Annotated in this window: 60 protein-coding genes, 1 pseudogene and 1 riboswitch (1 of these 62 only partly in view); of the genes and pseudogenes, 16 read left to right on the plus strand and 45 right to left on the minus strand. The window is 38.6% G+C overall.

Translation table 11 applies throughout. The features are described 5' to 3' along the window. Both GD002_RS06285 and GD002_RS06290 read right to left on the minus strand, forming a co-directional pair. On the minus strand, positions 1-191 hold the beginning of the coding sequence (locus tag GD002_RS06285) for a VWA domain-containing protein (RefSeq protein WP_228548311.1). It extends 1,240 nt beyond the left edge of the window; only the first 191 of its 1,431 coding nucleotides appear in the window; its start codon is at positions 189-191; its stop codon lies beyond the left edge, outside the window. Between the two features lie 14 nt (positions 192-205). After that, positions 206-1,393 carry an AAA family ATPase gene (locus GD002_RS06290; RefSeq protein WP_153731497.1) on the minus strand — a complete coding sequence of 396 codons (1,188 nt, stop codon included), beginning with the start codon at positions 1,391-1,393 and terminating at the stop codon, positions 206-208. A 479-nt stretch (positions 1,394-1,872) separates the two neighbouring features. Here GD002_RS06290 and GD002_RS06295 point away from each other — a divergent pair, with 479 nt between their 5' ends. Further along, positions 1,873-2,601, plus strand: a complete 729-nt coding sequence (locus GD002_RS06295; RefSeq protein ID WP_153731498.1) for a Bax inhibitor-1/YccA family protein — start codon at positions 1,873-1,875, stop codon at positions 2,599-2,601. A gap of 185 nt (positions 2,602-2,786) precedes the next feature. On the opposite strand, the gene nadX is transcribed toward GD002_RS06295, so the two are convergent. After that, positions 2,787-3,572, minus strand: coding sequence for an aspartate dehydrogenase (gene nadX / locus GD002_RS06300; RefSeq protein WP_153731499.1), 786 nt, complete (start codon positions 3,570-3,572; stop codon positions 2,787-2,789). 186 nt (positions 3,573-3,758) lie between these two features. Between nadX and GD002_RS06305 the strand changes: the two genes are divergently transcribed. The 3 genes from GD002_RS06305 (at position 3,759) to GD002_RS06315 (ending at position 5,521) form a co-directional block, all read left to right on the plus strand. After that, on the plus strand, positions 3,759-4,274 hold the full coding sequence (locus tag GD002_RS06305) for a sigma-70 family RNA polymerase sigma factor (protein WP_153731500.1): 516 nt from the start codon (positions 3,759-3,761) through the stop codon (positions 4,272-4,274). Position 4,275: 1 nt separating this feature from the next. Then, a complete protein-coding gene (locus GD002_RS06310) occupies positions 4,276-5,202 on the plus strand; it encodes a DUF3221 domain-containing protein (protein ID WP_228548318.1) in 927 nt (308 codons plus the stop codon). Positions 5,203-5,266: 64 nt separating this feature from the next. Continuing rightward, positions 5,267-5,521: a hypothetical protein gene (locus GD002_RS06315; protein WP_153731502.1), complete on the plus strand. Its 255-nt coding sequence runs from the start codon at positions 5,267-5,269 to the stop codon at positions 5,519-5,521. A gap of 144 nt (positions 5,522-5,665) precedes the next feature. Here GD002_RS06315 and GD002_RS06320 read toward each other — a convergent pair whose 3' ends face one another. Both GD002_RS06320 and GD002_RS06325 read right to left on the minus strand, forming a co-directional pair. Continuing rightward, positions 5,666-6,079 carry a universal stress protein gene (locus GD002_RS06320; protein WP_153731503.1) on the minus strand — a complete coding sequence of 138 codons (414 nt, stop codon included), beginning with the start codon at positions 6,077-6,079 and terminating at the stop codon, positions 5,666-5,668. A 12-nt stretch (positions 6,080-6,091) separates the two neighbouring features. Further along, positions 6,092-7,501, minus strand: coding sequence for a SulP family inorganic anion transporter (locus GD002_RS06325; protein WP_153731504.1), 1,410 nt, complete (start codon positions 7,499-7,501; stop codon positions 6,092-6,094). Between the two features lie 103 nt (positions 7,502-7,604). On the opposite strand from GD002_RS06325, the gene GD002_RS06330 reads away from it, so the two are divergent. The 5 genes from GD002_RS06330 (at position 7,605) to GD002_RS06350 (ending at position 12,273) form a co-directional block, all read left to right on the plus strand. Beyond that, positions 7,605-8,180: a recombinase family protein gene (locus tag GD002_RS06330; protein WP_194841493.1), complete on the plus strand. Its 576-nt coding sequence runs from the start codon at positions 7,605-7,607 to the stop codon at positions 8,178-8,180. Positions 8,181-8,332: 152 nt separating this feature from the next. Beyond that, positions 8,333-9,145, plus strand: a complete 813-nt coding sequence (locus GD002_RS06335; RefSeq protein ID WP_153731506.1) for an MBL fold metallo-hydrolase — start codon at positions 8,333-8,335, stop codon at positions 9,143-9,145. Between the two features lie 134 nt (positions 9,146-9,279). Next, positions 9,280-9,391, plus strand: a riboswitch (TPP riboswitch). An 82-nt stretch (positions 9,392-9,473) separates the two neighbouring features. Continuing rightward, a complete protein-coding gene (locus tag GD002_RS06340; protein WP_255425133.1) occupies positions 9,474-10,043 on the plus strand; it encodes an ECF transporter S component in 570 nt (189 codons plus the stop codon). 75 nt (positions 10,044-10,118) lie between these two features. Then, positions 10,119-11,531: an ABC transporter ATP-binding protein gene (locus GD002_RS06345; protein ID WP_228548312.1), complete on the plus strand. Its 1,413-nt coding sequence runs from the start codon at positions 10,119-10,121 to the stop codon at positions 11,529-11,531. Then, on the plus strand, positions 11,509-12,273 hold the full coding sequence (locus GD002_RS06350) for an energy-coupling factor transporter transmembrane component T family protein (protein ID WP_153731509.1): 765 nt from the start codon (positions 11,509-11,511) through the stop codon (positions 12,271-12,273). Before GD002_RS06345 ends, GD002_RS06350 begins: the two co-directional genes overlap by 23 nt. Positions 12,274-12,437: 164 nt before the next feature. Here the strand turns inward: GD002_RS06350 and GD002_RS06355 are convergent, their stop codons facing one another. From GD002_RS06355 to GD002_RS06370, 4 genes are all read right to left on the minus strand, one after another. Further along, positions 12,438-12,800, minus strand: a complete 363-nt coding sequence (locus tag GD002_RS06355) for a hypothetical protein (RefSeq protein WP_153731510.1) — start codon at positions 12,798-12,800, stop codon at positions 12,438-12,440. Positions 12,801-12,907: 107 nt separating this feature from the next. Continuing rightward, on the minus strand, positions 12,908-13,309 hold the full coding sequence (locus GD002_RS06360) for a VOC family protein (RefSeq protein WP_153731511.1): 402 nt from the start codon (positions 13,307-13,309) through the stop codon (positions 12,908-12,910). Positions 13,310-13,447: 138 nt separating this feature from the next. After that, positions 13,448-14,338 (minus strand): YitT family protein, encoded by an 891-nt coding sequence (locus GD002_RS06365; protein WP_153731512.1) that lies wholly within the window; start codon positions 14,336-14,338, stop codon positions 13,448-13,450. 435 nt (positions 14,339-14,773) lie between these two features. Further along, positions 14,774-15,115 carry a hypothetical protein gene (locus tag GD002_RS06370; protein WP_153731513.1) on the minus strand — a complete coding sequence of 114 codons (342 nt, stop codon included), beginning with the start codon at positions 15,113-15,115 and terminating at the stop codon, positions 14,774-14,776. Positions 15,116-15,274: 159 nt separating this feature from the next. Between GD002_RS06370 and GD002_RS18025 the strand changes: the two genes are divergently transcribed. Together GD002_RS18025 and GD002_RS18160 are read left to right on the plus strand one after the other, a co-directional pair. Continuing rightward, positions 15,275-15,400, plus strand: coding sequence for a hypothetical protein (locus tag GD002_RS18025; protein WP_255425134.1), 126 nt, complete (start codon positions 15,275-15,277; stop codon positions 15,398-15,400). A gap of 12 nt (positions 15,401-15,412) precedes the next feature. Then, the gene (locus GD002_RS18160; protein WP_408020079.1) at positions 15,413-15,688 is read left to right on the plus strand and encodes a MarR family winged helix-turn-helix transcriptional regulator; all 276 of its coding nucleotides are present in this window, start codon (positions 15,413-15,415) and stop codon (positions 15,686-15,688) included. Positions 15,689-15,763: 75 nt separating this feature from the next. On the opposite strand, the pseudogene GD002_RS06380 reads toward GD002_RS18160, so the two are convergent. Beyond that, positions 15,764-16,957: pseudogene (locus GD002_RS06380) on the minus strand (NupC/NupG family nucleoside CNT transporter). Positions 16,958-17,058: 101 nt separating this feature from the next. Continuing rightward, the gene (gene rihC, locus GD002_RS06385; protein ID WP_153731515.1) at positions 17,059-17,964 is read right to left on the minus strand and encodes a ribonucleoside hydrolase RihC; all 906 of its coding nucleotides are present in this window, start codon (positions 17,962-17,964) and stop codon (positions 17,059-17,061) included. A gap of 629 nt (positions 17,965-18,593) precedes the next feature. Here rihC and GD002_RS06390 point away from each other — a divergent pair. Then, positions 18,594-19,847: a dicarboxylate/amino acid:cation symporter gene (locus tag GD002_RS06390; RefSeq protein ID WP_153731516.1), complete on the plus strand. Its 1,254-nt coding sequence runs from the start codon at positions 18,594-18,596 to the stop codon at positions 19,845-19,847. A gap of 223 nt (positions 19,848-20,070) precedes the next feature. Here the strand turns inward: GD002_RS06390 and GD002_RS06395 are convergent, their stop codons facing one another. Continuing rightward, positions 20,071-20,637: a DUF4256 domain-containing protein gene (locus GD002_RS06395; protein ID WP_153731517.1), complete on the minus strand. Its 567-nt coding sequence runs from the start codon at positions 20,635-20,637 to the stop codon at positions 20,071-20,073. Positions 20,638-20,789: 152 nt separating this feature from the next. Then, on the minus strand, positions 20,790-21,365 hold the full coding sequence (locus GD002_RS06400; protein ID WP_153731518.1) for an exonuclease domain-containing protein: 576 nt from the start codon (positions 21,363-21,365) through the stop codon (positions 20,790-20,792). Between the two features lie 307 nt (positions 21,366-21,672). Here GD002_RS06400 and GD002_RS06405 point away from each other — a divergent pair, with 307 nt between their 5' ends. After that, positions 21,673-22,521, plus strand: a complete 849-nt coding sequence (locus tag GD002_RS06405; RefSeq protein WP_153731519.1) for a pyridoxamine kinase — start codon at positions 21,673-21,675, stop codon at positions 22,519-22,521. Between the two features lie 194 nt (positions 22,522-22,715). Here GD002_RS06405 and GD002_RS06410 read toward each other — a convergent pair whose 3' ends face one another. The 5 genes from GD002_RS06410 to GD002_RS06430 all read right to left on the minus strand — a co-directional run bounded on the left by GD002_RS06410 (position 22,716) and on the right by GD002_RS06430 (position 27,781). Continuing rightward, on the minus strand, positions 22,716-23,201 hold the full coding sequence (locus GD002_RS06410) for an STAS domain-containing protein (RefSeq protein WP_153731520.1): 486 nt from the start codon (positions 23,199-23,201) through the stop codon (positions 22,716-22,718). A 238-nt stretch (positions 23,202-23,439) separates the two neighbouring features. Beyond that, a complete protein-coding gene (locus GD002_RS06415) occupies positions 23,440-24,399 on the minus strand; it encodes a tRNA dihydrouridine synthase (protein WP_153731589.1) in 960 nt (319 codons plus the stop codon). An 846-nt stretch (positions 24,400-25,245) separates the two neighbouring features. Further along, complete coding sequence (locus GD002_RS06420) at positions 25,246-25,779, minus strand: dihydrofolate reductase family protein (protein ID WP_153731521.1); 534 nt, start codon at positions 25,777-25,779, stop codon at positions 25,246-25,248. Positions 25,780-26,078: 299 nt separating this feature from the next. Next, complete coding sequence (locus tag GD002_RS06425; RefSeq protein WP_153731522.1) at positions 26,079-26,639, minus strand: YdhK family protein; 561 nt, start codon at positions 26,637-26,639, stop codon at positions 26,079-26,081. 287 nt (positions 26,640-26,926) lie between these two features. Next, positions 26,927-27,781, minus strand: coding sequence for a VOC family protein (locus GD002_RS06430; protein WP_153731523.1), 855 nt, complete (start codon positions 27,779-27,781; stop codon positions 26,927-26,929). Between the two features lie 192 nt (positions 27,782-27,973). Here GD002_RS06430 and GD002_RS06435 point away from each other — a divergent pair, with 192 nt between their 5' ends. Beyond that, on the plus strand, positions 27,974-28,297 hold the full coding sequence (locus GD002_RS06435) for a winged helix-turn-helix transcriptional regulator (protein ID WP_153731524.1): 324 nt from the start codon (positions 27,974-27,976) through the stop codon (positions 28,295-28,297). 316 nt (positions 28,298-28,613) lie between these two features. On the opposite strand, the gene bluB is transcribed toward GD002_RS06435, so the two are convergent. Beyond that, on the minus strand, positions 28,614-29,261 hold the full coding sequence (bluB, locus tag GD002_RS06440) for a 5,6-dimethylbenzimidazole synthase (RefSeq protein WP_153731525.1): 648 nt from the start codon (positions 29,259-29,261) through the stop codon (positions 28,614-28,616). 265 nt (positions 29,262-29,526) lie between these two features. On the opposite strand from bluB, the gene GD002_RS06445 reads away from it, so the two are divergent. Beyond that, positions 29,527-29,676 carry a hypothetical protein gene (locus GD002_RS06445; RefSeq protein WP_153731526.1) on the plus strand — a complete coding sequence of 50 codons (150 nt, stop codon included), beginning with the start codon at positions 29,527-29,529 and terminating at the stop codon, positions 29,674-29,676. A gap of 622 nt (positions 29,677-30,298) precedes the next feature. Here GD002_RS06445 and GD002_RS06450 read toward each other — a convergent pair. The 17 genes from GD002_RS06450 to gabT form a co-directional block, all read right to left on the minus strand. Next, positions 30,299-30,523, minus strand: coding sequence for a group-specific protein (locus tag GD002_RS06450; RefSeq protein WP_153731527.1), 225 nt, complete (start codon positions 30,521-30,523; stop codon positions 30,299-30,301). Further along, complete coding sequence (locus tag GD002_RS06455) at positions 30,516-31,142, minus strand: nucleotidyltransferase family protein (RefSeq protein WP_153731528.1); 627 nt, start codon at positions 31,140-31,142, stop codon at positions 30,516-30,518. Before GD002_RS06455 ends, GD002_RS06450 begins: the two co-directional genes overlap by 8 nt. A gap of 33 nt (positions 31,143-31,175) precedes the next feature. Further along, a complete protein-coding gene (locus GD002_RS06460; protein WP_228548313.1) occupies positions 31,176-31,976 on the minus strand; it encodes an XdhC family protein in 801 nt (266 codons plus the stop codon). A gap of 27 nt (positions 31,977-32,003) precedes the next feature. Then, positions 32,004-32,324 carry an XdhC family protein gene (locus GD002_RS17890; RefSeq protein ID WP_228548314.1) on the minus strand — a complete coding sequence of 107 codons (321 nt, stop codon included), beginning with the start codon at positions 32,322-32,324 and terminating at the stop codon, positions 32,004-32,006. A gap of 5 nt (positions 32,325-32,329) precedes the next feature. Further along, a complete protein-coding gene (locus GD002_RS06465) occupies positions 32,330-33,520 on the minus strand; it encodes a vWA domain-containing protein (RefSeq protein ID WP_153731529.1) in 1,191 nt (396 codons plus the stop codon). 33 nt (positions 33,521-33,553) lie between these two features. Further along, complete coding sequence (locus GD002_RS06470) at positions 33,554-34,426, minus strand: AAA family ATPase (protein WP_153731530.1); 873 nt, start codon at positions 34,424-34,426, stop codon at positions 33,554-33,556. Between the two features lie 90 nt (positions 34,427-34,516). Continuing rightward, positions 34,517-35,374, minus strand: a complete 858-nt coding sequence (locus GD002_RS06475) for an FAD binding domain-containing protein (protein ID WP_153731531.1) — start codon at positions 35,372-35,374, stop codon at positions 34,517-34,519. After that, a complete protein-coding gene (locus tag GD002_RS06480; protein ID WP_153731532.1) occupies positions 35,371-37,719 on the minus strand; it encodes a xanthine dehydrogenase family protein molybdopterin-binding subunit in 2,349 nt (782 codons plus the stop codon). Before GD002_RS06480 ends, GD002_RS06475 begins: the two co-directional genes overlap by 4 nt. After that, positions 37,716-38,228, minus strand: a complete 513-nt coding sequence (locus GD002_RS06485) for a (2Fe-2S)-binding protein (protein ID WP_304624928.1) — start codon at positions 38,226-38,228, stop codon at positions 37,716-37,718. Before GD002_RS06485 ends, GD002_RS06480 begins: the two co-directional genes overlap by 4 nt. Before the next feature lie 81 nt (positions 38,229-38,309). Next, complete coding sequence (locus GD002_RS06490) at positions 38,310-38,753, minus strand: CoxG family protein (RefSeq protein WP_228548319.1); 444 nt, start codon at positions 38,751-38,753, stop codon at positions 38,310-38,312. A gap of 199 nt (positions 38,754-38,952) precedes the next feature. Continuing rightward, the gene (locus GD002_RS06495) at positions 38,953-39,717 is read right to left on the minus strand and encodes a LamB/YcsF family protein (RefSeq protein WP_153731534.1); all 765 of its coding nucleotides are present in this window, start codon (positions 39,715-39,717) and stop codon (positions 38,953-38,955) included. 42 nt (positions 39,718-39,759) lie between these two features. After that, positions 39,760-41,103 carry an acetyl-CoA carboxylase biotin carboxylase subunit gene (locus tag GD002_RS06500; protein WP_194841494.1) on the minus strand — a complete coding sequence of 448 codons (1,344 nt, stop codon included), beginning with the start codon at positions 41,101-41,103 and terminating at the stop codon, positions 39,760-39,762. Between the two features lie 17 nt (positions 41,104-41,120). Continuing rightward, a complete protein-coding gene (locus GD002_RS06505; protein WP_153731535.1) occupies positions 41,121-41,375 on the minus strand; it encodes an acetyl-CoA carboxylase in 255 nt (84 codons plus the stop codon). A 16-nt stretch (positions 41,376-41,391) separates the two neighbouring features. Then, complete coding sequence (locus GD002_RS06510; protein ID WP_153731536.1) at positions 41,392-42,366, minus strand: 5-oxoprolinase subunit C family protein; 975 nt, start codon at positions 42,364-42,366, stop codon at positions 41,392-41,394. Further along, a complete protein-coding gene (locus tag GD002_RS06515) occupies positions 42,363-43,232 on the minus strand; it encodes a 5-oxoprolinase subunit B family protein (RefSeq protein WP_153731537.1) in 870 nt (289 codons plus the stop codon). Before GD002_RS06515 ends, GD002_RS06510 begins: the two co-directional genes overlap by 4 nt. Positions 43,233-43,413: 181 nt before the next feature. Continuing rightward, complete coding sequence (locus tag GD002_RS06520; protein WP_153731538.1) at positions 43,414-44,805, minus strand: NAD-dependent succinate-semialdehyde dehydrogenase; 1,392 nt, start codon at positions 44,803-44,805, stop codon at positions 43,414-43,416. 43 nt (positions 44,806-44,848) lie between these two features. After that, positions 44,849-46,150, minus strand: coding sequence for a 4-aminobutyrate--2-oxoglutarate transaminase (gene gabT, locus GD002_RS06525; protein ID WP_228548315.1), 1,302 nt, complete (start codon positions 46,148-46,150; stop codon positions 44,849-44,851). Positions 46,151-46,258: 108 nt separating this feature from the next. Here gabT and gabR point away from each other — a divergent pair, with 108 nt between their 5' ends. After that, positions 46,259-47,677 (plus strand): MocR-like transcriptional regulator GabR, encoded by a 1,419-nt coding sequence (gene gabR, locus GD002_RS06530; protein WP_153731540.1) that lies wholly within the window; start codon positions 46,259-46,261, stop codon positions 47,675-47,677. Positions 47,678-48,175: 498 nt separating this feature from the next. Here gabR and GD002_RS06535 read toward each other — a convergent pair whose 3' ends face one another. The 9 genes from GD002_RS06535 to GD002_RS06575 all read right to left on the minus strand — a co-directional run bounded on the left by GD002_RS06535 (position 48,176) and on the right by GD002_RS06575 (position 57,498). Beyond that, positions 48,176-49,648: an aldehyde dehydrogenase family protein gene (locus GD002_RS06535; RefSeq protein ID WP_153731541.1), complete on the minus strand. Its 1,473-nt coding sequence runs from the start codon at positions 49,646-49,648 to the stop codon at positions 48,176-48,178. Between the two features lie 8 nt (positions 49,649-49,656). Beyond that, complete coding sequence (locus GD002_RS06540) at positions 49,657-51,111, minus strand: ABC transporter substrate-binding protein (protein ID WP_194841495.1); 1,455 nt, start codon at positions 51,109-51,111, stop codon at positions 49,657-49,659. A 21-nt stretch (positions 51,112-51,132) separates the two neighbouring features. Beyond that, on the minus strand, positions 51,133-52,215 hold the full coding sequence (locus GD002_RS06545) for an ABC transporter ATP-binding protein (protein ID WP_153731543.1): 1,083 nt from the start codon (positions 52,213-52,215) through the stop codon (positions 51,133-51,135). A 16-nt stretch (positions 52,216-52,231) separates the two neighbouring features. Continuing rightward, positions 52,232-53,011, minus strand: a complete 780-nt coding sequence (locus tag GD002_RS06550; RefSeq protein ID WP_153731544.1) for an ABC transporter permease — start codon at positions 53,009-53,011, stop codon at positions 52,232-52,234. After that, positions 53,012-53,860 carry an ABC transporter permease gene (locus tag GD002_RS06555; protein WP_153731545.1) on the minus strand — a complete coding sequence of 283 codons (849 nt, stop codon included), beginning with the start codon at positions 53,858-53,860 and terminating at the stop codon, positions 53,012-53,014. 73 nt (positions 53,861-53,933) lie between these two features. Continuing rightward, the gene (locus GD002_RS06560) at positions 53,934-55,004 is read right to left on the minus strand and encodes an ABC transporter substrate-binding protein (protein WP_153731546.1); all 1,071 of its coding nucleotides are present in this window, start codon (positions 55,002-55,004) and stop codon (positions 53,934-53,936) included. 1 nt (position 55,005) lies between these two features. Next, on the minus strand, positions 55,006-55,776 hold the full coding sequence (locus tag GD002_RS06565) for a gamma-glutamyl-gamma-aminobutyrate hydrolase family protein (RefSeq protein WP_153731547.1): 771 nt from the start codon (positions 55,774-55,776) through the stop codon (positions 55,006-55,008). A gap of 31 nt (positions 55,777-55,807) precedes the next feature. After that, positions 55,808-56,527: a FadR/GntR family transcriptional regulator gene (locus tag GD002_RS06570; protein ID WP_153731548.1), complete on the minus strand. Its 720-nt coding sequence runs from the start codon at positions 56,525-56,527 to the stop codon at positions 55,808-55,810. A 545-nt stretch (positions 56,528-57,072) separates the two neighbouring features. Continuing rightward, a complete protein-coding gene (locus tag GD002_RS06575; protein ID WP_153731549.1) occupies positions 57,073-57,498 on the minus strand; it encodes an amidohydrolase family protein in 426 nt (141 codons plus the stop codon). Between the last annotated feature and the right edge of the window lie 173 nt (positions 57,499-57,671).

Below are 57,671 nucleotides of genomic sequence, written 5' to 3' on the forward strand. Positions count from 1 at the left end.
AGTCTTGGTTTCATTTTATATAATGAAGCCCAAATATCGCCTAGTAATGATTCCATCGTTGGCAATTCGCCTTCTTCTCTCACCTTCTGTAACCCGTCCGTCATCTCAAAAATTTCTTTAAAGCGTCTTTTATCAAATGCATCTGTGTTTAATACAGAACGGTGATCTCTGATTATTTTACTTCTCCTCATGAAAAACACCCCTCTCACATTCTGAAAAAGACTCCATATGATTTATCATTATCATTTTTCTTTTTATCTGTCATGCTGAAATATGCAGTATCTAATCTACTGCTTTCGACTTCATTTTTCATGGAATTAACCTTATCTAGCAACGCCTCAATTTCCGTTATTCGGCTAGCATGGTTTTCTTTCATTTTATTCAAATCTTCCGCCAACGATTTGATTTTCTGTATGGCTTCCATACCTGCTTCTGTCGATTGATCACGCACAGCGGAGTCATAGATTTCCTCGGCTTCACTTTCAATAGAAGAGAGAGTTTGTGCCACATGATCTTGTGCATGACGACGGACAATATTTGATACGACTTCTTTTTGATCTACCGTATCCCATAGTGCATTTTCAAGTATCGCAATATCATCGATCTGCACCGTTTCCCTTTGATTGATCAGTGCTTTCGCCTGCAAAACACCGAGTGATTGCTTGAAACGTCGGTCAGATGGCTGAATCCCTTCATCCTGCAATTCTCTTCTTATCGTTGACAAGGTATCGTATACTTCATCGGGAATAGTCACACGATCCGTCAATTCTTGCAGGTGCACAAGTTCTTCTAAATGCATAGATGGCATTTCTACGGGTTGACCCTCATTTTTCATCATGGAGACAAAATTAGATTCATCTGCAATAAAATTAATTTCAAAGCGCAAGAGAAAACGATCAAATAATGCTTCAAGCCCCTCTCCTTCCTCGGGATATTCATTGGAAGCCCCAATGACGGACATTAATGGCACTTGGATAGGTGACCCACTATTATAGAAGAGTCTTTCATTAATCAGGGTCAGCAAACTGTTTAAAATTGCTGAATTGGCTTTAAAAATTTCATCTAAGAATACGACATGAGCTTCTGGCATTTTAGTTGCCGTATTGCGCTTGTAGATTCCTTCTTCCAAATCTTTTAACGATAAAGGGCCAAATACTTCTTCCGGTGTGCTGAACCTTGTCAACAGCCACTGGAAATACGTTGTTCCTTCCACAATTTTAGCGAGTTCTACTGATAGAGCTGATTTTGCTGTTCCTGCAGGTCCAATCATTAGCATATGTTGCCTGGAAAGAAGAGCGACCAAAATGCCATCCACTTCTTTCTCACGCTCATAAAACTTTGCATTTAACGCCTGTCGTATTTCTTCCAACTTCTTTAAGTTTATATTTATCATTTTGTATAACCCCTCGATTTATATTGTAATTATATAAACACAAAACACACTCCACGTAGCCAATCCATCAACGCTGAACTGTTCTACTTAACAGTTTGTTTGAAACTTCATCATTTTAACCACTTTGGTGCAATATAGTTACATCTCCTAAACGAAGATTTGGCATGATTGTGAAGTGTAGTGAAGGATTTCAACTTGACCAGACTTGTTGTATTGACATGGCCTTTGTCGGATTTGACGTGAAGAGTGGAAGATTGTATAGATTTTTTAAGCATACTATCTATAACATCTACCCGAATTCTTGCATATGAAATCGTTGGAAGCATTATTAGTTTTCGCAATTTTCCTGATATAATTATTTCACTTTTAAATTACAGCAGTTCTTCACATGAAACTAATTTTATGTTGAATCGTATAGTAAGTATTAATGTACATGTTTCTAGATTCACCCACCAATTGAGGAGAAAGGAACGTGATGTATGAGATCATCCAATCCCAGTTTAGGAAAAGACACGTTTCGTGGAATGCAAGCAGATCGCAGCCATACCATGACGATCCAGGGTACTGTGAACAAAACGTTCATTCTGTTCCTCCTATTGTGCGCAACTGCTGCTTTCACCTGGACACAATATTATGCAGGCAAGGATATTCAATCATTGCTGCTGATCGGTCTTTTTGGCGGTTTTATAGTCGCTCTCATTACCATCTTCGTAAAAAAAGCAGCCCCCTTCACAGCTCCCTTGTATGCATTACTTGAAGGGCTAGCAATCGGCGGAATTTCTGCCATGTTCGAATCCCAATTTGAAGGGATTACGACGCAAGCCATTCTTTTAACACTTGGCACCTTATTTTCATTGTTATTTGCTTATCGTTCAGGATGGATTAAAGTGACTGAAAACTTTAAACTCGGTGTGTTTGCGGCAACAGGTGCAATTTTCTTCGTCTATATTGCAGATCTCATCCTGCGATTTTTCGGCATGGAAGTTCCGTTTATTCATGAAACCGGTCCCCTCGGTATTGGTATTTCAGTTGTAATTGTGGTGATCGCTGCATTAAATTTGGTGCTGGATTTTGACTTCATTGAAGAAGGTACCCGACACCGAGCACCGAAGTATATGGAGTGGTATGGAGCATTTGGTTTGATGGTTACACTCGTGTGGCTTTATCTTGAAATATTACGATTGCTTTCTAAGATTCGGAGTAAGTAAAGGTATATAAAAAACACAGTAATTGAACCGACATGAGTTTCAATCACTGTGTTTTTTAAAATGATTATCCTATTGCAATACATGTGCTTTCAAATTACACGATATGCCTTCCAATCAATATCGAATATCAGTTTTTCCTCTACAACAACTTACCTGTTCTCATCTAATGAGGACCACTTCTTTCTCTAGTTAGCTCCCACCGTAATGAAGTTCCCTCTATTTCTTAACGTAGATAAAATACTCAACGCAGCGAGATAGCTCGTTTTCGGATTATTTGGCATCGGTTCATTTTCGATGATCAAACACATTTTTCCGAATCCCCCTTCTGCTTCGATTGTATGTGTATTCTTTTGAACTTTCGGATCTGCAATGACACGTACTTTCGTTCGATTAACTCCCAAACCCGCAATTGACAGCAACAGTGCGACGTTGACGTTTTTAGGAAATTTTTCAATGGCATGAAGTGCTACACCATCAAATATACATGCCTCCTCATTCATCGGTTCAAGTCCTAATGATGCAGGTGATTTCCTTGTCGTAATACAGACTTCTTTAAGTCCTCCAACGGAATTTGCAGATTGTAATAGATCCAATCCTCCAATAGCACCTGATGGAAGATAAATATGCTGTCCATTTGATTGTGCAACTTCTTTCATAGCTGCTAAAAAATTCACATCTTTAAAAGCCCCAATACTACTGAGGATCATGTCTTTCTTACTTACCAAGACCGCTTCAATAGACTGAATAGCTACATCAATAGTAGCTGCTTCCACAACGATGTCGATTGGTGAGTCGATAAATTCCTGGAAATCCGTGTAGAACATTGTATCAAATTGCGTTTCCAAACGTGGTCCCACTTCCTGATTCCGCCCAAAAATTGAAGTGATCTTCCCCTCTAGCTGTCCGTCTGTATTTATACTTTTCAATAAATACTGCGCAATATTGCCAGTTCCTATTACACCAATTTTCATATCACAACACCTCTTTCTCTATTATACAGAACCTTCCCTATTCCTTTAAGGAAAGAAGGTGATCATTGCATATACACGTGAAATGCCCTGTCCGGCTATCCTTCAAACGATTGATGAGTTTCTAGTTTTTCATAATTAGTAAAATTATTTTAATCGGGGCTCCGTTATAGTAGTAGAGAGGCGGTGATGGGATTGGATTCAGCGGAGTTAGAAGAAATGATAGATACCTACAGTGACCACTTGTTAAAAATGGCGTACTTTTATTTACGGGACCGTGAAATGGCGAAGGATATCGTACAGGATGTTTTCTTATCTTTTTATGACAAAGCCAGCTATAAAGAACAAGGTAAATTGCGTGCCTACTTAACAAAAATGACTATTAACCGCTGTAAAGATCATTTGCGAAGCTGGTCATTTCGTCATCTGCAATTCAATAAAAATCGGATTGAATTCATACATAACGAACGTGACCCGCTAATTTTACAGGAAGAAAAGTCCCAGATTGCAATTGCAGTATTGAAGCTACCTGTCAAATATCGAGAAATCATTATCTTTTATTATTATGAAGAATACAACATGAGAGAAATTGCTCAATTTCTCAACCTATCGGAAAATACAGTGAAGACGAGAATGATCAAAGCGCGTAAATTACTAAAGAACGAGTTGCCATCGGATCATTGGGAGGTGCTTTCTATTGAATGAAGTGAAAAAAAGCTTACACACTTTTGTTGGGGACGTTTCAAAAGACAAGGAAGAATTGAAACAAAGGGTACTCTATAGAGACCGTAAACCGAAAAAGAAAACTCCTTTTCCACTAGTTGCTTCTGTCATCGTCATGGCTGCTGTTCTGTTCTTTACGTTCGATGTACTGAAAGGAGAGTATTTGGACAGAAATGGCAGTAATTATGAAGTAAATGAAGCACTGTATGATCTTCAACTGAAAAGTGAACAACATGAAATTGAGGATGTAAACGAACGTCGCTCCTTTGTCTTGGAGCAACTTTTACAAGCAGATTCCTTAATTGATTACGCAAAGTCGCTTGGCTATGTACCTGATGAACAAGCTATAGAGAACAAATTAACGGAAGAGCAGAAAACCTTTTTCGATGGGTTTAGGAAAGAGGAACTTGATTCGCTTGAACAGGAGCAACTTAAAAATTTCGACATGACCTATGATCAATATTTTCAAATCATCCACAAGTTCACTATACAATTCACAGCAGCTATCGAATGGCTTGAAAAAAATCCTCCAACACATAGTAAGACACAGCGAGAAGTAATAGATGCCTTTAAGAAGAAGAATAAGAAAGTGATCTCTGAATTTATGGAAGCAAAACAAATACCTTCTGCAGATAAGTCGTCTTTATATGAAGAGTTTGAAGGATTAGTCGCGGCTATCGAAGACCACCGAGTTTTAGTTGTCTGGGGTGTAGAGAAAGATCAAATAGAAAGGTTGTCGGCTGAAGAAATATTGGATGTAGGATACACTTCTGCTTGGTTTAAGTTTGATGAAACTATTGATCAGATAGAACCATATATGCAAATAAAAGTGGCTTATGATCCATTGTCTTACCCAATATCGCAAACTGACGGAGTGCAGGTTTTTGAGAACGTGGTTGAGTGGGAATAGAAAACATCAAAGAAGCTGTCCTAGTCGTTTTCACCTGACTTTTCTGGCGGCTCTTGTTTTTGGTATGGATGAAAAACTTTTGTTCATCATAGAGAAAATGTGCGGTAATCAGATCGTTTGGCTCGTTCCGGGAAAGGTTTGGCTCGGTGCATCTCGGCTAACGCGCGTTTCTGAGAGGTTTTGGTTCGGTTCGATGGCATATTGGCGCGGTGCCATGTTACTTTGGCGCGTCCTCCTATTTGTCTACGTGATCATGCAAAAAAGACTGTCACTGAAAGATGTTTCACTTTCAGAACAGCCGCTTTCTTGTATAAAATAATGTGCCCCTGCCTACTACATCAAACAGCCAGCTAATTCGACAACTGATAATAGTGCAGATTTACAAAGAAGTTTATAATTCTAATGATTGCGTCCCCTGCACAGTAACTGTGCCACTTCGCTAACACTAGCGAAGTGGTATTCTCTATTTCACAACCGTCACAGGACAATTCACATGCTTCATGACTTTGTGACTGACACTTCCTAACACCATTTCCTGAAACGCATTCAAGCCTCGGCTGCCGATTACGAGTTTATCGATCTTTTGTTCATTGACATACTTGATAATTTCCTGACTCGGATTGCCTTTGAGCATCGTACTATCTGCATGCACTCCGGCTTCTCTCGCCAATTCCACAATTGGGTGGACCTTTTGTTCACGTTTCAATGAAAGGCTCTCCGGACTTTGCGACAATAGCCGCTCATCTTTCGCCTTGCTGTAATCTTGCACATAGATCACTTCCAACTGCGCATCTGGCAAGTGCTGAGCCAACATGATCGCATGAGTTGCCGCACGCATCGCATTTTCAGAACCATCAATCGCTACAGCAATCTTCATATCGATTCCCCCTTAGAGTAACTTCTCATATAATTGTTCACTCGTAGAATTCAAACCTTGAATCATGACGTTCACGCCTTTTCCTTCAAGCTTCTGTATGACTTTAAATATTGCGCCAACTGCTGACTCGTCCCAGAGCTGACTATTTTCAAAATCAATAATGATCTGATTCTCCGTGACCTCATCGAATGCTTGAATAAACTTCGTTGTGGAAGCGAAAAATAACGGACCTGTAATCTTATATACCCCTGCATTACTCGTTACCGTCACGCGAGAAATTTTCGCTACAAAGAACAACGCACTTAAAACCACACCAATTACTACACCAATCGCCAAGTTATGTGTGTATAAAATAATCACAACGGTAATCAGCATGACAAGTGATTCTGATTTAGGTGCTTGACGCAAAAACTTGAACGATCCCCAGTTGAATGTCGTCATACTCACCATGACCATGACACCCGCTAGAACAGGCATAGGAATTTTGACAACTAGATCCCCTAGTACAATGATCAAAAACATTAGGAAGACTCCTGACGTAAATGTGGACAAGCGCCCTCTTCCCCCTGATTTAATATTGATGACCGATTGACCGATCAATGCACAGCCTGCCATCCCACCGAAAAATCCGGTGATAAAGTTAGCAATTCCCTGTCCACGTGCTTCCCGATTTTTATTGCTCGGTGTATCGGTCATATCATCCAACACTTGAGAAGTCAGTAATGATTCCAATAAACCGACAATCGATAGGGCTAGTGAATAAGGCAAAATAATCTTCAATGTTTCTAGATTTAACGGAATATCCGGAAAGAAAAATGTCGGCAAGGAACTCGGCATCGTTCCCAAATCACCTATCGACTGCAACTTCACACCACTTAGCAGCGCAACTGTCGTCATCACGACAATCGCGATCAGCGGAGCTGGTATTGCAGTGAAAAACCGCGGTACTGCATATACTAAGATGAGTGTCGCAATCGCAAATACATACGTCATCACACCAGAGCCAATCAAATATGGTAGCTGTGTGAAGAAAATCATAATGCCTAACGCATTTACAAATCCAAGCATGACAGAGTTTGGAATGAAGCGCATTAAATTCGCCACACCTAGACTCCCTAAAATCAATTGAATAATTCCTGTTAAAATAGTAGCTGCCAATACATATTGTAGTCCGTGATTCGCCATTAAGCTGACAAGTACTAACGCCATCGCTCCAGTCGCAGCTGAAATCAAACCTGGCCGACCACCTACAAACGCAGTAATGACCGCAATAGTAAATGAAGCATAAAGTGCAACACGCGGATCTACACCTACGATGAATGCGAAAGCCAATGCTTCTGGAATGAGTGCTAGTCCTACCACGATGCCTGCTAGTAGATCGGCACGTACATTACCAAACCATTGTTGTTTTATTGTATGCATATTGTTCTCCTCTCAAGATGTATCAAATCATTCATCCCAATGTTAGAATGTTATTAGCATACCATCCATATTCCTATAAGTGAATATTTTTGGGAAGTTAGAGGTGAAAAAATTGAACTACGGTTATATCCGTCCAATTGTTAGTGATCAGCAAGGCATTCAGCAATTACAGGGACTCTCTGTGGATGTGTTATTTACAGAGACACACGGACTTGCCAAGAAACGAACAGAGCTTGAGCATTTATTAATGGAAGCACAAAAAGGTGACGAGCTATTCTTTCAAAATATCGAAGTGGTAGCTGACTCCTTACAACAGCTGCTAGATATTTTACGCTTAGCAGAACGCGATCAAATTAAACTTCACTTCATTGATGAACAACTAACTAATCAAACAATCCAATCATCTACACTGCTCGAAAGTGCTGAGTTTTTCATGAATATACAATCCACATTTCTCAGCCATTCATCAACCTTTACACTGCAAGCTGCTAAACAGCAAGGCAAATCGATTGGTCGTCCACGAAAATCGGATGACAACTTACAGCTTGCTTTTTCTATGTATGACAGTAAAAAGTATTCGCTATTTGAGATCAAGGAAGCGACAGGTATTAGTAAATCGACGTTATATCGTTATTTGGATGATCGTTCTACTACATTGAACAATAAAGAAGATCAGTAATTCTAAAAAGCGCCAACCCTTTTATAGGAGTTGGCGCTTTTTAGCGTAAATAAAATGACAGAGAGGATGATCGTTTCCTCTCCAACTCAATAATGAATAACCATTCACTTTATGTTACGCTTATTGAAAGTGATCAGAAAGAGGTGGGTAAAATGTTCTTCAAAAGGAATGCAGTTCAAGGGAATGCAAGTGGTGTACAGTTCATCAATGGAATGATTTCGTTTCAAGGTGTAAAGCTGAATGTCTTTTGTTTTAAAACGGACGGCATATTAATCGATACTGGTTCACAGTCGTTACTGGAGGAATTCAAACCATTCTTTGCAGAAGCAGATATCGATCAGGTGGTCATCACCCATTCACATGAAGACCATACAGGCGGAGCGAGACATCTACAAATCGACTATGGGCTACCAGTCTTCATGAATGAGATGTCCATCAGAGAATGTGCGGAAAAAGCGGAGTATCCCATGTATCGGAAATTGTTCTGGGGAAACAGACAGCCATATAAAGCACAGCCAATCGGTGAAAGCTTTACGTCACGAATTGCTAGTTGGAAAGTCATTTCAACTCCAGGTCATGCTGAAGATCATCTAGCGTTTTTGAATGATGATACGGGACAACTCTTTTCGGGTGATCTGTATGTTCACCCGAAAACCAAACTTGTGCTGCGCGAAGAAAGCATTCCGACGATCATCCGATCCATCGAAAAAACGCTGACCTATGATTTTGAGGAACTGTTTTGCTGTCATGCAGGATACGTGAAAGATGGACGCCAAGCATTAATAAATAAACTTGGATATCTCTATGAGCTTCGTGAGCAGACATTAGCCTTCCACCAACAAGGTTGCAAAGAAAAAGAAATTCAAAAACGACTGTTCCCTAAGAAATATCCGATCAGCTACTTTTCGTCAGGGGAATGGGATTCCATTCATATGATCCGTTCTATTTTGGCTGAAGAACAGTAATAGACTACAGTATAAGTTAGAGGTATAGTAATCGAACACATGCAGACCACAAACTCGTTTCTATTCATCTCTTAACTAGTGGTACATCAGGTTGCCAGATAAATCAGTCTGCTGTATACTATGACTGCTAACATAAATGTCCGTACGGGGGCTTGAGTGAATCAGGCTGAGATAGCAGATGGAACCGCTGCTGACCGTGAATCTGATCTGGGTAATGCCAGCGTAGAGAGCGTGTTCGATGGAATATTAGGGGACTCCTCCCCTCCTCGGCTGTCTGCTCTTTCAGACGGCTTTTTTGTGTAGGCAAAACAAGAAGGAGTGGGAGATATTGAAAAAGTTAAAGTTCACAGATTTACTGATCACGATTATGATCGGTGTTGTCTTCGGAATTCTGATGAAGTTCTGGGATGATCTGTATACTGTAGTAAAACCGATTTTGCCCGTTGCACGCCAGCTCATTTACGGGATGTGGTTCATGGTGGGTCCATTCGCTTTTCTGCTCATTCGAAAACCTGGTACTGCGCTAATTGCAAGTGTTGCTGGTGCTAGTTTATCTGCATTTGCCGGTCATGGTCTTGAAGTGCTGATGTATGGATTTGCACAGGGGCTTGCAGCGGAATTACTATTTGCTGCTTTCCGATATAAACGTTACTCCATAGTAGTAGCAGGGTTAGCAGGTGTTTGTTCCTGTCTCGCAAGTTTCACGCTAGACTTATTCTATGGATACGCGGCGCTCGAAACATGGGCCCTCGTCGTAAAATATGGACTGCGTACAATTAGTGCGTTCATCTTTACTGGAGTGTTCGCTGTGCTAATTGTCCGTGCACTCGAAGCTACAGGTGTGACGAATTTAATACGTCCTGTCGACAAAGACGAATATTCGATGCTGGATCGGTGATTGCTGATGAATCATTCAAACAGAGGAGACATCCGTGTTACCAATCTGCGTTTAAAATTTCCAGGAGAGGATTCCTTGATCTTCAAGGATCTCTCTTTCTCTGTCCAGCGAGGTGAAAAAGTCCTGATGCTCGGACCCAGTGGCTGCGGAAAATCGACCTTACTACAAGTGCTCAGTGGAATCATCCCGAACTCCATCGAACTACCAATGAAAGCAGATACCATTACTCTACCCGAATCATGGGGATTTGTTTTTCAAGATCCCGACACGCAGTTTTGTATGACGTATGTCGATGAAGAGCTCGCCTTCGTGTTGGAAAACCTGAATGTGCCGCGTACCGATATGGCACCCCTGATAGAAAAGGTACTGAAACGTGTTAATTTACATTTAGAAGATGTCCATACCCCGATTCTTGAACTGTCTCAAGGAATGAAACAACGACTTGCACTTGCGTCTGTACTTCTGCTGGAACCAGACGTCCTATTCCTCGATGAACCTTCTGCACTTCTTGATCCAGAAGGAACTGAAAAAATCTGGTCCTCCATTAAACAGGTGGCGGCAAATAAGACCGTCATCATTGTGGAACATAAAATCGACTTAATTGCAGACTGGGTAGATCGCGTCGTCTTGTTCAACGACCATGGAACCATTCTTGCAGACGGTCCACCTACAACTATTTTCGAGCAATATCAAGCTGAACTGAAACGTTACGGCATTTGGTATCCAGGTGTGTGGCAAGAATATCAGGAGTCCCAGTCTTTCCAGTCGATGATGAAGAACAGGAAGCTAGCTGTCTCTTCAGAAAAAATTCATCTCAACAATTTTTACGGATATCGTGGTAGCACACCGAAAATCTATACGGAGAGTGCGGTAGCGAAAGCTGGTGACTGGATTGCAATCTTAGGCGAAAACGGTGCAGGAAAGAGTACGTTGCTTTTGTCGCTCACTCAATTATTGCGTACAAATGGAGTCTATGAAGTGAACGGCATACCTATCGTTCAGAAAAAGAACAAAAGACAGCTACCAACTGGACTGTCCCTTGTCTTCCAAAATCCCGAACTGCAATTTGTAACCAACTCAATAGCTGAGGAATTAATAGTATCGCTTCGCGGGTTGACGAAACAGCAAGCAAAGCAACATGCGGAAGATATGTTGCAACTATTCAATTTGCCAGATTCAGATACACGCCATCCTTACCAGCTATCTACAGGGCAGAAACGCCGTTTAAGCGTGGCCACTGCATTGACGCCACAGACTGATATTGTTCTTTTGGATGAACCGACCTTTGGCCAGGATGCACGTAATACCTTCGCGATTTTAGAAAAACTTGAAGAATTGCGAACCCAAGGGATCACTATTCTGATGGTGACACACGATATGGAAATTGTGAAGAGCTTCGCGACCTCTGTATGGACTGTAATGGATGGTGTACTACACACGAATTCCGCTAATGGGGGTGGTTCAAATGCTTGCCTGGTTCACACCTAAGCGCGAAACCTGGCTATTTGAAGTGAATCCAGCACTTAAGTTTATGGTATTTTTTGCTTTGCTACTCATTGCCTTATTTAATCAGAACTTATCATTTGCTGTCTGGCAGGCCGTCCTATATAGCGTATTGTTTTATGGTTTTACTGGCTATTCCATAAAGAAACTTGCCTTGCTGTCTATTCCACTAGCCATTTCCTTCTTATCCTCAGCTGGTACCATGGTGCTATTCGGTAAAGGCAGTAACGTGTTATGGCAATGGGGGCTCATCAAGATTTCCGAGGAAAGTATCCAACACGCCCTCTTGCTAGGCAGTAAATCGCTGTCTTTTGGATTTGTTGGATTTACCTTTCTACTAACCGTACAGCCCGTTTTGTTTTTCTATGCGATGATGCAACAATTCGGCCTGCCATCCAAGTATGCCTATAGCTTTATCGCTTCCTTCCGACTGATCCCTGCGGTAACGGAAGAACTGCAAATTCGTAGAAACGCTTTAAAAGTACGGAACATTCATTTTTCCCGAGGCATCAAGGGCGTGTATGAACGATTGCAAATGTACACTGTTCCCCTGTTCGCTCAAAGCATCCGCCGCGCACAGCGGATAGCAGTCGCAATGGAAGCCAAACAGTATCAAATGGGAGCTGCCAGAACTTATTACTATCCTACTCACTTCAGTAGGATGGACATCGTATTTACTACAGTCATGGCGGGAGGTTTGGTTGGTACTATTTTGCTTGCGTTTTAAAGTTGAGATCAGGAATATTTTATACTTCAGTCAAAAGGAATGTCGTTTATCCGCCTCAGTCCCTAGCGCTTACATAATACTTAACCTCCAATACAAAATCCCTCTACATCTGTATCTAGACTGTAGAGGGATTTTTTGATCCTATTGAATCGAATGCTTACTTACTAAGCGTTTAAGCTCACAACACGCATGCTCTCCAATATCGCTTTCGCATCTTCATTCAAATATGTAAGTGTATCTTTTCTGCTGATTAACGCTGCTTTGTCTTTCACAATCAATTTGAGCGCACGAATATCAAAGTTGGAGGCATAGTTATTAATTGCGTGGATCGCATGGATTTCTTTTGGATCCAACTGGTTCTCACTTTTCGTCACGACAAACTCAAGCAGATCTTGTGCATTTCGATTTAATCGATGCTTACTTCGTTTTAACAACTCTTTGTTCTCTTCCATATACTTTCTGGCAGATATAAAATCTAATTCGTCAACACATGTATTGATGACTTTAATCAGTTCTTGTGCATTCAAAGCAAACACTCCTTTCAACCCATTTAACACTATACCATTATAGGCCAAAGGAATCCACACTCACTTCTCGAATTAGTTCATACGTTACGGTATAAATAAATCATTCGTCACTCATACGGCAGATTTAATTGCCACGACATTCCAAATCGATCACTAACCCATGCAAATTGTCTGCTGAATCCATATGTATCCAAAGTGATCAAGGCTTGGCCATTATTGACCAGGTTTTCATATAAATAAGTGATTTCCTGCATGGAATCACATGAAATAAATATAGAATAGGAAGGTGAAAAGGAAAACTCATGCGAAAACGTACTGTCATTACACATAAATTCTTGCCCTTTTAGCGAAAATACCCCTTTCATTACGGTACCTTCTTTACCTATTTTACCCTCGGGATATCGAGAAACACTTAAAATTTCAGAGTCCGTAATGAGTGAAGTATAGTAGTTCATCGCCTCTTCTGCTTTGCCGTCCTGAAACATTAAAAAAGGTAACACGTGACCCATTTATACACACTCCCACTAGATTTTCCACTATTTCATTATGCATATTCTAGCCATAACCGGGAGCTGCTATTCACTCTTTTGCATGACGGTAAAATAATTTCCTTCTGGATCAAGATGTTGTGAATCAAGTGGCTACCCCTAGTGAATGTCATTCTTTTTAAAACTACCACCTTTAACTTCTGCTACGTCATACACCGTGATAAAGGCATTCTTATCAATTTCTCGAATAATTTCTTTCATTTTACTATCTTCCAATCGATTGATGACACAAGTGATTTCCTTATACTTTTCATTGGTATAGCTGCCTTGGACAAGCTGATAGGTGGCGCCACGTCCTAAACGATCACGAATCGTTTCTACCATTAATTCGGGCTGATCTGTAATGATTTTAAACGTTTTGGAACCACTTAAGCCTACTTCAATAATATGAATTACTTTAGACGCAATAAAATAAGCAATCGCGGATAGAATGGCACCTGTAAGCCCAAATACCGTCGATACGACGATAAAGACAAAGAGATTTAAAAACAAGATCAAATCACTCGTCCCAAACGGTAATTTTCGGGAAAGTAGTACAGCTAACATATCAATACCATCTAAAGCTCCACCATTACGCAAAGCAAGCCCCATTCCAGTACCGATGATAATACCTCCCACAACGGTCACTAACAACGTATCTCCCTGAATAATAGTAGGTACTTGGTCCATTAAGCTAGTGCTAATTGCTAATGAAGTAATACCAATCAACGAATAAACCGCAAAACTTTTACCAACCTGTTTGTACCCTAAATAAATGAATGGGATATTCAATATACCTATTAGAACACCTAGTGGCAGTCCAAACAGCTGTGAACCCACAATACTTAGTCCTGTTACGCCCCCATCAGACACATTGTTTGGAATTAGTACTGATTCAAGCCCATACGCTGTTAGCATAGATCCAAGAATAACTAATAGACCTTGGAACAGCATCCTAAGTTTATCGTTCTTTTTTTGTATAACTGTCTTCATGTAATCACTTCTTTCCATAGTTAAAAAACTGTTTATAACAACTTCTACTGGAGTCTGAACCATACAATTGATGTTTCTGAAACCTATTCATATACTTACCCTTTTTTGTTCTAGTAATGCTGGAAAGAAAAAGATTTTTTCGGTTGTTTGGAAAATAGATGATTGAGATGAAAGAGAGACACCGTATGAAGAGAATTGTTTATACGCGCGGTAGAACAAAGGATCGGTGTGAGAAGTCATTTTCAACTAACTCTCCAGCCGACTCTTTTTTGCAAGAGAAAACTTTTCGTTCATCCAAATCAGTTGCTAGGTAGAAGGACTATTCGGTGAGTGGCCTGGATCGGTGCGATTTGACTAATGTGCCGTTTCGAGAGTTTTTAGTGCAGTTCAACGACACTTTGGTGCGATTCAATGCTATTTCGGCTCGTTCCTCTATTTCTCTGCTCATGCACATCAAAAGGCTGTCACTTCAAAGTTGTTTTGACTTTTCAAGACAGACTTTTGATGCACTATAGCGAACTGGTTTATACTTCTTTTATAGCAGTCGGGCTCTTTTTTATTAGTTAAACAAGTACCATCACGCCAACGGAAATGATAAGACCTGCTGAGACTAGCTTTCTTACATATCTCGCTGTTTCCGATTGACCAAAAGTTCCACCATCCACTTGAAAGATCAGCTCCAGTACGTTCCCCCTCTCGCGCAAATGCAATTACCGTCATAAGTCCGGAAAGTGAGGCACCGATAATGACAGCTACTACTTCTTGCTCGATGTTAGACAGAGCGATGTTATCCATAAAGATCTCCCCCAGTTTCAACATACAACAAATTCAGCAATTAGTTAGCAAGCTAATTAAATCGTATGCATATTAAAAAGTCAAATAAACTTTAGAGTAGTCTACTTTGAACAGAAGTTCAGGTAATTTAGCGTACTAATGAGCTTCGGAGGAATGACCATGATAGAAAGTGAAATTCGTATCCTACTACAAACAATCGCCATTCAAACGCGAAAGAAATATGCCCAACAACTTAGAAAGTTAGGTTTGCACATCGGACAAGAGCTCGCATTATTCCATTTATAGGAGAATGATAGTATTGTCCAATCTCAATTGGGACATAAAATGGGTTCTGAAGCATCCACCGTAAGCAATATGCTAAGAAGACTGGAACAGAATCACATTATATATCGCAAGCAAGATAAGTCAGATCACCGTATATCCAATGTGTATCTCACAGAGAAAGGAATACAACTTCAAGGACCTATAATTTGGAAAGAGCATAGACAGAAGATGTTAAGCGGAATTTTACCAGAGGAATTATTGCTTATGCGGAGAATAACTAAAGCATATGGAAGAGAATTTAACAAATGAGCAATAATGAGTAGGCGGTGAACATCATCACAGAGTCCACCCAAATTCAGGTGGACTTTATAATGATCATACGTTTTATAATATTAAACCAACAATAGCAGCCGATAAGAAACTCACTAATGTGGCTCCATATAACAGGCGCAAACTAAAACCGGCCACTACTTTACTTTGTTCTGGGTTCAATCCTTTTAATGCACCAATAATCATACCAATTGAACCGAAGTTAGCAAACGATACTAAGAAGACTGAAATAATACCAATCGAACGTTCAGAAAGACCTTTCATATCCATAAAGCTCATCATGGCAACAAATTCATTCGACAAGATTTTGGTTGCAATTAACGCTCCAAAACGCCCTGCATCTTGCCAAGGCACACCCAATAAAAATGCAATTGGAGAAAATACATAACCCAAAATTGTTTGTAAGTCCATTCCGAAGATACTATCAAATATCCCATTTAATAATGCGATCAATGCGATAAAACCGAGTAACATCGCCACAATAGCCAGAACTAAATTAAAACCATCCATCATATAATCAGAAAGCACCTCGAAAAATCCTCTTTCATCTTTTTCTTGATTACTTAGATCTGCAATGGCGTCGTCTTCTTCACTGACCTCATAAGGATTAATAATTGAAATGATCACAAACACACTAAATAAGTTTAAGATGATAGCCAAAATCACATATTTAGGCTCAATCATATTCATATAAGCGCCAACAATACTTAAGTCTACTGTTGAAATAGAACATGCGGCAACTGTATACATTCTTCTTTTCCCTAACTTAGGAAGCAAGTCTTAAATTGACACAAATATTGCTGTCATACCAATTATAACGGCACTAATTGCACTGTATGATTCCACTTTTCCTAATCTACTAATTTTGTTTAATAAATACCCTGTAATTTTAATAAACATCGGTAAAATTTTAAAGTAATGCAAAACACCTAGTAATGCACAAATAAAGACGATTGGCATAAGTGCTGTTAATAAAAATAGCGCCATCTCTCCTTCAATCATGCCGCCAAAAACAAATTCGATTCCTACATTGGCATACCCTAATAACTTTTCAAAGACTTTTCCTGCTGCACCGATTACCGTAATTCCAAGGGTTGTATGAAGTAATATAAACGCTAGCAGAATTTGAATACCTAAAATTATAAAAATGGTAGTTAGCTTCTTTTTCACCATTTTCCGATCAAAACTAACGAGATAAGCCAATAGGAAAATAGTTACTAAACACACTACAAAAATCAAATACTTCATTATCGTCACCTCTTTAGCTGTTTACTAACTAATGTTTTGTATTCCCAATGTGTAATCGGTTACACATTGGGAATACAATATCTTATACTTACTAAAGACCATTACAACATTTTATCTAGAATCGTAATAAACCACTCTTGAAATAACGCTGAATCTATATCCGTCGCAACACTTACGTTGGTTTCTAATTCCTCAAACATCTCCATTGTCATACCACTTGCTGGACCACTTGTTACTACTTTCACATGCTTTCTTTCGACTGTGAACATTTCTGGATTCAGTAGATAAGCAATAGCACATGAATCATGCATCACAACTCCGTTTTCCATATCTCCATCGCGATAATGCTGGAAGATAGCGTTAAACATTTCTGCCGTTTTATTACCGCGTTTGATAGCGGCTGATAATTCTTCTTCACCAATAAGCGCTTGGTTTGTAACATCCAAACCGATCATTATAACATCTATTTCTGACTCAAATACAATTTTAGCAGCATGTGGATCAGCCCATATATTAAATTCGGCAGGGCCATTCATATTTCCACCCGACAAAGAGCCACCCATTAATACAATTTTATCTATTTTACTTTTCAACTTAGGATACAGTAATAAAAGCATCGCAATATTAGTTAAGGGACCGATTGGAACAATTGTAATTTTTTCATCATGGTTTTCTAATAGTTGACGAATTGCTTCTACAGCGTGTTCTTTTATTACAGAATGCGTACTTGCTTTAAAGTCAAAGCCATCCATTCCTGACTCGCCATGCACTTCACTACCGTAAACTGGTTGTAACAACGGTGTCTCCATGCCACGTGCCACAGGAATATCTTTATCAAAGAAAGTTAATAATTTCAAAGCATTTTCAGTTGTTTTATTGATGTCTACATTACCTGTTACAGTTGTAATTAGCTTAATATCAAGTTCTTCACAATGTGTAGCTAAACCAATTGCAGCCGCATCATCAATACCAGGATCTGTGTCTATGATTATAGGAATTTTTTTCATTTCTTGTTCCTCCTTTTAGGAAAAAATATGTAACCGGTTACCTAATTACAAGCAAGGTTATGCAATTCACAAGGATTGTTTATTTGCTTGCGTAATCGATTCCAATAATAGACTACTTTAAAATAAAAAACAAGACAACATTTGTTATGCAAAAAAATAATTATTAGAAAGAACTCATACGTGTAATTTGTGTACATAAGTCGCTTTTTATACAAGCATGTCTCTCTCAGTAGTAAAAGACAGAGATAGTCCAGAATGTCAGTACTTGCTTTCAGTGACAGCCTGATTCTATGAGATATGACAGAACAGTAGAGGAACTCACATTCTTCATGCTGGCCCAACTCAAACCGATCTAGCTACATTGATAGGCTATATACGTCCTTCCTTCATGCTCGTCCATCACCATGCTGTTAAGTTCAGGTCGTTGTTGAACGCAAAATGAGTATGGCACTTAGATGATAATAATTGGAACGGAAAAATCTCATTCACTCGCTCGTGTCCTGGTCTCTATTACACGTCTTATATATTACAAAGCGTTAATTCTCCTTAAATAAATTTTATTGACAAAAAGAGCAGACTCCCATATATTAATCCTATATAACCAGTATGATTTATAGGAGTTGTTAGACTTGAAGCTATCCACAAGAATTACAGTTGGTTTAATCCTTGGAATTATTTTTGGATTCATCTTGAATGTATTTTCCCCCCAAACTGTACCGCAACTTAATGAATATGTATTATCGCCAGTTGGTAAAGTCTTCTTGAATCTAATCCAGTTCGTGGTAGTACCTATCGTATTCACGTCATTAGTTGTTGGTTTTTCTAGTATTGGCAACTCAGAAAAAGTTGGACGATTGACAGGAAAACTACTATTTTTATATGTCACCACTAGCATCCTTGCACTCGTAATCGGTTATGTCACTGCCTATGTTCTAAAGCCAGGCAAAATGGTTGGTAATCTAGGAGACGTGGCATCCACAGAGGCGAAGGAAGGACAAGGAATTATTGATTGGCTTATTTCGATTGTCCCTACCAACCCATTTGAAGCGTTTGCTACCGGCAATTTGCTACAAATTATTTTCACCGCTGTCCTAATTGTCATAGGTATTCGAATGGCCGGAAGCCATGCAAAACCTTTCCTGTCCTTTATCGAAAGCGTTCATTCAATCGTCGAGAAAATTACTCTACTCGTTCTAAAATTGTCACCGATTGGGGTTTTCGCCTTAATCAGCTCGGTTATCGCTACCCAAGGCCTTGACATTGTACAGAAATTATTCGTCTATATTATCGGTTTACTCGTGGCATTAGCCTTGATGATGATTGCTTACTTCATTATCTTAAGCCTATTACACATTTCCCCTAAACATTTTTGGAAAAGCTTCCAGCCTACATTCGGTATAGCTTTTGGTACAGCTAGCTCAAATGCTGCATTACCAGTCGCTATCGAAAATGCAAAAAAAGCTTTTAAAATGCAGGAAGACATCGCAGGTTTTGCAATCCCTTTAGGAACTGCACTGAAACGTGATGGTGCTTGTATTTTACAAACATTCAACGCATTGTTTGTAGCTCAATTATTTGATGTTCATTTAAGTGGAACGCAAATTGTAGCGCTTATTATTAGTGCACTGGTCGTTTCATTTAGTACAGCAGGCGTGCCAGGCGCAGGTATTATCATGATGTCAACAGTTCTTACTGCAGCTGGTCTGCCACTTGCTGGCATTGCACTTGTAGCAGGTGTGGATCGTCTGACGGATGGTTTCAGAACATTGTTAAACGTGTTCGGGAACACAGCGAATGCAGTTATCTTAAATAAGTGGGAAGAGAAAAAGAAGGTCGACATAGAAGTCTCTAACACGAAGCCAGCTTACACGCTAAATAAATGAAGTCTTCAACTTTTACAAGTTATTAAAAAACCAGCGTGATTACACAGATTTGTGTAATCACGCTGGTTTTCTTATAAATGGGCTTGCTATAAATATTTGCTAACGTATACCAATACCATAGTAGAGGAATGAAAGTTATGGTTTACGGCACTCACTTGTTTTAGAAGTTGAATGCCTATCCGATGAAGTGAATCAGAGCATGTTTAAACTCTCAGAGCAAAATTTATATCCTAAGTGAGCCACGGAAACCCCTTGTAGCATAATAAGACTCTGCTCCATTGTGGTAGACAAAGACCGTATCGTAGCGACGATCGCAAAAGAGTGCCCCGCCAAGCTCTCTAATACTAGCAGGCGTTTGCACCCAACTTGAAGTTTTCATATCGAAGCTCCCCCTTTCCTGCAATTGACGATATTGTTCTTCAGTTAAAAGTTCTATACCCATATCAGCCGCCATATCAAGCGCGTTATTTTCTGGTTTGTGTTTTTTCCTGGACTCTAACGCTTCACGGTCGTAACAAATACTTCTGCGGCCTTTAGGACTTTCCGCTGAACAATCATAAAAAATATATTCATCCTTCTTTTCATCATAACCTACAACATCTGGTTCACCGCCAGTTACTTCCATTTCATTGAGCGACCACAGTTTTTCAGTAGTATCTTCCAACTTTTCTTGGATGTTAGTCCAGTCAAGGCCTAGATGACGGTTCATGTTTTTCTCAAAACGAGCTTTCAAAGTTCCAAATAGTTCTTCACGTTGTTCTAATGACAACTCTTTATTTTTCTGTGCCATAGTAAATTCTCCCTTATTGTTTTCACTACTACTAATTTAAGAACTAAACTGCTAATAGTTACTGCATCATCAGTATGTGTTGAGAAAGATGATATGAAACAAAATTGGATGTTGTAACTTTTATGTCTGGTTTTCTCACTAATACCTTTTGACTAATTCCGCAGATTTACGGGCTTTTTTAGAGGATTCTTATCCATTAGATAGGAGATGTACGTAGCGTCTGTTGCTAAAAGCGGATGAGAAAAATTCAGTAAAGTAGCTAGGTTCTTCGCATCATCGAGCGCTCTATGTGCATGCTTCACGTCAATACGATGTGATCTCAATAATTGCTGTAGCTTGCCATTTTCAAAACCATATTCTTTCCACTTGATTTGTCTAACAGAACAATACCAATCCATCTCCAAAGTCTCAGGTAATAATTTACTAACAAACCCTCTATCGAAAGTAGCATTATGTGCAATTATTCCGTCTGCTTTTTGAAGAATGGAGAGGATTTTATCTAAATCGAGAACTTTCCCACGTACCATATTGTCATGAATCCCCGTGATATTCGTAATCGTTGAAGGAATAGAAAAGAACGGTTCCTGGAATTCACAATACTCCTCTGCAATCCTACTAATACGGTTGTTTTCATATTCTCCTAACATGATCCCTAATTCGATCACTTCACTAGTTGCCGAACTCATTCCTGTTGTCTCTACATCTATAAAAGCTATATGTTTACTCATAGGAAAACTCCTTTACGTTCATATTTTCTAATTATCCATGTACGTTAAGCAAACCCACAACATTACTCTATTTTCTATTATACCAGCGTGATCACAAACCGGAACACTATCACGCTTGTATAGACATGGGTACATTCAGTTAGAACCTATACAAAAAACTATTATGTTTGTTGAAGCATTCACGACTATTTTAAGAAATGTGAATGTCAGAACCTTCATGATGTTTTTTCACAGGCACCTTTCCCTACTAAAAAATATTGTATGGTATGATGAAATAAATTCACTACATACATATACGGAGGAAGTTATGAAAAAAGTCGCTGTTATACAAGACCTGTCATCATTCGGTAAATGCTCTTTGACAGCTGCCATCCCTGTGCTTTCAGTAATGGGTGTCCAAGCATGCCCATTGCCGACAGCCATCTTATCTGCACAAACGGAATACCCTAGTTTCTTCTGCGAGGATTTAACAGCTAATATGCCGCTTTTCATAGAAGAGTGGGACAGGATGCAGGAGAGCTTTGATGGAATCCATACCGGTTTCATTACCAGAAAAGAGCAAATCAACCATATCTTTCGGTTTTTAGATACATTCTATCAAGAAGACACCCTTTTGCTTGTTGACCCTGTGATGGGGGATATAGGAAATGCGTATACAAACTTTGATGATGACTTACTAACACAGATGAAGGAACTGGTCAGACAGGCAGATATCATTACACCAAATGTAACAGAGTGTTGCTTACTGACAGGATTATCGTACGATTCGCTTTACCGCTATACAAATGAAAAAGACTTTTTACAAGCGATACAAGAGGCAGGCCAACAACTGAGGCAAGAAACTGGTGCACATGTTATTATTACCGGAATCGATCCACCATCCGAACAAAAAGATACGCAGATGATCGGAAATATGTATATAGACGATGTACAATCTATCTATAGTTGTTCACCTTTCAATGGTAAAAGTTACTCTGGCACTGGCGATTTATTTGCATCTGTACTAATGGGTAGTCTCATGCGTGGGGAAGACATTTCACAGGCAATCCGGCTTGCGGAAACGTTTTTAACAGCAGCTATTCAGGATGCATACGTGGAAAAAACCCCTACTGCGGCAGGGGTTAATTTTGAAAAGTATCTTAGGTTATTATTGTGATGTTTTTTGTATGTAGTACCTGCACCAGAACCGTGTTGTTCAACTAGACATTTACGAAATTTCAACAAACATGGATGGTTAAACATTCATGTTTGTTTATCATGCCAAGAAGATAGTTAGGATATAAATAAACATAAATTGATATACATGTTTTATATGCAATGCTAATAAACAAACATCAATCGAATTGCCCCTTACTTCTTTTCAACAATCTCCATCCCTGTTTGTTTCATTATATATTGAAGACCCATACGGAAAGTTGTAAACGCTTGGATCTTATTAAAGTCAGAAACATTCGACAGGATTAAATGCTGCGCAAAGACCGGTGAAAACCCTACAAAGAGCGTTTCAGTGCCCATCAGCTTCAACACGCTGACTAACTCATGAATTTTTTCACTTAAAGGCTCATATCCCATCTTTTCCTCAACTTCTAGTGTACCGATCTCGGTAAAATCAATGATCACTGTATGAACTGCATTGGAAGCGATTCTTTGAACGATCTTATCTTGGATATGCATAAAGCGCTCAACTGAAAGGGCTCCGGTAAGAGGGACTAAAATCGTTTCCGGCAAGATAGAAGGGATAATCGGAGCAGACAAGTCCTCAATCAGTTTTTCGTATACTTTTATCTTTTCTCTCAGTTCTTTAATTTCTTCAGCAGAATCTTTTGCTTCAATCATAATAGTGTCTCACCTTCTCCCGTTAAAACAGCGTATTGGTTTTTTCTTTTTATGGGTTAAGTATAACATAGGTTCCTCTATTTGGACGATGCGAAGTTTTGAGATGTGCTTGTAGAGGAAGCTTTAAATTGAGGTACAAGAACTGAATGACTCCCTTTGAGAGAAGGAGTCAGAATATCGATAAAATACCAGGTCCCGAAACAATGCTGCATTGTTTTAGGATCTGGTATCTTTTGCATTATAAATCGAGTTCTTTCAGCAAGGCACGTACTTCGTCAGTGGAATTTGTATCCATCAATTGATTTCTCAATTCAGCCGCTCCCCGAAATCCTTTGACATAGATCTTGAAAAAACGACGAAGCGGTTTGAAAAGACGGGGTTCCAATTCTGTTGAGTATTTATCATGGAGATCCAGATGCAGCCGTAAAAGATCAAGCAACTCTTCACTGCTATGCTCTCTTTTTTCCTTTTCAAAGGCAAAAGGGTTGGTGAAGACTCCCCGTGCAATCATCACTCCATCCACACCGTATTTTTCGACGAGCTCCATACCCGTCTGACGGTCGGGAATATCCCCGTTAATTGTCAACAGTGTATCTGGCGCTATTTCATCACGAAGTTTCTTGATCTCCGGGATTAAGTCCCAATGCGCAGGGTAGTTGCTCATTTCCTTACGAGTGCGCAAATGAATCGACAGGTTGGCAATATCCTGTTTCAACACATGCGTTAACCAGTCACGCCACTCATCCACATCCGTGTAGCCTAGACGCGTCTTTACACTGACAGGCAATCCACCTGCTTTTGCGGCTTGAATGATTGCTGCGGCTGTTTCAGGATGACGAATCAAACCACTTCCCTTTCCTTTTGAAGCCACGTTGGGAACAGGGCAGCCCATATTGACATCTAACCCCTTAAAGCCCATTTCCGCCATCCCAATACTCATTTCCCGAAAATGCTCGGGCTTGTCTCCCCAAATATGAGCGACAATCGGCTGTTCGTCTTCTGTAAACGCCAAACGCCCGCGCACACTAAAAATTCCCTCCGGATGACAAAAACTTTCCGTATTCGTAAATTCCGTGAAAAATACATCAGGACGTGCAGCTTCAGCAACTACATGACGGAACACGACATCTGTTACATCCTCCATCGGTGCCAATATAAAAAACGGACGCGGTAAATCACGCCAAAAGTTTTCTTTCATATTCAAATTCAAATCCCTTCATTAATTAAATTACGCTATATACAGACAAAACCACCCCCGCGCCTAAAGAAGCAAAAGGGTGGTCCTCGGACGAAATTAGATTGAACAACCACTACCATAACGGTAAAGGCTGCAAAAAAGAAGCGTTCTAGTTCTTCTATCTTTTTTGTTTATTCTAAAGCAAATTTCATTATGGTTCAAGAAAATGTTACTTCTATATTGTGTTGTTTTTCACTTTCTTGTTATCTGTGTGCAATACTAGTGTGTTTTACAGATGTCAGTTGCATCAAAAAGGGATTTTACACCAAGTTTCCCCAACATATGATGATCTCTTTAACCGATGACTCAATAATCCTGTTTAAATTAGTTGATCTGGAATCTTAATCAAGCCTCCAATTCAATTAAAGTCTTTTCATCGCCTATTCACAAATTTCATGTCAAACTCCCTGTGTAACTGATCTTCTGCCTATCCTTTCATAAACGGATGGTCAATATGAGAGGGATCACTCATGACATGTAAGAAATTCTCGAACCCTCCTCCCCCCTTCTAAACAGAGTGCTTATGGAAGAGGACCATCCGCCACGAATTTCTCAATGACAATGTCGTGCTCTCAATTATTGCAAAATTTATACACATACTTCATTTAATGATGAGGAGTTATGAAATCCTAGTATCTGACAATAACTACTACCACTATTTCATAGAATACAGTTTTACTATTTTGCTAATAGGTGATGAAAATGGACCTTTTTAAAAAATTATGTTTTGGTTTTATAAAATAGTTTGATCATTTTCAGCTAATAATTGTTTCGCCATCGCTCCTTATAGTTGCAGCGCATTTGTGATTATTTTTTTACTATGTAATGTAATTCAACAAATTGATTAAAAGTTCTAGTACCTACTAAAGAAAGATCTAGCTGATAGTCGCCTATTTTAAATAAAGGAATTCCCTCTCCGATGATCGTTGGTGCAACTGTCAAAATCAGTTCATCGACTAACTTTTCTTTTAAAAATGTATGTAGTATGTCTCCACCACCAACTATCCAGATATTTTTCCCTTCTTCTTTTTTTAAGTTATCAGTAAAGTTCACAATGTCTTCATTTACAAATGTAACTTCGTTTGTATCATCTATTACTGACCTGGAAAAAACGTAACAATATTTATTTTGATAGGGAAATTGACCTTTTTCTTGTTTCATTACCCAATCATACGTCCTTTTTCCCATTAATACAGTATCTACCGTTTCTAAGAATTCAGAATACCCATTATCCCCTTCACCCTCAACTTTAAATAACCAATCAAGAGAGTCTTCTTTTGTAGCGATATATCCATCTAAGCTTTGAGCAATGAACAAAACTATCTTCCGTTGATTTTTCATAATAGGCCTCCTCGTTTATCATCCGCACCAAGAATATACGTTCGCAAATATAGTAGCAAATTTACTACTCTTAATCAATTCTTCTGTACGTTATTTTTAATGTAATAAAAAGTACCAGGACACCTATCGAATTATGAATCGTCTCTGCGCCAGGTACCTGACCACTAACGTCGCCTAGAAAACATGTACAAACATATATGTTTATTTAATCTATATCTATCTTTGTAACAACATTTAAAAATGGAACAGAGTTATATAGCTAACTGAAGTGTACCTCTTCTTTTTATAATGCACACACTTTATTCTTTCGATAATTCCTCTTCCGTCACCCATTTATGGTTCGTGACCTCTTCTCCACCAGTAGTGGGGATATAGTTAATCATGTAGACCGTTGTCTTCTGGGCAGATTCGATATCCGCATTTGCCCCTTCCATGCCCTTCATATGATCAGCAAGAGACGTGACATCGGTGCCTTTTTCTAAAGGCGGAGCCTCTGGATCTTTAAGTTCTTCGTGGATTACCCATTTATGGTCTGTCACTTTTTCACCGCTATCTGTCGGCGTGTAATTGATCGAGTAAGCTGTTGTGTCATATGCACCAACAATGGTAGCTTTAGCGCCATCCATTCCTTCCATATGATCGGTATGAATGATCGCTTCGCTGCCAACTGGATAGGTCGGATTTTTAGCAGCTTTTAGACCTTCAGGCACACTGCCAACACTCGAATGATCCATACCTTTCATGCTGTCTGAAGGCGTTTCTAGACTCGTTTCTGGTTTCTTTTCTGTAGTGTCTGCCTCTCCGCATCCTGCCAGAACAAGAGTAAGGGTAGCACTTAGCGTCAGTAATTGTTTTTTCATACCTATACATCTCCTTTCGTTACCTATCTTCCCCTTTTATTAAAAGGTATAACGAAAAAGAGCAAACTCCTTAAAAAATCCTTATTTGATAGGTATCTGCACACCAAACAATAGGATAGGTTTACACGTTCATACAGAGAAACTTACACTAAAAAATTTTGCATTCCAGTCAATAAAAAAAGACCTCTACGAATTCACCGAATGAATGAGAAGTCTTGTTAACATATCTTTCTGTACAGAAAGATATGTTAAATGAGTGTTTGAAGTTTTTTATTACACAGCGCCTATCATCCTATTGCTAATATGACGCAATGTCCCGAAGGATCACAGGTGATAAAGTGTGGCTCCTCTTTTCTAACACTAGCCCCCAGCCGTTGTAAATCTGCGACAACTTGAGAACGAACCTCTTCATTTGGATAAACAAGTGTAAAGGAATGTAAGCCTACGCTATGAGGTGGAGGCGTTGGTGCTCCAGGTCCATTCCAAGTATTTACAGCGATATGATGATGGTACTTTCCTGTAGAAAGGAATAGCGCTTGTCCACCATAGCGATTTACCACGTCAAATCCCAGCCCCTTCACATAAAACTCCTCTGTTTTCTCTAGTTCAGCTACATGTAAATGGATATGCCCCATTACCGCTCCCTTTGCCATTCCTTTCCAAGAACTCTCCAGGCCACCACGCTCCACTAGATTTTCGATATCGAGCGGATCCACTGTCATCTGGACTTCTTCTCCTTGCCAGATCCATTCAGATGGGGCCCGATCAATGTATATTTCAATTCCATTTCCATCAGGGTCATTGAGATACACTGCCTCGCTTACTAGATGATCTGCAGAGCCGAATGGGATTCCCTTTTTCATCAAACGTATGACAACATCAGCTAAATCCGATCTTTTCGGCAATAAAATTGCAAAATGATATAACCCTGTTGTTCTCCCCTGCTTCCGTATTACATGTTCTGGTTGCTGCAATGACAAAAAACTAGTCGTTCCATCCGCTGTAAGCTTAGCAGTTGTAGCACTTCTTTCCATCACATCAAAACCAAGTATCTCCTGATAAAACATAAGTGAGCGCTCCAAATCCTCCACTATAATGTTGACATGACCGACAAAAGTTTTAGGTGCTGAATGAAATTCCATAATCGTCCTCCTCGTAATATTTCTTCTACAATAATAGCGCTTATAAAACATGCTAATGAGTGTCCCTTTATTTAAGTTACTTTATGTAACTAACTATATAATTATTATTAACAAATTGCAAGTAACTATGTATTATTTTATTAGTGAATTATATTTTATGGTATAGTAATATTACAGTGAGGTGTATACAATATGAAACCATCATCCATTTGCCCGAAATTTGAAAAAGCAATCTCCCTCCTGAGTCAGAGATGGACTGCTTTGGTCATTTATCAGCTATTGTCAGGGACTCAGCGGTTTAGCGAAATTCAAGCGGCTGTAGGTATCAGTGGCAAAGTATTATCAGATCGATTAAAGGACCTAGAACAGCAAGGCGTCGTTAAACGGGAGGTCATTCCGGAAACACCCGTCATGATTCAATACTCCTTAACAGAAAAAGGATATGCCTTGGAACCTGTATTAAAAGAAATTGAGAACTGGTCCAGTGCTTGGATGACACTTGAACCTACGAAATAAATAGGTACCTGCGCACGAAACAATTTTGCGCGGGTACCTATTCACTCCTCCATATCGGAGACTATATAGTTATAGCACCACCTAGGAATACAAAAAAGAAGATTGTACTTGATATAAACAGAAATATAAAATTTCTATTGAACACTTTAGTTAGAATAACAAAGGGTAATGTATCCCTATTTATTAAAGGTTCCTGTGTATGAAACTTTCATGATTGTTTTAACATTCGTGTTTGTTTCTCACACAGATATCGTTTTTACCTACACACTTGAACGGCGGCATGAGTTCGGGATTGCTCGGGATTTTTTGTCTATCCTTATTCATTATCCCACTTATCTTTAAAAATCAGATCATCCAATGTTCGTCTTTTCTCCCAATTGGCAGTCTCCAATATAGGCGCTATCGGATAATTCTCCGTGTAGCCAATAGACAAAAGAGCAATGGGTTCAACATGAGGCGGTATTTCCAAGATATCTCGAACGTCATTCTTCTTATAAAAACTCACCCATCCCATCGCGAGTCCTTCTGCACATGCTGCCAACCACATATTTTGGATGGCACAGGCAGTTGACAGAATATCCGTTTCTGGAATGGAGTTGCGACCTAACACATGCGAACCGCCACGCGTAGGATCACATGTTACACAAATAGTAATCGGCGCTTCCTTCAACCCCTCCACTTTTAGGCCAAGGAATTTCGTCTCTTTCTCCCCTTCGTCTTCATAATGAATAGCTAACGCCCGTCTTTCTTTGTCCGCCGCCCATGCTAATTTTTCTTTCGTCTCGTTGGATGAAATGACGATGAAATTCCAAGGTTGCATGAATCCGACTGAAGGTGCCTGATGAGCTGCATTCAATATGTTATGTATCGCGCCTTGAGGAATAGGAGTCGGTAAAAAACTTCGCACATCTCTCCTATTATAAATAACTTTATAGATCGCATCTTTTTCTTCATTTGAAAACATTGACCATCTCTCCTCTGTTCGTATACGGAATCTATCTTCCTAAAAGTTTATAGGTTCTCTCAAATTAATTATAGTAAAGTTATGCAAAAAAAGCAGGATGTCTGAATACCCTTTCAATGAAACTCCATATGCTATAACCACTATTCTATCATTCATACAAATCATTTGTACCTTGAACATATACCCTAGCTATTTTTCATCTGGGTACGCGAAGGCTTTAAAACGTTCTATAAGTGCTAAACTGATGATGTCGGAGTGGGTTGCCATGACGGTTCTGATCAAATGTACGAATAGATCTCCAAAGGGAAAAGAAATGTTCTTCAAGTCTGAAGAAATGTCGGCAGAACAGGTAGTTTTAATTGCTGAGGATTTAGAAAAGACTGATCGTTCAAAGCGAATAATGTTCATTGATTAGCATGACAGTTCGTGGTGACTTAAGGAAGTGAAGGCTATATGTAAGGGATCGAGACGGGGCCGCATAATATCATCGTCTATTTCGATGGCGGATTCGACTAGTGTGTTGCTTGTCTCCATTAGTTTGCATAATAAAAAAATGTCAAACCGCCTTCAAAATAACAAAAAACACCAACTCCCAAATAGGAAGTTGATGCTTTAAATCTATTGAGCAGCTGTATTTCATATAGCCTATATCAGGCATTCTGGATGCGCTTGCTTGTTCTTGCCACTAACAATGCCCCTGTCTAATTCAGAATTGCCTTTGGATCTGACCTATTATAATCAGTACCATTCTTCCTTACTTACACTTTGGAAGTCACTTTAAGCGCCCATTTCATACGGCTCAACAGCATATTTCATGTCAACTCACCTGTCATATTAAAAATTTGCAAATTAAATACAGGTCGCTTTTGATCTGAAAAGCTTTCCCACTGATCCGCTACGTATTTTAAATCTGTTGCTTTAATTAAAGCTATATCTGTATCTTCTTCAAAAAAAGCTTTTAATTTTTGAGCCTGCTGATTCTTAAATATCTACTTCGTTGATTTCAGATGAATCATTCACTGCAAAAATTATCATATTCATACAATCTGACGCAAACTAGCATTTCGCTCTTCTCTTACTTCTTCAGAAGCCAAATCATACTTCTTCAGTAAATGAAATATATCATTCAATGTTGTCTGATCTAATGAATCATCCAAAAACCGTTGGCATTTGCCGAATAGTTCTTGTGGAAGGAATGATTGTTGTTCTTCTAATTTCTTGCGCACATCTTCAAGTGTGTGGTCAATTGTACACCTACTCATGATATCCCCTCCATCTTCTTTTTGCCTCTACATAATCCTCCGGTGAATCCACATCCATCAAAATCCCCTCGTCCTCCACCTCAAGAAGAATGTGGTGAGGTATACGCTTCATGATTGATTTCCCACCAGTATCGCCTTGTAGTTGTGCAAAGTGATGTCTATTTATATTCCCAAAAAACACGGGATGTCCTGGAACTTCTTTATACGTTGGACGGATGACGAAGGATTCTCCATATTCCTTCAGACGATCTACACCTGTTTGATAAATCAAACGAATCGTTTCATCTGAAATAAAGGGAAGATCGCCAAGAAACACCATTGCATGTGAATGATGTTCCTTCAAACTTACAATTCCCGTCTTTAATGATGAACTTTGTCCAGTAAGATACGCTTCATTCTCTATCCAACGAAACCGCTCATTTTTGATAGAAATCTTCTCTTTAATCGCTTTGGCTTCGTGACCAATGACTGCAATTACTTCTGAAAAATCTTCATCTACTAAACGGTGGATCGTACGTTCTAAGAGTGATTGCTCTCCCAAAGGAAGTAGTTGTTTTGGTTTTCCCATTCTACTAGATGTTCCAGCAGCAAGAATAATTGCGCATATAGATGGTTTCATTATGCATCCTTTCTTACCTCAAAATAGAACTGGTTACTTGTTATGAATATATTCCGCTCCTTGCAAGAATCCGCCCGTATGTCCATTTTTAATGGCAATTATTTCTGCTAATATACTGATTGCAATTTCTTCGGGTGAACTAGCTCCGATATCCAAGCCAATTGGGCTAAATAAGCGGCTAAGTTGATTGTCTGAAAAAACAATGCCATCTTCTTTTAGTGCATCCAACATACGGTCTCTTCTTGAACGTGGTCCTAGAAGCCCTACGTAAGGTGCTTGTGAATTTAATACAAACTCTAGTGTTTTTTGATCTTTTTCTAAGTGGTGATTCATCACAATGATATATGTTCGATTACCTATTTTAACTTTCTCATGATAACCATCTTCATTTGTAACAATTATTTTCGCACCCGGAAAGCGTTCTTCACTATTATAAAAGGCTCTAGAGTCGACGACAGTGGTTCGTAGTCCAAGTGATACACTGTAATTTGCGACTGGAATAGCATCATGTCCAGCACCAAAAATGATAAGATCTACTGGCGGTATGTACACGTCGATAAAGATACTGATTTCTTGTTGATCCGACAAGACAAATGTATGCGTTTCTGATTTTGGTTTTTTTTCACTTAATTTTTGATTCGCTAATGCTATAATTTTTGCGTTAATTGTCTTATCACCTAGATCACCAATGGTTACACCTTCACTAGAAATGAACATACGGCCTGATTCTTGATTCGCTAAGGGTGACTCTGTTTGTAAAATCGTTGCCAGTACGCAAGCCTTTTCTGCTTCTACACTTGCAAGCCAAGCTTCAAATGCCGATTGTTTAGCCATAAGATTCCCTTCCTTTACTTTCTGATTTCATGAAACAGGTTCAATATAAATTTCGACTTTACCAGGGCACCCTAAACCTAGCCCCCAAACAAGATCTTCATCCATGTCATACATTTTCAAAACAGGTGTACCTGATTCGATCACTTGTTTTGCGACTTCTGCAACGTCTGATTCAAGACAGCCGCCAGAAATCATACCTGTTCTATTTTCATCCTCATCAATAAGCATCTTTGCACCTTCCCTTCGGTATGCCGATCCAAAGACACGGACAACTGTTGCCAATGCGGATTTTTTTTGTATTTCTTTTGTTTTGGCTAACGCTTTATATACTAGAGCATTCTCTTGCATTCCATTCACCTCCGAATTTGTACCTGATGAGCTAGTTGTTGAAAGGATGAAGCCGTTGTTACTGCTGAAAATAAATCAATATATGGAAGTGCAGTTTGCATACCTCTTGCAATTGGCTCGTAGCCTTCAATATTAAGTAATGGATTCAGCCAAATAACTGCTGATGTACGTTGATGAATCTCTTTCATAGCAGATTGGAGGTGATCAATTGCACCAGCATCCAATCCATCGCTTGCAATAAATACGATTGTATTTTTCTTTACATACATCCCGTATTGTTGAACGAACGAGTAGAGAGACTCCCCTATGCAGGTACCCCCACCCCACTCATTTCTTTTGATCGTAAGCACCGGAAATTCATCCTGTTTTGTTCGTTTGAATTGATCCGTCACACGTCGTAATTTTGTGGAAAAAAGAAATACTTCCACATTATTTGTACACTTTGTCATCGCATAAGCAAATTGTAAAAAAGGTTCCGCGTAGGCAGACATCGAACGGCTACTGTCGCAAAGTAGAATGAAATTGGCTTTTTCTTTTGTAGGACCAGTCCATACAGGTTTTATCGGATAGCCTCCCAGTTGGATACTTTGTCGTAACGTTCGCCTGATATCGAATTTCGACCCGTTTTTCATAACTTTATAGCGTCTTAAACGCTTTAAATTAATTTGTTGAACAAATGTTTTCGCAGCCTTTTCCATTGTTTCGAACTGAGCAGAGGAAATAGATGCCTGGATGTCTTGCTCATCTTTATTCATCAAATTCGTAGCAGTCCATATGGCCATCTTCTTTTGTTCTTTTCCAGAATTCTCATCTGTTATTTGGTCTTGACGTGCGCTGTTTATTGAAGGACTAGTTGAGGATTTTTCTTTAGACTCAACGGTGCGATTCACTTCGTTCGTTTCCTCATTCTTTCTTTTTTTCTCAGTAAGAACATGAAGGAGATCTTCAGTTTGTTGATCCTGATTATTATTTAAAAAGAACTTTATGAATGCATGATCGAAAGTTTCCTGCTCTGCCCTACTCGAACAAAGTACAATTCGCAGTGCTAACCTAAATTGTTGAATATCTGATATATCAATAAATTCAAGTGCTCGTAGGCCATCGCTCATTTCTTTTGTACCGATCAAAAACTTTTTTTCTCGTAAATAGCGAAAAAATAATAACAAATGGATAGAAAGTTTTTCGGATTGTATCATTAAGGTGCCTCCTTTGCTACTTGAATAAGCATATCAACGCAAGAGTGTACCTTGTTGGAGCTCCTTATCAACTGTGTCCCAATCATCTTGATTTTTCAAAAAGCATCCAAGTGTTTCTTGAATCGTTTCTTTATTCAACTCGCTTCGATGCATGGAGATGAGTGCTTGTGCCCAATCCAAACTTTCCGCAACGCCCGGAATTTTCTGAAGTGGCATTTGACGAATTCTTTCCATTAACTTCGCGATTTGAATGGCTAAACTTTTGTCGATCTCGGGAAGACGAGCTTGAAGAATCTCTGTTTCTTTTTTGAAATCTGGATAAGAAACCCATTGATAGAGACAGCGTCTACGAAGCGCATCACTAAGCTCACGTGTTCTGTTGGAAGTTAAAATAACATAAGGACGATGTTTTGCCTTGATTGTTCCTAGTTCTGGAATTGTAATTTGAAACTCTGCTAGTGCTTCAAGAAGAAACGCTTCAAATGCTTCATCGGCACGATCCACTTCATCAATTAATAAAACTGGTGGAGCCTCTTCTTCCATAAACGCCTCTAAAATAGGGCGAGTCAAGAGAAATTCTTTCCCGAAGATATCCTCTTCCCTTTTCTCTAACGATGCTTCGCTGTTTTCAGTCAGACGAATATGAAGCATTTGTTTGGCATAATTCCATTCATACAGTGCATTGTTCACATCTAATCCTTCATAACATTGGAGGCGGATTAACTTTGTATTCAAAGATTTCGCTAAGACTTTTGCAATTTCAGTCTTTCCTACGCCTGCTGGTCCTTCCACCAATAATGGTTTCTGAAGGGATTTGACAAGATGTAAAGCTGTTAAAATGGGTTGGTCTGTAATATAGCCATGATCCTCAAAAATTGCCTCTAGTGAATTGTTGTGTTCCTTCATGCCAACCACTCCCATTGATACGTATGTCTTAATTTAAAAAAGGATTGGAAGTTCATGATGAAGTCTCATGAACTTTCCAAAACTATTTACTTAAAGCAACACTGATTTTAGTGCACGTGCAGTGTATACTTTGCTCAAATTTTCACGATATTGTTCAGATGCGAAAAGATCGCTACCCATTTCTCCATCTGTAGTGGCTAATTCTGAAGCAGCTTGAATCACTTCTTCGGATACTTTTTGACCGACAAGCGCTTCTTCTACAGCCCTTGCCCTGTAAGATACCTCACCGACGCCTGTAATTCCAACTCGGGCATAATCAATTACACCGTCCTCATTCACACCGGTAACAGCAGCAACTCCTACTACTGGATAACCTGTTGCATGGTGAAAGAACTTCAGATACGTTGACTTTGCATGAGACGGTGGTATTTCAAAGCTAACAGCCGTTACAATACTATTTTCAGGTAGTAGTGTAATAAGTGGTCCAAGTGTAAAACCATCAACACTCATTGCCTCCATACCATCTTCACCCTCAATGATCAGCTCCGCATCAAGAGCTAACGCTGGAGCAGGTAAGTCAGCTACTGGATCACCATGGGCAATATTGCCTCCGATTGTACCACGGTTCCTAATTTGAATATCTCCAATTTGGCTAGCGGCTTCCGCTAGAACCGGAATATTTTGCTTGACGATAGGATCGTTGGCAACTTCATAATGCGTTGTCATTGCACCTACAATTACTCGATCGTCTTCTATTTTTACGCCTTTCAATTCGGCAATACGGCTGATGTCAACCAATTTTCCCGGTTCTGTAATTCTAAACTTCATAATAGGAAGTAGACTATGACCTCCTGCGATAATTTTTGCTTCGCCATTGCTGTCCTGCAAAAGTTCAATTGCCTGTTTTACTGAGTCTGCACGAACGTAATCGAATTGAGTAGGTATCAATTAGTTTCCCTCCCTTTTTGAATAACTTGCCAAACCTTTTCAGGTGTTAGCGGCATTTCCATATCCGTCACACCATAAGGTTCTAACGCATCGACAACGGCATTCATTACTGCTGGAATGGAAGCTGTCGTGCCCGTTTCACCTATCCCCTTAGCTCCAAGTGGATTAACTGGTGAAAGTGTTTCTGTGAAAGCGGTTTCAATACGTGGGAAGAATCGCGCTTTTGGCATTGCATAGTCCATGAATGATCCAGATTGTAACTGTCCCGTTTCGCTATATCTAATACCTTCCCATAATGCTTGCCCAACACCTTGAGCAATCCCACCATGGACTTGACCTTCTGACGTAAGCGGGTTAATGACACGTCCAACATCATCAACTGCTAGATAACGTTGAAGATCTATCTCGCCTGTATCTTTATCGACTTCCACTACCACAATATGCGTACCGAATGGATATACGAAGTTACTAGGGTCAAAGAATGCTTGCGTTTCAAGTGACGGTTCGATATCCTCTGGCAAGTTCCAAGCAAAGTTTGCCGATTTAGCAATTTCTTTAAATGTGCGTTGTTGTCCTGGCACACCTTTCACTTGGAAGATTCCATCTGCCAAATCAATATCCTCAACAGATACTTCTAATTCGTGCGCAGCAATTTTCTTGGCTTTATCAACTAGTCGATCTGCAGCGATCGAAACAGCGCCGCCACCAACAGCTACCGAACGTGAACCATACGTTCCCCATCCCATTGAAATCGCTCTTGTATCATTAAATACGAAGTCAATGTCTTCCATTGGAACGCCCAGTTTATCAGAAACGATTTGAGAGAAAGTCGTACCATGTCCTTGTCCATGAGGAGAAGTTCCCGTGTATACGTTCACTTTGCCTGACGGATGTACTCTAACCGTAGAGTTTTCCCATACTCCGCCCTGAAATCCAATAGCTCCAGCCACTGCTGAAGGACCAAATCCACAAAGCTCAACATAAGTCGATATCCCAATACCGACGAGCCTGCCTTCTTTGCGCTTAGCTTCTTGCTCTTCTCGCAACTTCTTATAATCAATCATTTCAAGCGCCTTGTTCAATGGTTTTTCATAATCACCGCTATCGTAAACTAGACCTTGTGCGTTTGTATAAGGGAATGCTTCCTTTTTAGCAAAGTTTTTCCTTCTAATTTCAATTGGGTCCATTCCGATTTTCTTGGCGAACAAACTAATTGCACGCTCAATCTGATAAGTAGATTCTGGTTTTCCAGCACCACGGTATGCATCTGTCGGTGTTGTATTTGTATAGACACCAAATGTTTCGCAGGATGCTTTTGGTATATCATATGCACCTGTAATCATCAGTCCAAAGTCAATCGTCGAGACACCTGGTCCCATTGTAGATAAGTAAGCGCCCATATTAGCTGTATTCACAACACGAAGAGCTGTTAACTTACCATCTTTTGTTCCTGCTAATTCAACATCGATTACTTCATCACGACCATGGTTGGAGGCAGAAAAATGCTCATTTCGTTCTTCGATCCACTTAACGGGTCTTTTCAAATCACGTGCTGCATAACCAACTAAAGCTTCATCTGGGTATACGCCAATTTTCCCACCGAAACCGCCACCCATATCTGCGACGACGACTTGAAGTTTTGACTCAGAGATATTGAGTACCTCAGACAATACCATTCTATGAATATGAGGATTTTGCGAACTACACCAAAGCTTTAATTCTCCACTGCCTGGGTTGTACTCGCCGATTGCTGAGCGTGTTTCTATTGGACTTGGGGCAACACGTTGAACATTAAAGCTTGCGCGAAGAACGACTTCTGCTTCGTCGATATCTTTATCTTCCACTTCCCCGGCTTTCCAATGAAAAGCAATATTGTTTTCAATATCATCGTGCACAAGGGGCGCATTTTCAGCCATGGCATCTTTTTGCTTGACAGAAACCGGAAGGGGTTCGTATTCTACTTCAATTAAATCCAGCACATCACGAACAGCATAACGTCCCTCACCAATTACAAGTGCGATTCCGTCTCCGACATATCTCGCCCGATCAATTGCAAGTGGGTATTGAGGTGCTTCTTTCAGATTAGAATCAGGAACGAGCCAAGAAGAAGGAATACGTCCTATTTTACCTTCCAAGTCTTTTCCTGTATAAATCTTGACTACACCTGGCGCTTCTAAGGCTTTCTCAATGTTTATACTTTTAATAATTGCATGCGCATGGGGACTTCGTAAAATAGCTGCATATAACATGCCAGGCAATTGAATATCATCCGCAAAATAACCATTTCCAGTAAGAAGTTTAGGGTCTTCTTTTCTTTTTATTCGTGCACCAATATTTTTTGTCATTGTGAAAGTCCCTCCCCTACTAGACTTTTCCCTTCAGCCATCAATTTCGCCGCATGCTTCACTGCGTTCACGATAAATTGATAACCTGTACAACGGCAAATAACTCCTTCAAGTCCCATACGAATTTCTTCATCGGTCGGATTCGGATTATCTTCAAGTAAAGCCATCATCGCAACCATAACGCCCGGAGTACAATATCCACATTGCAAACCATGCTCTTCCCAGAAACCTGTTTGCATCGGATTCAAGTTATCTACTGTTCCCAATCCTTCAACAGTTGTGATCTCCATACCATCTGCCTGTACAGCTAGCATTGTACAAGACTTAACAGCTTTGCCATTCACCATAATCGAACAAGCTCCACATTGGCTCGTATCACAACCAATATGTGTACCTGTTAAATTTAGATGATCACGAATATAATGTACAAGCAGTGTTCGTGGTTCTACTTCTGCAGATCTTTTTTCTCCATTAATTGTTACACTGACATTTACGGCTTCAATCGCCATAATTCACACCTCCATAATGTTTTTAATCAAAAAGATTTTACATAGTTGGTCTTTCAAAGTCTTACTTACCGTCATAGTCTTTTACTCTACGAGATTCTTAGTTTCTTTTTCAATGTCTTTGAAAAATTGCCCAATGATCACTTTAGCCACACCGCCGATTATGCGCTGCCCAATAGATGCAAGTAAGCCTGTTACTTCAACTTCAGCATTACAAGTAAGTAATACACCATTTTCAGTATCCTCTAAATTCATTTCTGCATCTGCTTCAATTTCACCAGGCTTCCCCTTAGCATGAACAAGCAAGCGATAGAATTCTGGTTCCTTCATGTCCACTTGCTTAACGTCCGCTGTAAACTCCCCTTTTATGGGACCCATGTTTATTCCTAATACACTGTGATATACATTATCCTCAACTTCCTCAAAAACTTTACAGCCTGGCAAAGCTTTTTGTAATACCTCTTTATTTTGAATCGTTGACCACAGTGTTTCTTTTGAAATGCCCTTAAACGTGTAGGTATGCACCATTTTCAAGGTAAATCAACCCTTTCTTTTTTCCTAATAGTTTGAATATTTTTCTCACACCACCTTCTTTACAAGATAGGTAGAAAAGAAATCTGACCCCTTCATGTGATATGGAAAGCTTCAAAGGATACTTTCCATATTTCATGAGTGGTATCTACAAAATATCAAAAAACTACATTGCAGATCTTATGGAGAATGTTCATTAAATAATACTTTTTATAGGGACTATCTGAATATCATTTTTTTGGCAGGCAGCTACAATTGCTTCAGCTAGTTGAGGAGCTCCTGGTGTATCCCCGTGAATGCAGATGGTTTCCGCTTCGATTGACGCAACTTTGCCATCATGAGTGATGACTTCTTTCTCTTTAATCATTCTAACGACTCGATCCGCCATTTTATCGTAATCTTTAATGACAGACCCCTTGCGTGTTAATACGATGGACCCTGTTTCAGTATGCTCACGGTCAGAATAGACTTCCTTGGCAACTGGAATTCCCATTTTGATAGCTTCCTCCATAAATACGGAATTATTTAAAGCGAAGACAATCATTTCTGAGCCTACATCATGAATGGATTCCAGAATGGCTCGGGCCACATTCTTATCTTCCATTGCTCGCATAAATAACGCACCGTGGGGTTTGCAGTGTTGTATTTTGACATCGAAAGCGTTTGCAAATTCACGTAACGCGCCCATTTGATACGTAACATAGTCCTTTACTTCCAAAGGCGTACAGGCTAAATCTCGGCGACCGAATCCCAATAAATCTGGAAAACCAGGGTGGACGCCAACTCCAACCTCATATTCTTTGGCTAACTCAATCGTTTTTCTCATTACATGCGGGTCTCCTGCATGGAAACCACACGCTATATTTGCTGAAGTAATATACTTCATCATTTCCTCATCATTACCTTGTTCATAGAGACCAAAACTTTCTCCCATGTCGCAGTTCAAATCTACTTTATACATATGAAAACCTCACTTTGTTTTAAGTATATTGCGAATAGGATATTAGACTGTGCTGACTTCAGTTAAGAAGTTTGTTGTATAATTTCCACTAGTAAACTGTTCAGTGTCCATAATTCGTTCAAGCAACGGAAGGTTCGTTACTATCCCTTCTACTTTTATTTGCTCAAGTGCTTGTTTCATTTTAATGATTGCAGCTTGTCGATCTGTGTCATGGACAATTATTTTACCGATCATCGGATCATAGTAGGGCGAGACAACACTGCCTTCTATAATTCCAAAATCAAGGCGGACATCTTTTTCAGGTAAAGCCAAGTGTTTGATTGTTCCAGGTGATGGGAAATAAGTATTTGGATCTTCTGCATAGAGTCTGCACTCAATGGAATGTCCATTTTTCTTTATTTGGTCTTGTTGTGCAGGTAATGGTTCGCCAGCAGCAATTCGTAGTTGCCACTCTACCAGATCTGTACCCGTAACTTCTTCAGTAATGGGATGTTCTACTTGTAATCTCGTATTCATTTCAAGAAAATAGAAGTTTTGATCCCCATCAAAAATGAATTCCATCGTACCTAGATTTGTATAGCCAATTCTCTCAACACCAAGAAGTGCAGTTGAAACCAACTTCTCCCTTAGTGCTTCATCAAGAAGAGGTGATGGACTTTCTTCGACTACTTTTTGATGTCTTCTTTGAACTGAACATTCACGTTCAAAGAGATGAACTGCATTACCGTGTGTATCTGCAGCAATTTGAACTTCAATATGGCGAGGCTCTGTAATCCACTTTTCTAAAAAAACAGCCCCATCACCGAAAAACGAAATCGCTTGTTGTTTCGTTGTATTAAAAGCATTCTTCAGTTCATCACTATTTTGAACTAATTTCATACCGATACCGCCTCCGCCAGCGCTTGCTTTCAACATAAGCGGATACCCAATATTTTCAGCAACCTCAAGAGCCTCGTCTACTGTTTCTAGATCTTTTTCAGAACCAGGTACGACCGGGATACCTGCTGCATGCATTTGAATGCGGGACTCTAATTTACTTCCCATTAATTTCATGACCTCTGCTGTCGGTCCAATGAAAACAATGCCTTCTTCTTCACAACGATTAACGAACGATGGGTTTTCTGATAAAAAACCATACCCTGGGTGAATCGCATTTGCTTTCGTTTCTTTTGCCGCATTTATTACTTTTTCTATGTCTAGATAACTTTTTTTGGCTTGACTTTCTCCTATGCATACTGCTTCTGTTGCCTCTTTCACAAAAGGCGCGTCTGCGTCTGCATCAGAATAGATCGCAACCGTTTGAATCCCCAAACGGTTACATGTGCGAATGATTCTTCGGGCTATTTCCCCTCTGTTTGCAATTAATACTTTATCAAAAATACCCATTAATTTTCTCACCTCGTTTATTCACTTTGTTCTGTAAGAATTGCAAGCTCTTGACCCGCATCTACCATTGTTTCGTGTTCTGTTAAAAAGCTTTCAAGGATTCCAGCTTTTTCTGCTTTTATTTCATAGAACGTTTTCATCACTTCGATTAAGCCGATAATATCACCAACCTCAACTTTATCACCTTCGTTTAAATATACATCTTCTTCTGGTGATGGTTTACGGTAAAACATACCTGGAATTGCTGCTAACACTTTTGTACTTTCGCTCATCATAAATTCCCCCTAGTTATCGGTTAAGCTGTTGTTTAATTTCCTCTAGCTGATTTTTCACTACTTTTCTAGCAGCGAGCGCTTCGTCTATACTCACTGAAACAAACCGAACAGATTCATTCGTTTTAATTTGACCCATTTTATTCAAATCTGAACTAATGATCGTAGCGATTGTTGCATATCCTCCACCTGTTACTGCATCATTTAATAATGCAATGGGCTCGACGCCGTCCGGCACTTGAATAGATCCGATGGGATACCCTAAATCAACGACGTTGGAAGGATTACTCCCTGCGCCGAACGGTTGCTCACGATCAACAAAATTTAGTCGTTCACCGCTAAAACGATAGCCCACACGATTGGCTTCCGGTGTGACTAGCCAGTCAATTGCAAAGAATCGTTCTTTACTCTCTTCCGTCAAACGATAGCTGCAAAGACCAAGCACGACACGAATCTCATGTTTTTTTGTAAACGTTGGAATGTACTTATCCTCGATTCGTGCTCCTACAATTGGAGTACGTTCATTGTCCGTACCGATTTCAAGCTTGTCGCCTGCTTGAAGTGATCTTCCTTCTAAACCACCAATTCCACATAACGTGTAGGTAGAACGCGAACCCATAATTTGTGGTACATCTATTCCTCCGGCAATAGCAAGGTACACTCTTGCTCCTGATTTCACAAAATCAAATGAGAGCTGATCGCCCGCTTTTATTTCCAATGTTTCCCACATCGGTACTAACTCTCCATTAATTTTAGGAGGTATATCGCCTCCCGTAAGAGCGATCACTGTATCTACTTTAAATTCAAGTGTTGGTCCCAGATACGTAATTTCTAACGTGGAAGCGTTCTCATTATTACCTACTAAAAGATTACTAACTGCATAAGAGTATTTATCCATTGCTCCTGAAGGTGGCATTCCAACTTCATAGAAACCAATTCTACCACCATCTTGTATAGTTGTTTGTAGACCTGGATGAATTACATGTATCATGCGTACAACCTCCTTAACACATCTTCAGAAAAGCCTTTCGGATCTTCAAGTACTGTTTTCGGTGTAAAAGTAATGTCTTTTGTTAAGTAGCGGAACGTTCCCTCTTCTACTTGCTTTCGAATTTCCTCATATTCTTCCAATGTTATACTGCGGTATCTAAAAACATCTCCTTGTCTAGGAAAAGTCATAGAATCTTTAAAGTCATACGAACGCTGATCTTTTTCAAATATTGGTGTAGCGGATGTGCCGAATAACTGATATCCCCCTGCACCTTGCACTGGGTAAATAACTGCAAAAGCACCGCCAAAACCGAATGCTCTTTCTGGTGTGAATGTACGTGGACGCACATATTTTGGAACTTCGATTTGTTGCTCTCTTGGTACCATCTGATAGCACCATGGTAATCCAGGAACAAAGCCAATCATCGAAACAAGATACGGTGAATCTGTTATTGCTTTAATAAGTTCTTCTTTAGATTCAAAACCATTAATGCGCGCAGCATATTCTAGATCTGTTGAAGTAGGGTCTTGGTGTCGATCCCTAAATCGCATGAGAGCTTCATTCGTCCAGGGATCATCAAACAAAATGGGAACATCAACAATACGAGCAGAAATTTCAAAATCATTGATCGAAACGGTTTGCTCAAGATCTTTCAATTTTGCAATCAACTCGTCCGGATGAATTTTATCTGGATCAAAACGAACCATGTAAGACGCATTTGAAGGACAAATATCAACAATTCCCGGCTGATTCTCTTTTCTCAATTCCTCAGTGATCGCCATTGCCTGAAAGTTCACTTCTAAACTCATTTCCTCTGATAATTCGACAAAGATGAACTCATCTCCACCATATTCATAACGGGCCATTTCTACTCCACCTCTCCGCTTATAATCATTCTGTTATCCTGACTTCTGAGTCTTATCGCGTTTGTCTAATTACCATTAATCCCCAAAAAGTCAAACTTTTCTGACTCACCAGAAGTAATTTCACTATTCTCATTCTAACGAGTCAAAATAAGTTTAGATAAATAGATTGATAGATCTTTATTTATAGATTGCCAATTGACAAGTATTTAGTTTCTAGGTAGGGCTCGATACCTTCAATTCCACCTTCACGACCAAGTCCACTTTCTTTCATACCACCGAAAGGAGCATGTGCAGCGGATGGTGCGCCATCATTCCAACCAATTATTCCAAAATCTAGATTGTCATGTAAGTAGGTTCCCGTTCTATAATCATTCGTAAAGAAGTAGGCCGCCAAACCATATGGCGTGTTATTTGCAATTTCCACTGCTTCTTCCAACGTCTTAAAACTAGTAATAGGTGCAACTGGTCCGAAAGTTTCCTCTTGCATAATATCCATACTACCATCCACATTTTTTAATACAGTTGGATAAACAAAGAAGAAACCTTTCTCCTTATCGGCGTCATATTTATTTCCAACAAGCACTTCTGCACCTTTTGAAATTGCGTCATTCACTTGGGCAACAATTTTGTTATATCCTTTTTCGTTGATAATTGGACCTACATCTGTCGCTTCATCTAATCCATTTCCTACCTTTAGTTGTTTTGTAGCTTCTGCAAATTTTTCGGAAAATGTATCCACAATATTTTCATGTACTAAAATACGATTCGCACAAACACAAGTTTGACCAGCATTTCTAAATTTCGTGAGCAGCGTTTGGGCAACAGCAAAATCAATATCCGCGTCCTCCGCTACAATTAGTGGTGCATGTCCACCTAGCTCCATCGTTACATGCTTAATTGTTTCGGCACTGTCTTTAATTAATGACTTTCCAACAGGAGTGGAACCTGTAAACGTAATTTTACGTACATGTGGGCTTTCTGTAAAAAGTCTTCCCACAACTGAACCTCTTCCATTTACACATTGGATAGCATCTTCAGGAATTCCTGCTTCATGTGCTAGTTCAACGAGTCTAATTGTAGTTAATGGCGTTTCCTCTGCAGGTTTAACAATGAATGAGCAACCAGCTGCTAGTGCGGGAGCTGCTTTTCTCGTCATCATTGCTGCCGGAAAATTCCAAGGTGTGATAGCTGCTACGAGACCAATCGGTTGTTTGCTAACTACAATTCGTTTTGCTTCAGAAGCAGCTGGAATTGTTCTTCCATATAAACGAAGCGCTTCTTCTGCATACCAATCAATATAGCTCGTTGCATAATTCACTTCGCCATTTGACTCTGACAAGGGTTTTCCGTTTTCCATGGTCATTACTTTTGCAATTTCTTCTTTATTTTCTTGAATAAGTAGCGACCACTTTTTCAATAACCTTGAACGTTCATGTGCATTAATTTTTGACCATTTTTTAAATCCAGTATGTCCCTTATCCAAAGCTTGATTAATTTCTTCTTCTGTATGCCTTGGTACTTCTTGTATTGACTCTCCTGTGGCTGGATTTTTCACTATAAAACTCGATACCATTTGCTACCTCTCCTCTTGTCGTTTCTATTATGAATACTATTGATTATTGATTAAATGCAGCTTCTAAAATAGAAAAACCTTTTTCAAGCTCTTCGTCTGTTATAACTAAAGGTGCTAGAAAGCGTACGACGTTCCCTTTTAAACCTGCAGATAGAAGTAATAATCCATTAGCATTTGCATACTTCACAATTTCAGTTGTTTTTTCTTTATTCGGTAGTCGAGTTGAACGACTTTCTACAATTTCAACAGCCACCATTGAACCTAAACGACGAATATCTCCGACAAAGCTATGTTTTTCAGCCAACTCATTTAACTTATCTTCAAGTTTTTGACCCAAAGTTTCTGATTTTGTAAGTAGATCCTCTTCTTCAATAATATCAATAACAGCCAGCGCCGCTGCACACGCTACCGGACTTCCTGCATATGTACCGCCTAACTCTCCAGGTGCTGCCGCATTTAATATTTCGGTGCGACCTACAACCCCGCTCAATGGTAAACCTGCCGCCAATGATTTAGAAACGGTTGTTAGATCAGGTACAACATCAAATTGTTCCATTGCAAACATTGTTCCCGTACGTCCAAAGCCTGTTTGGATTTCATCTGCTACAAAAATAATTCCATGTTCTTTACAAAATTCGCTTACCGCTTGGACAAACTTCTTTGGTGCAACAACGAAGCCTCCCTCTCCTTGAACAGGTTCCATAACAACACATGCTACAGTTTCAGGAGCCACAGTTGCGATAAAGAAATCTTTGAATTCTTCTATTACTTGATCAACGTAAGCCTCCTCTGTCATTTCACTAGGTTTTTGATAAACATAAGGATAAGGGGCTTGATATATTTCTGGTGTGAAAGGTCCGAAACCAAATTTATAAGGTTTTACTTTACTTGTCATTCCCATTGTCAAATTCGTTCTTCCGTGGAATCCACGAACAAATGAAACAACTGCTTGTCTTCCCGTAAATTTACGAGCAACTTTGATAGCGTTTTCAACTGCTTCAGCACCGGAGTTAAAAAGGATTGCTTGCTTATCAAAGGTACCTGGTGTGATTTCACATAACTTTTCAGCCAACTCAATATATCCTTCATACATCATCACATTGAATCCGGGGTGCAAGAATTTTTCAACTTGACTATTCACTGCTGCAGTTACTTTCGGATGGCTATGCCCTACATTCAGCGTACCAATTGCAGCTGCAAAATCAATCCATTCCTTTTGATTGATATCTGTGATCGTAGCACCTTTCGCAGAATGAGCAATATTTAAATTTCCATTACTTACACCTTGGGGAACAAACTTTTTTCTTTTGTTTTGTAATTCTTCAGTTGTTAAATTAGAAGTCACCATCATTTTCTCTCCCTTGTTTTAATTTATATAAAGTATCGCAATCATCTGATATAATAAAAAGTACCAGATTTCATTATTTTCAGGCACCAGATAAGGGGGATTATTTTGATTCTTTCAAAATTGGAGTTGAATACAGAAGAACAAGACTATATTTATCAACAAATTTACAAGGATATTAAAGAGAAAATTCTAGAAGGTCAACTATCCTCCCACGAAAAATTACCCTCAAAACGAAAACTAGCTGATCAATTGAATGTAAGTGTCAACTCAGTAACAAATGCATATGAACAACTTTTGGCTGAAGGCTATATCTATTCTTTAGAAAGAAGAGGATATTATGTTGAACACATTACCCAATTCATCGTGAAGGATGACCGTAGAAAAACTAAATTACCTAGCGCATTAAAGGAAGAGAATGTTGATAAAGCGGGATGGTTGTCACTTTCTCATATGACATCGGATATTTCTTTATTCCCTTTTAAGGAATGGATTAAATGTCAGGAGAAAGCGATAACTAACCAAAAGATTGAACTTACTGAAATAACACATCCACAAGGTCCTTACTTGGTAAGACAAACAATTGCAAAACTTATTGCATTATCACGAGGTGTTATTTGTGAGCCTGAACAAATTGTGATTGGTGCTGGAACGCAATCTTTACTTCGCAATTTAATGAGCATACAAAGTCCGAGTACGGTCGTAGCTATTGAAAATCCAGGCTATTCAAGATTCTATACAATGTTAAAAAAATTAGATTTAGAAGTACTACCCATTGAATTGGATGAAGAGGGAATCGATAGTATGCAAATTGAAAACTCAAATGCAAGCTTTGTGTTTGTTACACCTTCCCATCAGTTTCCAACAGGGAAAATCATGTCCATTTCAAGACGCATTGAACTGCTCAACTGGTCAATCAAATCAAATAATCGCTATATAATAGAGGATGATTATGATAGTGAGTTCAAATATGAAACAGATAATATCCCCTCTCTACAAAGTTTAGATCGTAACCAGCGAGTTATTTATACAGGTTCATTTTCTAAAACCATGCTACCTGGTTTTCGCATAAGCTATATGGTTTTACCCCCTGAAGTGTTGAAGGACTACCGCCTTCATTTTTCTGATTTTATTCAAGATAGTAATACACTAGGTTTATACTCATTGCATTACTTCATCGAAAGTGGTGAGTACGCCAAACATCTTCGAAGGATGAATCATCACTATGAGATGAAAAGAAAACTCTTAATTAAACAACTTCGGCTGCAATTTGGCGACTCTCTTCACATTGAGGATATCCCTGCAGGTCTGCATTTTCTAGCATATTTCGAAACAACAAAAAGTTATAGCGAAATCGAAGAAAGAGCCATTAAAGAAAAACTGGAGATCTATTCAATGAAGCGCTTTATGTTAAAAGAAAAGAAAATGGAGAAAAATCGAATTGATTTGGTAATTGGATTTGCAAATATTAATGCAGAAAATATTACAGAGGCTGTTGAACGGTTGTACACCGTTATTAGAGAGTAGGCTGGAAGGAGTTTAGATATAATGAAGAAAGACCGCGATTTACACAACTTATCTATTGCAAAGTCATAGGCTGATATCTATGCTTTCCATGTCGCTCGCACTATCTCAGTTCCTTCTTTAGTGCAAGATGCATGAATTGTAAACCCCTCCCATTATTCGGTTCTCAGTAAAACAGTAACTGAAAGTACCTTATAAAATTTCCAAAGACCTCTTATATCTACTAGTTAGCAAATACAACAAGATCATTCCACAGTTTAAGGTGATGTAGATGAGTGGTCTATTGCAAGAAGGACAAGCAATTGAATTCCTGTTAAACAACTGCTTCGTCTTGAAAGAGGTATGTTAAGAGAGGATTCTAGAAGTAATAATCAGTCCTAATATCGTACCAATTTCGTATTTATTTAAAGTGAAAAATCAAGAACCGGCTAGATAGTCAGCTGTAACTGACTTTCAAGCCGGTCCCTTCTCCGCAATCTCTTCCTTTACTCAAATCGTATTTCAGATAAAACTATCATAAAAACCAAGCGCATCATTACTCAAATTCATCTGAATCACTTTAGTTTCTAAATATTCGTTAAATGCATCTTTCCCTAAATCTCTTCCAAATCCACTTTGGTTAAAACCTCCCCAAGGAAGTTGATTATTAACTGAATGGTATTTATTAATCCATACAGTTCCTGAACAAATATTTTTAGACATACGAATAGCTCGCGAAAAGTCTTTTGTAAATACAGCTCCAGCCAAACCATATTTCGTGCTATTTGCTAATTGTACAGCTTCTTCTTCCTCTCTGAATGTTTGTATAACGAGTACAGGCCCAAATACTTCTTCTTGAACAATTTCTATATCGTTATCCTCAACCATAAATATAGTTGGCTCGATAAAACTTCCTTTGTCCAGTGGAGCTTTCGTTATTCGATGTCCTCCAGTCAATAAAATAGCCCCATCTTCTCTTGCTTTTTCGACCATCCCAAGGACCTTATTCATATGTTGTATAGATGCTATCGGTCCCATCTGCACACTATTATCGAGTCCGTTTCCTACAACTATTTTTTTGGTATGTTTTATTAATATGGAAGTTAATTCTGCCGAGATAGACTCATGCACAATAAGCCTCGACCCAGCAGAACAAATCTGTCCTGCTCCTAAAAAGCTCGCGAACATAATGTATTCTGCTGTCTTTTCTAAATCTGTATCCGGAAAAACAACAATCGGTGATTTACCACCTAATTCTAACGTAACTTTTTTCATCGTTTGCAGCGCATTTGTCATGACTTTTTTTCCAGTCTCAGTTCCGCCTGTAAACGATATTTTATTAACTCCACGATGCGACGTCATTAAATCTCCAATTGCTTGGCCAGACCCTAAAACTAAGTTACAAACGCCTTTTGGTAGTTGCACCTTTTCAAATATTTCAAACAGCTTAATAGCTGTCAACGGTGTTGTTTCAGCCGGTTTGAAAACAGCCACATTACCAGCCGCCAAACATGGAGCTAACTTCCAAGCAGCCATTTGAAGCGGGAAGTTCCATGGTACAATCAATGCACATACGCCGACTGCTTGTTTAACTACCATACTATCTAATGATGAATCAAAAGTTTCGCCAAATGCTGTTCTTGTAAGACCAGCGTAATACCGAAAAGCATCAGCAGCCGTTTCAACATCCGAAAGTGCTTCTCCAAGAGGCTTTCCGTTATTTATTGTTTCTAATTGAGCAAGTTCTTCTTTACTTTTCTCAATTTCTTCAGCAATTTTTAACAAGAATGTAGCGCGCACTTCAGGTTTTAATTGAGACCATAAACCTGAATCGAACGCTCTTCTTGCAGACATTACAGCTTCTTCTACATCTTTTTCCGTAGCTTCTGTAACGACTTTAATTACTTCTCCGTTTGCAGGATTAATAATTTCTCTAGTTCCTTGCTCCTTGGCCAAAATCCATTCACCATTAATATACATTTTTCCTATATCCATTAAATATCTCATCCTCTATTTTTCTTTATGTCAAATGCATAAATAAACTCATCCATTCTTGGTTTAAAACACCATTCTTCATTCAACCCATATAAATCAAATTGTTGGAATAATGGAACCCAAGGTAATTCTTCTCTAAAAATAGTCAGCGCTTCAGTATATAATTCTTTACGCTTGGTTTGGTCTAGAATCTTACTTGCTTCTATTGCAATTTCTTCTATTTTATCGTTAGAAAAATGAGTAGGATTCCACGCTCTCGGATGGATAAATGCATTTCTATAAACTTCATCGGGATCAAAAGTAAAATTACCCCATCCGACATAGTACATTTGATCAAATTGATGATTCCTAAATTTCCCAATAAAATCTTCCCATGGTCTTACATCAACTTCAAGATGAATTCCAACTTCTTGTAATTGTTCTTTCATTTTAAAACAAATTTCTTTATCTTGAGTAAAACGACCGTCTGGAACTTCGACCTTAACAGAGACACCGTCTTCATATCCTGCTTCTTTTAATAATTGTCTTGATTTATTAGGATTATATTCAATTGGCTTTTGATTTTCATCTACTCCAAATGCTTGAGGATAAACTGGTCCTGCTAGAGGATATCCACAGCCCACTAATTCTTCCTCTATAATTTTCTCCATATTGATGCCATGACTAATAGCATGACGCAATTTTTTGTTGCCAAGTACCTCATGATGCGTATTAATACCCATATAAATGATCCCAACACTCGGAGTACCAACAACTGTAACTCCATTAACTTTTTCAACAACTTCTTTATCAAGCGGTGGGAAATTCGCTACCACATCATACGTATTATTTTTAATACCTTCTACTCTATCAACACCGTGAGGAACAGCGTGAAACTCTAGGTATTTCATATCTGCTTTCCCTAAAAAGTAGTCTTCGTTTCTTTCTAAGTACACTTTCCCATCTTTCCTATTCCAGGTTTTCATTTTGAAAGGACCTGTTCCACTTGGTAATACCGAGAATTCTTCTACTCCCGCTTCTTTAAAATAAGTTTCCGATATAATCATGAGCCCTGCTAATTGTGCTAATAGGTTAGGGTCAGGGCGATGTAAATTAACCTTAACTTGATAATCACTTAAGACTTCAGCAGACACCATTGAATTAAAACGGCCAGCTGGAGGAAAAATATCACTCATTTTAGGATCAACCATTCGCTCAATTGAAAACTTAACATCTGAAGCAGTAAATTTCGTTCCATGGTGATAGTAAACATCATCTCTTAAATTAAATATGATTTCATTGTCACTTACGTATTCCCAAGATGTCGCTAGGTGAGGTACGATTTCCATCTCACTATCTCTTCTTACTAGTGAATCGTACATTTGAAGTAAAATATTAGCAGTAGTTGTTTCTGAATGCGCAAAAGGATCCATTGTTGAAGCATCGGTACCTTGAGCAATCGTTAATGTAAAATTATTAGTCATTATCATATTCTCCTTTAATATTCAATAAATATAAGTATTTTCCTTATTCCAAATTACAAAAACGTCATCACCCTCATTAAAAGTCGAGCTAGAGCAATCATCGGGCTGTAATGAACAGATAATTGTTTTATCGTGTGCATCCGATTTAACGCCAAGCGTAAAAGTAGAACCTTTAAAATGCATGTATTCAACTTGTCCTTTTAAGACATTTTGCTCATCCTTGTTTTCAAACACACTCTGTTTTATTACTTGTGCATGTTCGGGTCTAAACATTATGAGGTGCTCTTTATAAGCAGAATCTTTACGTTTAATTGCTTTAATTGTCTCACCAGTTTTGAGCTTGGCAGTAAAATGATTAGATTCTTCTTGAGCATCTTCAACAGCAATCATATTCGTTTCCCCAATAAAATTGGCAACAAATGAATTGCTTGGTTCATTGTAGATTTCGGTAGGAGTTCCAAGCTGTGAAATATCACCGTTATACATTACTGCAATCCTATCAGATAACACCATAGCTTCCTCTTGATCATGGGTGACGAATAATGCAGTGAAACCATGTTTTTTTTGCAATTGCCTAATTTCAACTCTTAAAAACTGTCGCAACTTCGCATCTAAATTACTCAGCGGCTCATCAAATAAAATAATTGCCGGATTGAGAACAAGCGATCTTGCTAGGGCAACACGTTGCTGTTGACCTCCTGATAATTGCGTAGGAAATCGATCCTCGAATCCTGTAAGCTGTACGGACTTTAGCGCATCTTCCACTCTTTTACGTACTTCATCTTTATTTACTTTCTTTCTTTTTAAACCGTAAGCAACATTTTCGTAAATTGTCAAATGAGGAAACAACGCATAGTTTTGGAAAACTAAACCGATATCTCTCTTATGAGTAGGAGTATTTACAATCTCTTTTTCATCTAATTTTATTGAGCCACTCGTTGGTTCAAGTAATCCTGCTACCATTCTCAGCGTTGTTGTTTTACCACAACCACTTGGCCCTAATAGTGAAACGAGTTCACCTTGTTCAATCGTAAGACTGAGTTGTTTAACGACTTTATTGTCCTTATATTGCTTACATAAATCAGTTATTACTAAACGGCCCATTCTTTCTCCCCCCTAATTAGTACAGGTTCTTTTTATCAATAAATTTCATACCAACTACACCAATTATGATAGTTCCTATAATTAGTAGCGAAGATATGGCCGAAATTGATGGATTTAAATTAAATTGAATATCAGAATATATTAATAAAGGTAATGTAGTAACGCTAGAACTAGTCAAAAATAACCCTACTACCAGTTCATCAAAAGAAATAATGAAGGCAAAAAATCCTCCTGCAATCAATGCTGGTTTTATTAACGGTAATGTCACCAAAAAAACAGTTTTTAGAGGCGAGGCACCTAGAATTCTTGACGCTTCTTCAATAGATGGATTTATTTTCCCTAAACTTGCAACTACTGATCTAACAACATAGGGAATAGTTAACACACAATGTGCTGCGATTAATCGAATATAAGCATCCGTAATTCCTAACTTACTAAAAAACATTAATAAGCCTATTCCCAGCAAAAGCGATGGCACGATCAATGGTGCTAGAAATAACGAGTTGACCATACCTTTTAATTTAAAACGATATCGAACTACGGCTATCGAAACCATCGTACCTATAATCAAAGAAATGATTGTCGCAATCACAGCAACTAAAAGGCTGTTCAATAGCGGTTCTAAATATCTGCCATCTGAGATTACATATTCATACCACTTAAAGGAAAAGCCTTTTGGCGGGAACGTTAAGTACGATGTATTACTGAAAGATGTAGCAATAACAATCACTAAAGGTGCCATTAAAAAAGCAAAGATGAATAGATTGATAATGCGAAAAACAGAAATTGGTTTCACTTACAATCCTCCTCCTTGATTCGACACTTTACTAAGCATTTTATTATATATACTTATTATAAGTAGTACGGCTATTAATAAAATGACGGCAATAGAGGATGCATATGACCAATTTAATAAGTTCATTGTTTGATTATAGATTTCGGTCGCCATAACAGGAACTTTTGGTCCACCTATCAGTGCTGGAGTGATGTAAAAACTAATTGCTATTGAAAATACAAGTAATGTACCCGCAAATATACCTGGAAGTGATAAAGGAATTGTTACGAGCCAAAAAGTTTTAAATGGTGATGCACCTAAATTTTCTGATGCGTGCTCAATATTTAGATCCATTGAAGACAAAATAGGATATAGCACTAGAACCATAAAAGGTAACAAAACATGAGTCATTGCAATAATAACTCCCAATGGGGTATATAATATTTCGATCGGGCTTGAGATAATATGAAGAGCTAATAATGTTTCATTTATTAATCCCTTCTTACCCATAATGACCATCCATCCAAAGTTTCGGACGACCGCACTTGTTAGTAACGGAAGTATTACTAATAATAGAAGAAAGTTTTGATACTTCGCTTTTGCTCTCGCGATACCATATGAGAGAAAATATCCCAAAACCAAACAAACTATACTTGTTACAAATCCAATCCATATGGTGCGCCACAGTATTTTTAAATAATGTGAGTCTGTTAAAAACTTACTATAATTTTCTAACGTAAAGGCTCCGTCTGGCTGTGATTTAAAGAAACTAATGATGAAAATTTGTCCAAGAGGAACGATAAAGAAAAATAACATCATTGCCATTCCTGGAATCAGTAATATCCAATGGGGTGAAAGTTTTAATTTCATTGCTTCACCTTCCTATTATAAATAAGTTATGTAAGGCAATAGTATTTGTATATTGCCTTACCAATTATCACGTTTATTGTGAGATTAACTTAGACCAACGTTCCGTCCATTCAGCTTTATTCTCATTAATTGTGTTCCAATCTAATTTAATTAGGCTATCCATAACCTCTTCTCCATGAGGAATGACTTCAGCTAAATCTACTGAAATTTTCACGTCTTTATTCGTGGGTGAGAATCCTGTTTTTTCTGCAAAAGCTTTTTGAACTTCAGGACGCAATGAATAATTAATAAACTCATTTGCTAGTTCGGAGTTCTTAGTACCTTTTACAACTTGCATATTAATGAAAATTGCCATTCCTCCTTCTTCAGGTATAGAAAAACCAATTGGTTGTCCTTGCTTACTAAAGTTAAAAGCATACCCCGAGTCATATGGAGCAATTACGACCTCTTCTTGAGCAAAAAGATTTCCTAAATCAGGAGTCGTTCCCACAATCGATGACGCATGTGGTAATAAAGTTTCAATGCTAGAAAATCCAGGATCAATATTATCTTCGTTGCCCTCATTTAGTAAAGCGTTCATTACTAGGAATTGTAGACCAAATGTATTTGAAATATCGATTACTCCAACATTTCCTTTGTACTCTTCTTTCCATAAATCTTTCCAACTTGTAGGAACGTCTTTAACAAGATCTATATTGTATAAAATGCCTAAAGCGTCAAATGCCATAGCGGGACCATACCCCTCTTCCAAGACAGCGCTTTCATAGATACCAGAAATATTTTTAACAATGCTAGAATCTATTTCTTCTACTAATTCTTCATTGATTGCCTGTATTTCTTGACCACCCGAAAATTGCACTACATCAATCTCAGGGCTACCCTTTTGGGCCTTGATTCTAGCAAGTGCATCTGCAGAATATAGCGTAACAACTTCTACTTCCGCATTAAATTCTTCTTCAAACGGTTTTACTAACACTTCCATTTGCGCAGCCTCATAATCTCCGCCAAATGATGAAACCACTAGTTTTCGCTTTTCACTTGCTTCATTTGAAGAGTTTCCTTCTTCTTTATCATCTTTACTACACGCCGCTAAGATCAACATACTTGCCATCATTAGCATTAATAATCTAGATATTTTTTTCATCTTAATCCCCCATAATTGTTTTATTAGTAGTTGCCTTATCAATTAACCAATTAAAAATGAGTTTTGCATGTTCGCTTTCTTGATACATCATTTCTGGATGCCATTGTACAGCCATAATATCTTCCCTATCTTGAAATGTAATGACTTCCACAATACCGTCTTTTGCACATCCAACAATCTCCAGATTTCCACCCAAATGCTTTATTGATTGGTGGTGGATACTATTTACTTTAACTGTATTTCCCAATAAAGAGGAAACAAAATGTTCTTTCTTTAAATCAACATCATGAACAGGTTGGGATTGATTAGTTAAGGTTAAATGATCTATCTTGGTTGATAATTCAGTCTTAATATCTTTATGCAAAGTTCCATTTTGAACTATATTTAATAGTTGCATTCCCCTACAAACGAGTAATATCGGAATTTCCATATCGAGAGCTTGTTTTAATAATTCTATTTCGTATTCATCTCTTTCCACAGAAATATCCTGATATTGTTGATCTTCTTGTTCTGTTTCATAATATCTCGGATGGATATCTTCCCCTCCAGCCAAAATCAATGCATCAATTGATTCCAATTGTTCTTTAATAAATTTTTTAGGAACAATTGGCATCAAAGCTGGTAACGCTTTCGAATTTAGGATAGATTCTACAAAGTCATAGCTAAACATTGTAAACTGTTGCCCTGGAACACCTTTTATCCATCCATCTTTATTCTCTTCAGAAGAGACAAAATATCCTGTCACTCCTACTTTTATTAATGTGTTCCTCATTTATTCACCTCATTGAGCTCCAATAAGTGTTTTATAGTAATTCAAACAACTTAGAATTTGTAGTGTTAATATGAATTGCCATACTCTTATATGCTTGTTCAGCATTACCGCTTTCAATTGCTTCTAAAAGCTGAATATGTTCCATATAACTTTTTTCATGAACTACATCATTAAACGGCAATATATCTAACACAGGATTCACTTGCAATCTAATCATTCGAACGGCCTGTTCAAAGTATTGATTTTTCGAACATTTACCTAGCATTAAATGAAATTGCACATCCAATGATCGAAATTCCTCACGATTTTTTTCCCTTTTCATTTCCTCATTAATAGAACTTAATATTTTCAATTCATTTTCAGAAATATTTTTTACAGCCAATCGAGCAACTTCTGGTTCTATAACACTTCTATATTCAAATAGCTGTAAATACTTTTCTTTATCACTTAAAACTTTTGATCTTGTGCGTTCAATATTTTGTGTTGTAAGTGGAAGAATAAACGTTCCTCCTTTAGCACCTCTAATCTGTTCAATAAACCCCTCCTCTTTTAGCACTGCAATTGCCTCTCTCATCGTAATCCGACTCGTATTAAAAATCTTACAAAGTTCCCTCTCTGGAGGTAACTGCTCTCCAGGCAGTAATTCTTTTAAAACAATAGCTTCTTGTAATTGTTCGAAAATATAGTTACTCAATTTCTTCGCCTCTATATTTTTGAACGTACCAACACTTTTCAATTGATCGTAAGACATTATTTCCTCTCCTCTGGTATAAGGTCTAAACCTTATACCAATAATAAATCTTTCTTTTTTGAAATGCAATCATTTTCTGATATTTATTTTCGCATAAAAAATAACGTTTCTTTAGACCTATTAATATTGAATATTGATGGAATATAAAAATAAATTATATTTACAAAAAATTGACGTTACAATCACTTGAAGCTTAATTTTGGTTGTTTGTCTGCTTCCTTTAAACTACTATCCACAATTTAATCGCATCGCTTTTCTTTCATTTCATCTTATGAAAGTCATTCAAAAATTCGCAAGAGTAAAATACTTTATAAAACAAGTAATACTATTTCACAAGGATTCAAATGAATATCTCACACAAAAAACAAAAATTCCTCTTAGCGCTATTTCTAAAGAGTGATTCCTGTTGTATGAATCTAGCTATCATTAGTTCCTTTGATAATTCAAACGCTTCTTTCACAATAAATAAAAGACCTGCCAGAAAGAATTCCAGGCAAGCCTTTCATTGTATAGATTGGATTTACTCAAGTTGACAGCATAAATCGTTAAACGGTAATATCTTTTAATTCGTAGACAATATTTCCATCACACATTGTAAATACAACTTTTGTATTTACAATGCTTTCGGGCTCAATTTCAAATAAGTTTTCATTCAAGACTATGATATCAGCTAATTTTCCTTCTTCTAATGTACCTACCTCATCTTCTCTAAAGCATCCGAAAGCCGGTGCATACGTATAAGCTTTTAAAGTTTCGGCAGTTGTTAACTTTTCATTTTCATTCCAACAGTGAACCATAGTACTGTCTTTTCGAGTTACAGCATGAAAAATTTCTTTCATAAGTAAAACATGTACGACTGGAAAATCACTTCCTAGAGCTACTACAGCCCCTGCATCGAGAAACGCTTTATTTAAATAGGTGTTTTTGAAACGTTTTGCGCCTAGTTTTTCAATATATACTTTTCGTTCCAATGCTGCCTAAGCGCTGCACTGTTTATCAAGCCATAATGACATTCTAAATGATTTAATATGATTGGATGATCTGGAAAATATGCATCCAACAATTCTTTCGAAGGTAAAGAAAAATCTGCCCATTCCCCATTATCCTAGCCAAAACCGATAATCCACTCTTTATGTTGATGATG

It is taken from the genome of Sporosarcina obsidiansis, assembly GCF_009651005.1.
Classification (GTDB): domain Bacteria; phylum Bacillota; class Bacilli; order Bacillales_A; family Planococcaceae; genus Sporosarcina; species Sporosarcina obsidiansis.

Coding starts and splice junctions, on each gene's coding strand:
- GD002_RS17890 (WP_228548314.1), bottom strand. CDS start 32,324: ATGCAAGAGAATGCTCTAGTATATAAAGCGTTAGCCAAAACAAAAGAA.
- GD002_RS06460 (WP_228548313.1), bottom strand. CDS start 31,976: ATGGCTAAACAATCGGCATTTGAAGCTTGGCTTGCAAGTGTAGAAGCA.
- GD002_RS06370 (WP_153731513.1), bottom strand. CDS start 15,115: ATGGATAACATCGCTCTGTCTAACATCGAGCAAGAAGTAGTAGCTGTC.
- GD002_RS06415 (WP_153731589.1), bottom strand. CDS start 24,399: ATGAAAGAAAACTTTTGGCGTGATTTACCGCGTCCGTTTTTTATATTG.
- GD002_RS06450 (WP_153731527.1), bottom strand. CDS start 30,523: ATGAGTAGGTGTACAATTGACCACACACTTGAAGATGTGCGCAAGAAA.
- GD002_RS06555 (WP_153731545.1), bottom strand. CDS start 53,860: ATGAAATTAAAACTTTCACCCCATTGGATATTACTGATTCCAGGAATG.
- GD002_RS06560 (WP_153731546.1), bottom strand. CDS start 55,004: ATGAAAAAAATATCTAGATTATTAATGCTAATGATGGCAAGTATGTTG.
- GD002_RS06305 (WP_153731500.1), top strand. CDS start 3,759: ATGGGATTGGATTCAGCGGAGTTAGAAGAAATGATAGATACCTACAGT.
- GD002_RS06565 (WP_153731547.1), bottom strand. CDS start 55,776: ATGAGGAACACATTAATAAAAGTAGGAGTGACAGGATATTTTGTCTCT.
- GD002_RS06295 (WP_153731498.1), top strand. CDS start 1,873: ATGAGATCATCCAATCCCAGTTTAGGAAAAGACACGTTTCGTGGAATG.
- GD002_RS06350 (WP_153731509.1), top strand. CDS start 11,509: ATGCTTGCCTGGTTCACACCTAAGCGCGAAACCTGGCTATTTGAAGTG.
- GD002_RS06470 (WP_153731530.1), bottom strand. CDS start 34,426: ATGAAGGAACACAACAATTCACTAGAGGCAATTTTTGAGGATCATGGC.
- GD002_RS06515 (WP_153731537.1), bottom strand. CDS start 43,232: ATGGCCCGTTATGAATATGGTGGAGATGAGTTCATCTTTGTCGAATTA.
- GD002_RS06365 (WP_153731512.1), bottom strand. CDS start 14,338: ATGGAAAGAAGTGATTACATGAAGACAGTTATACAAAAAAAGAACGAT.
- GD002_RS06545 (WP_153731543.1), bottom strand. CDS start 52,215: ATGGGCCGTTTAGTAATAACTGATTTATGTAAGCAATATAAGGACAAT.
- GD002_RS06455 (WP_153731528.1), bottom strand. CDS start 31,142: ATGAAACCATCTATATGCGCAATTATTCTTGCTGCTGGAACATCTAGT.
- GD002_RS06570 (WP_153731548.1), bottom strand. CDS start 56,527: ATGTCTTACGATCAATTGAAAAGTGTTGGTACGTTCAAAAATATAGAG.
- GD002_RS06360 (WP_153731511.1), bottom strand. CDS start 13,309: ATGGGTCACGTGTTACCTTTTTTAATGTTTCAGGACGGCAAAGCAGAA.
- GD002_RS06425 (WP_153731522.1), bottom strand. CDS start 26,639: ATGAAAAAACAATTACTGACGCTAAGTGCTACCCTTACTCTTGTTCTG.
- GD002_RS18025 (WP_255425134.1), top strand. CDS start 15,275: ATGATAGAAAGTGAAATTCGTATCCTACTACAAACAATCGCCATTCAA.
- GD002_RS06540 (WP_194841495.1), bottom strand. CDS start 51,111: ATGACTAATAATTTTACATTAACGATTGCTCAAGGTACCGATGCTTCA.
- GD002_RS06500 (WP_194841494.1), bottom strand. CDS start 41,103: ATGGGTATTTTTGATAAAGTATTAATTGCAAACAGAGGGGAAATAGCC.
- GD002_RS06465 (WP_153731529.1), bottom strand. CDS start 33,520: ATGATACAATCCGAAAAACTTTCTATCCATTTGTTATTATTTTTTCGC.
- GD002_RS06335 (WP_153731506.1), top strand. CDS start 8,333: ATGTTCTTCAAAAGGAATGCAGTTCAAGGGAATGCAAGTGGTGTACAG.
- GD002_RS06495 (WP_153731534.1), bottom strand. CDS start 39,717: ATGTATAAAGTAGATTTGAACTGCGACATGGGAGAAAGTTTTGGTCTC.
- GD002_RS06325 (WP_153731504.1), bottom strand. CDS start 7,501: ATGCATACAATAAAACAACAATGGTTTGGTAATGTACGTGCCGATCTA.
- GD002_RS06420 (WP_153731521.1), bottom strand. CDS start 25,779: ATGAAAAATCAACGGAAGATAGTTTTGTTCATTGCTCAAAGCTTAGAT.
- GD002_RS06505 (WP_153731535.1), bottom strand. CDS start 41,375: ATGAGCGAAAGTACAAAAGTGTTAGCAGCAATTCCAGGTATGTTTTAC.
- GD002_RS06435 (WP_153731524.1), top strand. CDS start 27,974: ATGAAACCATCATCCATTTGCCCGAAATTTGAAAAAGCAATCTCCCTC.
- GD002_RS06535 (WP_153731541.1), bottom strand. CDS start 49,648: ATGGATATAGGAAAAATGTATATTAATGGTGAATGGATTTTGGCCAAG.
- GD002_RS06320 (WP_153731503.1), bottom strand. CDS start 6,079: ATGAAGATTGCTGTAGCGATTGATGGTTCTGAAAATGCGATGCGTGCG.
- GD002_RS06485 (WP_304624928.1), bottom strand. CDS start 38,228: ATGGCGATTGAAGCCGTAAATGTCAGTGTAACAATTAATGGAGAAAAA.
- GD002_RS06405 (WP_153731519.1), top strand. CDS start 21,673: ATGAAAAAAGTCGCTGTTATACAAGACCTGTCATCATTCGGTAAATGC.
- bluB (WP_153731525.1), bottom strand. CDS start 29,261: ATGTTTTCAAATGAAGAAAAAGATGCGATCTATAAAGTTATTTATAAT.
- GD002_RS06290 (WP_153731497.1), bottom strand. CDS start 1,393: ATGATAAATATAAACTTAAAGAAGTTGGAAGAAATACGACAGGCGTTA.
- GD002_RS06445 (WP_153731526.1), top strand. CDS start 29,527: ATGACGGTTCTGATCAAATGTACGAATAGATCTCCAAAGGGAAAAGAA.
- GD002_RS06315 (WP_153731502.1), top strand. CDS start 5,267: ATGGATGAAAAACTTTTGTTCATCATAGAGAAAATGTGCGGTAATCAG.
- GD002_RS06510 (WP_153731536.1), bottom strand. CDS start 42,366: ATGATACATGTAATTCATCCAGGTCTACAAACAACTATACAAGATGGT.
- GD002_RS06480 (WP_153731532.1), bottom strand. CDS start 37,719: ATGACAAAAAATATTGGTGCACGAATAAAAAGAAAAGAAGACCCTAAA.
- GD002_RS06395 (WP_153731517.1), bottom strand. CDS start 20,637: ATGGCACAGAAAAATAAAGAGTTGTCATTAGAACAACGTGAAGAACTA.
- GD002_RS06520 (WP_153731538.1), bottom strand. CDS start 44,805: ATGGTATCGAGTTTTATAGTGAAAAATCCAGCCACAGGAGAGTCAATA.
- GD002_RS06490 (WP_228548319.1), bottom strand. CDS start 38,753: ATGGTGCATACCTACACGTTTAAGGGCATTTCAAAAGAAACACTGTGG.
- GD002_RS06400 (WP_153731518.1), bottom strand. CDS start 21,365: ATGAGTAAACATATAGCTTTTATAGATGTAGAGACAACAGGAATGAGT.
- GD002_RS06410 (WP_153731520.1), bottom strand. CDS start 23,201: ATGATTGAAGCAAAAGATTCTGCTGAAGAAATTAAAGAACTGAGAGAA.
- rihC (WP_153731515.1), bottom strand. CDS start 17,964: ATGAAAAAAATTCCTATAATCATAGACACAGATCCTGGTATTGATGAT.
- GD002_RS06430 (WP_153731523.1), bottom strand. CDS start 27,781: ATGGAATTTCATTCAGCACCTAAAACTTTTGTCGGTCATGTCAACATT.
- nadX (WP_153731499.1), bottom strand. CDS start 3,572: ATGAAAATTGGTGTAATAGGAACTGGCAATATTGCGCAGTATTTATTG.